Consider the following 57,671-nt stretch of genomic DNA (forward strand, 5'->3'; position numbering starts at 1 on the left):
CGTGACGCGCGCGGGCAAGAGCTTTAACGTCACCTATTTGCCGCGAGGTGAGCCGGTCGTTTCGTATCGGTGGGAACGAAATCCCGCCGTTCCGGAGAGCAGCTGTCGGTAAGTCGCTCATTCACCGCCTTGCCGCAGAACGAATTTCACCGGATCGCTGATTTGTCTGCGGGTCGGCGTGTGACAGGCGTATTACAAAGTGATTGCCGTGGCACGACTAGCCTAAGGGGGATGATGGTCCTGCAACCTGATCGTGACTCGGCAGCCGCACTGCTCAGCCGTCGGTTCCGGCCGGCGCTGATGGCGTTCTTCATGCGCCGGATTTACAATCATGCCGAAGCCGAAGACCTGACGCATGAAGTTCTGATGCGCGTGACCGAACGAGGCGCTTCGCTCGACGAGTCGCGACCCGATGGCTATATCTTTCAAATCGCCACCAATCTGCTGCGCGACCGCGCCCGCCGCGCGCGGGTGCGAACGACTTATCAGCTTGGCCTGGGCGCCAATGAAGCGGACCGGATCGAAGAACTGGATCCCGAGCGCGTGCTCCAGGCGCGCCAGTCGCTCGCTTCGGTCGTCGCCGCGCTGAAAGAACTGCCGGAACGCACGCGTACCATTTTTATCCTGTTCCGTTTGGAGAATATGAAGCACCGCGAGATTGCCGACATGCTCGGCATCTCGATCCGGACAGTCGAGCAACATGTCAGCCGGGCGAGTGTCAGCCTGCGCGCTCGGCTGGATGAGCGTTGAGTCGTTATTGATCGTCATGTGAAAGAGCAGGGCGGCCGTCTGAAGTGCCGTCGGGCGCGGTACTAGCGATTGAAAGGGCGAGGTTGAATCGGTGCAATGCCACCGCCTGAAGCCTGCCCGTATCTGGTGTGGTACAGCCGGGAGGCCAAATTCCCGCAGCTACGGGAAGTTCTGCGGGATAACGCTTTTTTTGGGTGCTGCGGGAATCTACGGGAAAAACTGCGGGAAAACCGGCACGCCCGCACGTGAATTTTGCGAGCGCTTTACGGGAATATCGGGAAATGGCGTGGGCGGCAGTCATGGTCCGTGCGGTTCCGAGTCAGCTGATTCAAATGGTCGGTCGGATCGCCTTTACGTGACGCAAGGCAACACCGCCTGAAAGCACATATGACGATACCGGAACGCGATCTGAATCGAGCCCGCGAGCTAGTGCCGACAGCCCTAACGCGCCAGGGATAGCGTCGTTGTGCGATCGTTCTTGCGCGCATGGACGCCGAACGCCGCCAAGCCCTGGATCAACGCCTCATTGTCGCCTGCGTGGAATACGCCCGAAATGCGCAAGTCACCCGTACGCGGCCCATCGATCGTCAGCTTGTTGTCCGCAAAGCGGTTCATCCGCTCAGTGACCGCCTGGAGGGGCTCGTCGACGAACACCATCTGCCCCCCTTCCCAACGCAATGTCTGCACCGGATCGATTTCCGAAACATGCACCGCAGCCGGGGCCGCCGACGCGACCAGCCCGGCCGGCATCACAAGCTCGCTGCCCGGCTGAAGCGCACGCTCAGCCAGAACCGGCGCCTCGTTTCGGCGCGGGGCGACGGATACTGCGCGCGATTCATCGCCGACCTTCTCCAGCACCGCGACATGGCCTTCATACAGGATCACGCGCACCGCGACCTTCATCCGTTCGACGCTGAACGCCGTTCCGGTGGCGACCACGACCTTATCGCCGGCAGTGACCGAAAAGGGCCGCAACGCATCCTTGGCGACGTCGAACTTGGCACGGCCGTGCTCGAGCCATAACTCGCGACTCTTGCGGCCGAAGCTGACCGCGACCGCGCTGTCGCCATCGAGCGAAATCTTCGATCCATCGGCCAGGACAACCACGCGTCGTTCACCAACGCCTGTCTCGTACAGGGTCGGCTGCAGCCAGTTCCATATGCCGGCACCCATGAGCGTGAGGACCAGAGTCGCGGCGAGGCAAGCCTGCAGCATGCCGGCACTGCGCCAGAATCGCGTGCGCGGCGCCGCACGATTGGCGGACGCCATCGCAGCTTGCCGCATCTCCATGATCGGCGCGCTTGTCGCATATGCCTCGACCGAGCGCCACGCGTCGACGATCTCCTCCAGAACCTGCGCGTTGCGCGGATCCTCGGCCATCCATGCTTCGAACTCCGCCTGGCGATTGACGGGCAATCTCCCGTCCGCCAGGCGAGCGGCCCAGACGGCGGCGCTTTCCGCGCGAGCCACGGCCTCACTCACTCATTATCTCCAATCGCATATTGGCCAAGATCGAATCGCACAGGTCCGCTCCAGCCAATGGGCATATCACCTAATACGGCCAGCCTTGAAGAATCCTCATTCCTTATGGATCATGCCAAGCCGGATCACACCGGTTGTGCCTTCAATCTCGATCTTGGTGCCGAGCAGGGCCGACTCTCGCTGCAGCATGGCCAGGATGCGGCGAGCGTTTTCCGGGTCGGCGAGATGCGGGTTGCCGCGCCGGGTGCGATCATAGGTATTGCCGACATCGAGCGGATAGAGCCGGATCAACACCGGCTTGCCGTCCCTGAATTCGGTGCTGGCGACCATGCCGTCGTACCAGCTTGCCGGATTGCCGCCGCGGCGTACCGATTGTTCGGGCGGTTCGGGCGGCGGCGCTTTGCCGGTCGCGTCGGGGAACACCTGGAAAGCGGTTTCCTGAAGCGCCTTGATCTCCCCTTTGATGAAGAACACGCCCATGCCGTAGAAGATCGGCTGGCCCTTGTAGATTTCGATCCCGCGCAACGAGTGCGGGCCGCCGCCCATCACCACATCCGCGCCGGCATCGACCACATCGTGAAACAGCTTGATCAGGAAATCCGGCGGCGCGGGCGTATCGTCGTCGAAACCGGTCGGGCTTTCATGCGCATGGATGGTGAAGACCAGCAGGTCGGCGGCGTCCTTGCCGTCGCGCACCGCCTTGAGCAGCGCGGCATGGTCATAAAGATCCATGTCGTAATGCAGGCCGCTCTTGTCGGAGAGCCGGTAGATTTGGTCGCCCAGCGTCACCTCGGTAGAATCGGCGGGCGGCGCCGGGGCGAGCGTCGATGCGAGCTCGGTCGCCAGCTTGCGCACCATGGCCATTTGCGCGGGCGTGATGAGGATGATCTTGCGCGTGCGCAAAGTGCTGATGCCTGGCCGCGCCGGAACTTCGCCCATCGGATCGTTCGCCGTCGCATTGGGCTTGAAGCTGGAAGCAACCGAAACGAGCGCCACGCGCGCCTTCGGCGTGGTCAGGATGCCCGCGCGACGGGCTTGTTCGAGGCTCGCTCCGCCGCCCGAGTGGACCATGCCCGCCGCGTCGAGCAGCCGCCGCGTTTCGAGCAAGCCTTCCGGCCCCCAGTCGAACGAGTGATTATTGGCGACCGAAACCATGTCCACGCCCATCGCGCGCATGTCCTTCGCGAGCGTCGCCTCACCCCAGAGCTGGCCCGGCCCATAAGCTTCGCCCTTGAAGGTCTTCAAATCCATGAAGACACCTTCCTGGTTGCCAATCGTCACATCGCCCGAACGGACGATGGCGAGCACTTTCTGGAATTCCGGATTGGCGTTGTCCGCCATCGGATGCGAATAAAGCAGATCGCCGATCGAGATCAGGTCGAAATCGCCATGCGTCACCCCGGCCTTGCGCGGCGCGCGCAGCATCTCGTCCGGGTCCTTGGACGGCATGGCTCTTGACTGGCCGGAACCATCTTGCGCCCAAAGCGGCGGTGTGGCGACCGTGAGCAGCAAGGCAGCAATTGTCGCTCCGGCCCTGGCTGATAGGCTCATTCTTGCTTTCCTCTGCTCAAAACCGGGCATCATGGAATCCGGATCAACCCGACATCGCCCTCGATCGTGATGCGCGTGCCGAACCGCACCGAATCCTCCTGAAGTTTTTTCAGGATGCGCTGTGCGTTGGCCCCGCTTGCGCGGTGCGGAATACCGCGCCGGGACGGCACGCTTCCCTCATTCATCAGGTCGATCGGGTAAAGACGGACGCGTCGCGCGCGACCGCCATCGAAGTCGGTGACGGCAAGCACGCTGTCGAACCAGCTTCGCGGGCTGTTCGGGCGTGGGTCAGGCATCTCTGCCTGTAACGGCGGAAAAGCTCGAAAAACGGTTTCCTGCAACGCCTTGATATCGGCTTTGAACAAGAAGATGCCCAGGCCGTAGAGGATCGGCCGTCCCTTATATATCTCGACCCCACGCAGGGCGTGCGGGCCGCCGCCCATTACCATATCGGCCCCTGCGTCCACGGCGTCGTGGAACAGGCGGATGAGGAAATCGGGCGGCTCGGGCGTGTCGTCGTCGACGCCGGTCGCGCTTTCGTGTGCGTGGATCGTGAACGCCACCAGCCCCGCGCGCTCCTTCGCCTCGCGGACGCTCTTGAGCAATCCGGCATGGTCATACAGGTCCATGTCGTAATGCAGGCCCTTGCGATCCGAGAGCCGATAGGTGCGTTCGCCGAAGCTTATCTCGATCGCGTCGGCGGCCGGCGCGGGATCAAGTGGCGAGGCGAGTTCGGTAGCCAGACGCCTGACCGTCGCGAGCTGGCCGGCATTTACCAGTATGATCGAGTTGGTGCGCAAGGCATTGATTCCCGGGCGTGCAGGCGTCTCCCCCTCCGGATAGGCGTCGTTCGCACCGGCATTCACTTTGAAAGTCGATGCGGTGGCGACCAGCCCGACCACGCCCTTTGGTGTGTTCAACAGGCCGGCGCTGCGCGCGTGCGTCAACGTCGGACCGCTCCCGGCATGAGTCACACCTGCTGCGTCGAGCAAACGGAGGGTTTCCATCAACCCTTTCGATCCGAAATCTGTCGCGTGATTGCCCGCGACCGACACCATGTCGATGCCGAGTGCCTTGATATCCGCCGGGAGCGTGCCCTCGCCCCACAACTGCCCATGACCATAAGCCTCGCCACGGAATGTGGCGAGATCGATGAACACGCCTTCCTGGTTGGCGATCGCGACATCGCCCGAGCGGAGCAGCGCGAGAACCTTGCGGAATTCGGGATCGTCGACCGCCGCGAGCGGGTGGGCGTAAAGAACGTCGCCGACCGACACCACGCTGAACGGCGCCTTGATCGTCATCGGCTTTGGTGACGTATTGAGGAATTCGCCGGGGTCTTTCGAAGGCTCGGAGGCCTGCGCACGGGCGGCCGGCGTAATGACCGCGGTCGCGGCCAATGCCAGCGCCAGGGGGAAGAGACGCTTGGCCAAGTCTCGCACGATCGTCTCCATAAACATCTGGATAGTCTTTGCGGGTGCGGCGCCCTGGGACGCCGCACCCGAGGCCTCAGCGGAACCGCATCTTCGCGCCGACGAAGAACTGGCGGCCATAGATGTCACCATAGCTGCGCGTCGGGAACGACGGCCCTTCGTTGGTGAAATTGTTGACGCCGGCCCGCAGCGTCAGCTTGGGCAGCTCATATTGCACCGAGATGGTGTGCCGGTAATTGGCCGACACGACTGGGATCGGATCGTTCTCGATCGTCGCGCCCACCGCATGAAGCTGAGCTGGCAGGTAATAAAGCTGGTAGAACAGCTTGAGCGGACCCTTGGTGTAGTTGACGTCGAGCCGGCCGCGCCAATCGGGATTCTGCACCGTGCCCTGCGATTCCGTTGCATTGAACCCGGTGGTGTCGGTCAGCGCCAGGCTGGTATGAGTCGCCTCGACGTTGAATTCGAGCTTGCCGAGATCACTGGAAAAGATGCGGTCCAGCGGCAGCACGTAGTTCAGATTATAGACCTCGCCATGATATTTGACGATCGCGGCGTTGAACGTGGTCTGTTTCGCAGCGACGACATAGCCCTGAGCATTTCGCGTGAACTGGTTGCAGGCGTCGTTCGGATAGTTGGTCGAATCGAAACAAACCGACAGGAAGTTCGCCGGGCTGAAGGCGGTGAGACCGTCCTGCAGATGCACTTCGATGCGATCAGCAGTGAAGGTCAGTCCCGGTATGAAATCCGGCTGAAACACGACACCATAGCTCAACGTATTCGAAATTTCGTTCTTCAAATCCTTGTTGCCGCCGGTGGCCACCATGGCGAGCGACGTATCTTCGGCCGGATCCTGGAAAGCGGCGAGCGGGCCATAATCGGGATTTGCGGCGAACAGCGCCTGGCAATTGCGCAGCCGCGTGGCGGTGTCCGGGCCACTGGTGATGTTATCCGCGTCGCACGGATCGCGGCCGATCGGGAACGGACTGGTGCTGACCGGCGCGAAGAGCTGATCGAGCGACGGCGCACGGAAGTTGCGGCTGCGCGATCCGCGGAACGTCACACCAAAGCCGGTATCCCAGCGAAGGCCGGCGCCCCATACTTTCGCCTTGCCAGCAATCGAATTGTCGACATAACGGAACGATCCGTCGGCCACCAACGCCTTGACCCCGGGCAAGGTGAAATCTTCACCGATGATCGGGACCAGCAATTCCGCCGAAACCTCGTCGGTGTTAAAACCACCGCCGGTGGGGACCGAAGCACAGCAATTGAACGTCAGTCCGAGCTGATCCGCTTCATAGGGCGTCAGGCGGGCGGTTTCCCGGCGATGCTCATAGGCCAGGCTGAACTTCGCCTTGCCGCCGGGCAGCGACAGGAGATCGCCGCCGAATGTCGCCAGGTAATCGTCCTGTACGTTCTTGTAGCGCTCACCCGACAACACGGTGACATAGGCCAGGGCCGCGTCAGAGGGCCTGACATCGCCGAACGGGCTGAATGGTATACAGGCAGCATCGTTGTTAGTCTGATCGGCATCGGCATTGATGCTGCAGACGATCTGGCCGGCACCGTTACGCACCGCGGCGAGTGCGTTGTTGAGATGCGTGCCGTAGGGCGCCCAGACTTCGGCAAAGCCGGTGGTCTGGCCGCGACTAGCCGTCAGACTCCAGTAGAATGAGCGGTCGGCGGCCTGGAAATCGCCTTCCAGCCCGACCAGTGCACGCCAGGTGTCGCGCTGGCTCGGACGGTTGCGGCTCGGCAGGATATCCATGAAGCGGGACAGAAGGAGATCGCCACCAGAAGCAAAAATCGGACTGATCGCATCGAGCCTGGCAATTGCCGCCGGCGTGAGGAAAGGATTGGTGCGATTGAACGGGATCAGGCCCGAACCGCTTTCATAATCATTGAAAAACGCGCGAAAGATCGACTGGGTGCCGTAGGGATCAGTGCCCTTTTCGCGGCCATAAACGAACTCGCCGATCGCGCGGACGCCGCTCGTGATGTCGAAATGACCGGTGACGGTGCCGGTGTAGCGCTCGACGCCCGTTCCGAGGCTGGATACCTCGCGCCAGTCTGCGCCATCCCCGCCGCTCGCGGTCGCATCGCCTCCGGTGAAGGCTCCGCGGTTAAATGGAATGACCTGGCTGCCATCAGCGGAAAACTGATAATACCTGTTTTGGTTGTTGATGTTTGAGGACGAGAAGAACGGCGGATTGGGACTGGGTTGGTAAAGTACACCATTGCGATTGTACAAACGGTAGCGCGCATTGGTGATATAGATCCGATTGGGAATGCCGTCGTTCGGGCCGGTATCCAGCGGATTGGTCACCAGAAACGGCGCCTGATCGGTCCAGGGTCGGTCGAATTCGGTCAGCGGCTCGGTCTTCGAATATTCCATGTTGACCGCGATGTTGCCGCGACCTTCGGCGAAATTCTGTCCCGCCGTCAGCCGTACATAGGGGCGCCAATCGTCGCCGAACGTGCTGATCGAATTCTGCAGATCGATTTCCAGCCCCTGGAAATCCTTTTTGAGCACATAGTTGACCACGCCCGCGATCGCGTCGGAGCCATAGACCGCGGCGCCACCGGCCTGGACGATATCGATCCGGTCGATCAATCCGGCGGGAATGACGTTGGTGTCGACCGCGCGGTCGCCCAGGCCGGATGCCGATGCAACCATGCGGCGACCGTTGACGAGAGTCAGCGTGCGTCCAGCACCGAGGTTGAACAGATTGGGATAGGTCTGACCGGGACCCGATGGAAAGCCTTGCGATATCGTGATCGGCAGGTCGGGAACGTTCGACGTGATATCGTTCAACATCTGACCGGCCGTGACATAACCGCGATCGGTGAGGTCCTGCCCGCGCACCACCGTCACCGGCGCCGATGTATCGGTCGCCGCCTTGCGGATGCGCGACCCGGTGACGACGATGTCAGTGCCCCCGGGCTGGGCGTCCGCTTCTTCGGTTTCGCCTACGTTTGGGTCCGTCTGACCGGCCGCTTCACCGACAACGGCATTTTCACCGAGCACGTACATGCCGGCCGGCGTCTGACGCACCGGCAGACCGGTACCGAGCAACAGCTTATGCAAGGCATCCGCGGCCGAGTAGCGGCCGACGAGCGAAACATGTGGCTTTCCGGCGACCGATTTCTCCAGGAAGATGACCTGCAGGTTGGTTGTCTGACTGAATTGCCTCAGCGCACTACCCAGGCTCTGCCTGGGGATATTGAACGTGTAAGTCTTTTCCTGCGCATGAGCCGGCGACGCCGCCAGCAGCGATATCGGCGCGGTAGCCGCAAAAAGTGCGGCGAGTTTGATCGACTTCCAGTTGCTCATGTCATTGCCCCCGATCGAGGCCTCATGGTTTTTGAGGTCCTCGACTGTGCTACGTGCAAGAAAGAAAAACCCGAAGGCGGCCGGTCGACATTTCGCGTGGCGCGCCTTCTCGCTCTAGTCTTGCGATGATCCTGACCCGGTCAGGACTGCGCCATATGCGGGCCCGGGCGTGATCCGGGCGACGTTACGAGTGAATTCGACCGCACCTTGACCGGGCTCAATTTTTGGAAGCGCAGTCACGCCAATCGCCACCGCGCGCGACGCAGCGTCCGCCGTTGCGTCGCCAAGCGTTAGCGCAGCCTGTGTGAAGCGTTAAAGCATCACGGCTGGATTTGCTGCAGGGACACGCCTTCGTGCCGGTACGGCTTCGCTTCGATCAAGATAAAGACGATGCGGCAAGTCTCGCTCGGACTGGGGTTGCGCCACAAATGCATGGTGCCGCGTTGAACGATGATCGCGCCGGGGCCGAGCAGTGTCGTACTGCCATCGTCGAGCGCCATCTCGACCTGACCCGACAATGCGATGCCATAATCGATGCTGTTGGTGCGATGCATCGGCGAGGCACCTCCCGGTAACATGTCGACGATGCGGATCACTGAGCCGTGGTGCAAGGTCAACCCGGCGTCGCGTAATAGGCCATCGGTCTCGTCGTTATTGTCTGCTGGCACGGTTTGCGTTGTCCACAGCAATGCAAAGGCGGCGTCGCCGCCGGGGATGGGGACGGTCGAAAAGGTCTCGTCGTCGCGCACGATCGCGCGCCCGGCCTGGTCATGCCCCGTGACGACGCGGCGGATCGGCTGCAACTCAGTCACGGCCGCTACCCATTATGACGACGCGCTGATCGATCGCGCCAAACAAGGCAGCGCCATCCGGCAAGCGCGCCTCCATCTGCACGGTGTCACCAAAGCGCATGAAGTCGGTGCGCGGGGTACCGTGGTCGACTATTTCCATTCCACGCCGCTCGGCAATGCACGATGAGCCAACCTCACGATAATTCTGGTTGGACACCGTACCGGAACCGATGATCGTCCCCGCCGGCAGCGCCCGGGTGCGCGCGGCATGAGCGATGAGGTCGTGAAAGCCGAAAGACATCGGTGCGCCATTGGCACGCCCGAAAGATGCACCATTCCAGCTGACCGCAAGATCGAGGCAGACGCGGCCATTTTTCCACGCATCGCCAAGTTCGTCGGGTGTGACGGCGAACGGCGCGACGCTGCACGCCGGTTTGGCCTGGATCCACCCGAAGCCGGTCTTCATCTCGACCGGTGCAATTGTCCGCAGCGACCAGTCGTTGAGCTGCATGACAAGGCGGATATGAGCGAGCGCGTCAGCCGCGTTGGTGCCCATCGGTACCGCATCGGTGACGATCCCGAACTCGCCTTCGAAATCGATGCCGTCCGCCTCGCTGGGCAGCGGGACGTCATCGCGCGGTCCGAGGAACTGGTGCGACAGTCCCTGATACATCAGCGGGAGATCGGTTTCGATCGGTGGCAGAGCGAATGCCTGCTGCATCAGCGCGCCATGGCTCGCAAAAGCCGACCCATCCAGCCATTGCCACGCACGCGGCAACGGCGCGGCAAAGCGAGCGACGACCGTCGGGTGGCCTTCGCCCAGGACGAGACGATCGGCGAGCGCAGCGAGGCGGGGCGCGACTGCGGGCCACTGCTCCAGCGCGGTTTGCAGCGTCGCTGCTATGTCGCCGGCGGACAGGTAATGGGTGGTGTCGGCGGAAACGACGACCAGCGCGCCATCGGGCGTGCCGTCGTGAAGGGTGGCGAGTTTCATTTGACGCTGTCCTGACTGGTGATGGTGGCGAGGGCCGAGGCGACCAGCCGGTCGACCGAGCCGTCATGATGGAAACCGAGCGCATCGCCACGCGCGGTGACCAGCGCGGGATAGGCGCCGAACGCGGCCTGCAGATCGGGGTCGGGCGCATAGCGGACACGAGCGGGGTCGATGCCGGTCCGGCGGCTGATCGTCGTAACCAGTTCGTCCATCCGCAGACGCAACGCGGGCAAAGTGACGGCGCGATCAGCGGGCAGGGCCAAGTCGAGCGTCAGCGCGTGAACAAGCGCAGCGACCACCGTGTCGACCGACATCAGCCACATCGTGGCATCGGCCGCGACCGGGCTGGTGAATGGCGCATCGGCGCGCAGCGCGTGAAATACGTCGCTCATGAACGCGGACTTCATGCCCGACGGACCGGCCGGGCGCGCGACGATACCGGGCAGGCGCAGCGACAGAGCGTCGAGCGCGTCGCGGCGCGACAATGTCGCGAGCCATTGCTCGATCATCGCTTTATGGGCCCCGTAGACAAGGAGCGGGCGCAAGGGTGTGTCGTCATCGACCGTTGCCGGCAGGTTGGCGCCAAATACCGCTATACTGCTGGCGAGGATGAAGCGCGGACGCCTGCCCGCTTCGGCCGCCGCCTCGCTCAGCGCGATCGTCGCATCGATATTGATACGCCTGGCGCTCGCGGAATCCGCCTCGGCCGCGCCGCCCGGGACGGTCGCGAGATGCACCACGGCGTCGCACCCACCGGCAAAGGCGCGAGCGAGAATGACAGGATCGGCGATGCTGCCGGCAATGGCTTCGATGCCGCAGTCAGCCTCGATCAGATGATCGATCGCGACGATTTCATGACCCTGCCTGGCAAGTCGCCCGACAAGCAATCGCCCGACAAAGCCGTTCGCCCCAGTGACGATGATCCGCACTGCGCTCAGGCTCCGTCGATGACGGTGTCGCCATCGGCTACGAGAGTGGTGCGGCCGAAATTTTGCGTCGATCCGGTGACGATCGCCACCTTGCCCGTCAGGTCGAACGGCGCGGGCGTCACGCGGTTTTGGTCTCGCGGCGCAGCATCGTCTCGATCAGCCGGCGCGCACGCGTGCCGCCCTGGTCGATGCCGAGCGATACCGGCTTCTCGCCCCAGAAATCGCGCCCGTCGAGATTGGCGAAAGCGGCCTCGATGATCGGCTTGTCCTCGCCCTCGAAGGCCTGACCCATCAGGCCGCGCAGAAAAGCGTCGGCGCCAGGGTCGACCTGGTCGCTCGACCGGGTGGTGGCCCAGAAATAATGCGCGGTCGTCTCGCTCTCGGGCGTCAGGATATGCGCTTGCCAGACGATGCAGCCTTCGTCGCGCGATTGCCCCTTGGGCGTCGCGCCGACCTCAAGCAGCATGCTGGCAGGCGCGTTCCAGCGCATGTCGAGCCAATGGTCGCAGCGCAGCTCGGGCGGGTATATGCCGAAGGTGTGCGCCGGTGCCGCCACATCGGGCATCCACCAGTCGGAATGCAGCGTTTCGCCGCTCTGCCGGACGCGGTGCTCGCCGCCGAAGATCACCCCGGCGCCAGCAAAGCTGCCGGTATGGACGAACTCGATATGGCTGAGGTCCATGAGGTTATCGGTGCCGAATTGATAGCCGGCGTTCATCGGCATCAGCCCGCTCAGCGGCGGACCACATGGGCGCATCAGCGCGGCAAAATCAGGAATCGTTGCGGTATCGGCTTCCTCCGGAGCGCCGGCCCAAAGCCATACCGCGCCATCGCGCTCGACCACCGGCCAGCTGCGAATCGTCGCGCCCTTGGGCAGCACGTCTGAGAATGGATTGGCGACGCAAGCACCGTCGGCGGCGAAGGTCAGGCCGTGATATGGGCAGCGCACGGTGTCGCCGACCCGCATACCCATGCTGAGCGGTGCAAAGCGGTGGCTGCAGCGGTCAGTCAGCGCGGCGATGATGCCGTCTGCGCGGCGGAACATCAGAATCGGTTCACCCGCGATGCGGCGCCGGAACAATGCCTCGCCAATCTCCGAGGACCATGCCGCCATATACCAGACGTTTCTCAGGAACGGCGCGGTCATCGCATCACTGCTCGAAGATCGCGACGGCGCGGGTCCAGCCGGCCGAGGCAGCCTTCACCTTGTGCGGAAAGCAGCAAACGGTGAACCCGAACGGTGGCAACGCTTCAAGATTGTGGAGCTTTTCGAGGTGGCAATAGCCGATCTCGCGGCCGGCCTTATGGCCTTCCCAGATCAACGAGGTGTCGCCGCTCTCCTTGACGCGCTTTGCCGTGTAACTGAATGGCGCATCCCACGACCAGGCGTCGGTCCCCGTCACGCGCACGCCGCGCGACGTCAGGTACATGGTCGCCTCATAGCCCATGCCGCAGCCAATATCGACGAAGCGCGGATCGCCCAGTGCGGCACCGGCGGCGGTGTTGATCAGCACGATGTCGAGCGGCTGGAGGTCATGACCGATGCGCGCCAGTTCCGCCGAGACGTCGTCGGCGGCCACGACATAACCATCGGCGAAGTGGCGGAAGTCCAGCTTGACGCCGGGACGGAAGCACCAATCGAGCGGCACCTCGTCGATGGTGATGGCGCGCTCGCCATTGTTCATCGTCGGGTGATAATGCCATGGCGCGTCGAGATGGGTTCCGTTGTGCGTGCTCATCGTCACCAATTCAGCCGCCGCGAAGCCCTCGCCGCCAGGGAATTGTTCCGCCGCCACGCCGGGGAAGAAGGTCTGTGCTTCGGGCACCGTCTCGCGGTGCGTCTGGTAGGTGATCTTCGGCCGCATGAATGGCGGGTCAGTGATGACATCGGGGTCGAGCGTGATCGACAGGTCGACAAAACGGCGGGTCATGGGGAGTCCTTCAGGCCGGGACGATTTCGATGGGCAGGCTGGCCAGCGCGTGGAGTGTGTTGTTGAGCCGTCGGACCGGCGCGCCAGTCAACCGGATCTCGGCGACGCGCGGGATCAGCGCCTCGAGCACCAGTTCGGCCTCGAGTCGTGCGACCATCTGGCCGAGACATTGGTGAATACCATGGCCGAAGCCGACATGGCCGCTGGTCGGACGGCCGAGATCGAAGCGATCGGGTTCGTCCCAGCGGCGCGGGTCGCGGTTGGCGGCGGCTAGGAACAGCAACAGCTTGGCGCCCTCCGGGATGGTGGTGCCGGCAATATCGACCGCGCGCGTCGTGGTGCGGAAAAAGGTCTGGACGGTGGAGTCCCAACGCAGGCTCTCGTCGAGCGCGCGTCGCGCCAGCTTCGGCTCGGCGCGTAGTTTTGCCCATTGCTCTGGAAAAGTGGCGAAGGCGAGCATCATGATACCGATGCCGTTGACGGTGGTGTCGACGCCAGCCGAGAGCAACGAGCGGACCAGCCGCTCGGCTTCGGCTTCGCTACACCCGGCGTCGGCGGCGGCACTATGGATCGCTGTCCCCCAGCTGCCCTTGGCGAGGGATTCGCGGCGACAGGCGTTGGCGACCCAGCCGACCGCATCAGCCGCAGCCGCTTCGCCTTCGTCGAAGATCGCGTTGCGCGGGCCGAAAGCGTTGAACACTGCGGCGGCATAGCGCAGCAGGCACTCGCGCCCTTCTTGTGGAACGCCCACCGTGTCGGGGAAGACCAGCATCGGATAAGCCTCGCCAAGATCGGTGACGGCATCGAAGCGGCGTCGCGCCACCAGCCGTTCGGCCAGTTCATGCGCTCGCGCGCTCCATACCGGACGTAGCGCCTGCAGCGCCCTGAGCGAGACGACCTTGTTCATCAGCCCGCGCGTCTGATCGTGACGTGGCCGGTCGGTTTCGAGCAGCAAGGAGGGCGGTCGCCATGGCGTCTCGCGCGCGAAATCGGCCAGACCCACGCCGCGTCCCGAACAATAGGTCGCATGGTCGGCGAGCGCCGCCGAAACCTCGGCGTGGCGCGCCATCGCGTAGCATTGGATCGGCGCCAGCCACACTACCGGCCCGGCATCACGCAGCGCGACATGATGGGTCGCGGGATCACGCAGGAAACCCTCGTCGAACGGATCGATGGCGAGGGCTGGCAGGCTCATGCGGTGTGCCCACCCAAAGTCTCGGCGAACCAGTCGGCAATATGGTCCCGGCCAAAGCTCATATTGTCGGCACCGACATGCTCGACCCCACCCTCGCGCGGGGTAAAGATCTTCAACTCGCGACGGGGGGAATTGACCAGCTGATCGTAGCTTTGATGCGCGTAATCGACCGAGATCTGGCGATCCTCGGCGCCATGGGTTACGAGGAAAGGCACGGTGATGCGGTCCATCACGCCGTTCAGAGTCATGCCTTCGGCACGGCGGAAGAAATCATCCATGTCACTGGCGCCAAACACCCACATGACATGCGCCCAGTAATGCGGCACGGGATTTTCGCCCTCGCGACGAAGACGCTTCTGCTGCACTTCTGCCCAATTGTGATTGGCGCCCCACACCGCGCCGCTGGCGAAGCGCGGTTCGAACGCGACCGCACGGGGCGCATAATGGCCGCCGAGCGAAATGCCGGTCATGCCGATACGCGTCGGATCGACATCAAGCTGAGCCTCAAGCCAATCTACTGCCTTGGATGCCCAACGCTCGCTCTCGGGAATCGCCGGCAGGTTCTGCAAGCGTAACGTTTCGCCGGTGCCGGGCTGGTCAACGCACAGCGTCGAAATGCCGCGCGCGGCGAGCGCATGCGGCAGGCGTGACCAGAACAACAGCTCCTTGCAGCTGTCGAGGCCGTTGCAATAGACAACGACCGGCCTCGGCCCGTCGCCAGGCGCGCGGGTATAAAGGGCTGGCATCGTCCCACCCTCGATCGGGATCTCGACCCGCGTACAATTCTCGTGCGTGAAAGCCACGCCCTTGTCGAACGCAGCGAGCGCCTTGGCAAAGGTCTCGCCGCGCCCGGGATGGCCGTGGCCCTGCATGCGCTCGGCGGTCAACAGATAGAGCGCGGCGCGCTGCAGCTTGGTACCGGCGGAGAGCGTACGACCCTTGGCCTCATCCTCGTCGGCGAGGCCGATCAGCTTGTCGGCCATCTTCACCCATTCGGCGAGGAACTCCGCGGTGCCCGCATCGGTGCCGTTGTTCGCCGCATCCCTGATCGGCTGGCACATATCGACGATCTCGCCGATCTGTGCGCCGCTTTCTAGCGCGATGGCGAGGCTGAGGTTCCACACGTAGTTGGGGAAATACTGGAACAATGCCATCGGATCAGGCCTCCGCCGCCTGAAACAGCCCGGCGTCGGGCGCCGGATGCGGCATGGTCTGAGGGCCGCCGATGCCGATGCCCCATTGGTCCATGACCAAGGGGGCGGGTGTGTGCACGGTCGGCTGCCAAGTCGCGTCATCGACCTCCTCGAGTTCGGAGGTATATTCGACCGCAAACCCGTTCGGCGTGACGAAGTAGCTGAAGGTGTTGTTGCCGGCGGTGTGGCGCCCCGGTCCCCAGGCGATGTCGACCTGCTTCTGCTTCAGATTGTGGATACCGCGCATCATGTCGTCGACGCCGAGCATGTCATACGCGACATGGTTCAGGCACGGCGGTCCGGGCAGGAAAGCGATGCGGTGATGCCATTCATTACAGCGCAGGAAACTCATGAAATCGCCGAGCCAGTCGCTCAGCTTGAAGCCGAGCACATCGATGAAGAATTGCGTCGCCGCTTTGTGGTCGGGCGAGTGGAAGACGATGTGGCTGATCTTCTGCGGCACCGCATCCCAGCGCTGCATTTCGCGCGACGGGCCACGCGCGACGTCGCTGGAAATTTCGAAGGTCAGGCCATCCGGGCTGAAGAAGCGGAAGCCATAGCCACCGCCGAAACCGTCAAGCTCCTTCGGTGCGAACACGATGCGGCAGCCGGCGGCGATCACCTTTTCATGCAGCGCATCGACATCGCCGCGTGTGTCGGCGGCTAACGCAACCAGATCGATGCGCTTGGTGTCGGAGGCGCGCAGCCGGACGACGAACAATTCGTCATGCCCCTCGGTCGCGAAATAGACCAGTCCGTCGCGCTCCTCGACCTGCTTCAGGCCCCATTTCCCGGCATAGAAAGCGCGCTCCGCCTCAAGGTCGGGCACGCCATAGCCGACATAGCGAATTTCGGTGACACGGCTCATCGTCTCTTCCTTCAATGCTGGGTTGCGGCCGGGCGCTTGTGGAAGCGGCCGCCCTTCATGATCGCGGCGAGGTTCGCCTTGTCTTGCAGGATCGTCACGTCGGCGGTCGGGTCGCCGGAGACGAGCAATATATCGGCGAGGCACCCGGCGCGGATCGCGCCCACCGGCAGGTCCATCAGCGCTGCGCCCTGACCGGTCGCGGCGGCCAGCGCTTCTGTCGGCGAGAAGCCGAACAGCCGCACGAAGAGGTCGAGGTCGCGCGCGTTGCGGCCGATCGGGTTGTAGGGGAAACCATAGTCGCCGCCGGGCAGCACGCGGATGCCGCGCTTGCGCATCTCGGGGATGACCTGCTGCATCAGCGCGAGGCCGGAGGTGGCGCCCATCCGCTCGGCCTCGACAGGGCCGATGCCGAAATCCTGCGCCTCGTGGCAGCGCGCATGGAGCAAGCCCGGGGCAGGGGCGACGAACAGCGTGTCGCGCTTGTCCTCGAGCATGTCGAGCGCCTCGTCATCGGCATAGGTGCAATGGAAGATCGCGCGAAAGCCGGCACGCACGGCGCGCTTGATCGCTTCCGAGGCCTGGGCGTGGCAGGCGAGCCAGATGCCGGCTTCGCGCGCCGCCGCGCCGATCGCCTGCGCTTCTTCCTCCGAATACATCAGCACCTGGCTGCCGCCGGGCGAGAAGCCCTCGTCGCTCGACATCAGGAATTTGATCGTGTCGCAGCCCAGCGCCTTCATTTCGGCGACGTAGCGGCGCAGACCCTCGATGCTGCGGTCGTGCGTCGGGTCGTGACCGGCGGGGACGCCCATCACACCTTCGACACCTTTTTCCAGTGCCGAGGCGCGCAACCGTGGACCCGGCAGATGGCCGGCGTCGATCATGTCGCGCAGCGCCGGTTCGAAGCGCTCGCCGAGCGAGCCGGCCGAATAGGCGCTGGTAAAGCCGTGATCGAGGGTAATCCGCGCATTTTGCGCGGTCACCAGGAGATGCTCCTCGGCCGGAAGCTTCATCGTGTTGACGATGCGCTCGACCGAGCTCGGCCAGGTCAGGTGCGCATGCGCCTCGACCATCCCCGGCATCAGGGTCGCGCCGTTGCCGTTGATCAGCTCTGCACCGTCGCGCGGCAGCCGCTCGTCTCCGCGCGCCACCGCGACGATTTGCTCGTCGCGCACCAGCACCTCGCCCGCGAAGCTGGCTGCACCGCTGCCGTCGAAGATCCGCACCTCGCTAAACAGGACCGCGCTCATGCGCCGGTGTCCGCGATCAGGCCGGCAGCGGCGATACCGGCGACCGCGCAGATTTCGTCATTGTCGGAGGTATCGCCGCTGACCCCGACCGCGCCGAGAAGCGAGCCAACAGCGTCGCGGATAAGAACGCCGCCCGCGACCGGCACGATGCCCTTCGGAAAGACGCCGCTCAGGGCGGAGAAGAAGGCGGGGACAGCCTGGGCGCGACGCGCAAGTTCGCGACCGCCCGAACCCATGCCGAGGCAGCCCGCCGCCTTGGCGGTGGCGATTTCCGGCCGCGAGATTGCGGCGCGTTCGTCGCGCAGCAACGCGAGCGGGTGGCTGCCGGCGTCCAGCACGACCACGCATAGCGGCGCGAAGCCGCGCGTCGCCCCCTCGGCTAGCGTCGCCTCAGCGATATCGCGGGCATGGTTGAGGGTGAGGGCCATCAGATCGGCCTTGCGGTCAACTCGAACATCTCGTGGGTCATTTTGCTCTGGTCGACTCGCGGGCCTTGTCCGGTTTGCCCAAAGCTGATCGCCTTTGATTTTTCGACAATGTATCGGCAGCGATCGATGCGGCGGGCACGGAACGCGGTGAACGCGCTCTCCGGGTCATCCTGCTGGAGCAGCTCATCTGCCAGCACGATACTGTCCTCGATCGCCATTCCTGCGCCCTGTCCGAGATGCGGCGTGGTGGCATGGACCGCATCGCCGAGAAGGACGACGCGGCCACGATGCCAGGGCCCTTCGAGCATGATCCATTCGAGCGGCTTGTAGACCACGGCATCGTCGTCATTAATCTGGTCGACGAGCGCGGCGATGCGCGGCGGCTGTCCCTCCAGCTTGCCACGCATCGCGGCCGCGAGGCCGGAGCGCGGGTAGCGGCGATTCTCGGGTTCGGGCGTGGTGACGTACATGTACATCAGCGTATCGGAAAGCGGCACCAGCCCTACGCCAATCGCGCCATCATAGGCGCATAGCGCGGTCACATCGGCGGGGCGCGGGAAATTGTAGCGCCAGACGCCCTGGCCGACAAAAGCCGGAGCGGGTGCGTCCGGGGCGACATGTTCGCGTATTTGCGAATAGAGCCCATCGGCACCGATAACGACGTCATAGCGATCCGTGGTTCCGTCGGAAAAGGCGACATCCAGGCCGCTACCGTCATCCTCGAGCCCGGTCACCGTCACGCCGAGGCGGATCGTCGCGCCGGCGGTGAGTGCACGATCGCCGAGCACCCGGTGCAGCGCACGGCGACCGATCCCGAGATTGGCGGGATAGCCGGGCACCAGCCTCGGCGAGGGGATGGTTGCTACTTGTTGTCCGGTGGGAATGTAGATTTCGACAGAGTCGAAACCAAAGCCGGCATCGATATAATCGTCGACCACGCCAAGGTCGCTCATCGCGCGAATGACGTTGGCTTGCTGGATGATACCCACGCCGTACACCGACCAGTCGGGGTCCTTTTCGACGATGGCTACGGTAAAGCCCGCGCGACGCAACGCGATTGCCGAGGTCAACCCACCGATGCCGCCGCCGACGACGAGGATTTTCAGGTCTTTCACGCATCCATCCCGTTTTCACGCCCAGCTGTTCCACTGGTTCAATCGCGCCATATTAAACGTGGCATTCTATCTGTAAAAATGAATGTTCTTATGCGTAACCATCAATCCTGTTTATGGTTGGTCAACCTTTTGGCTTGGTCGATAAACCAGCGAAGCCCGGCATCCTCGCTACGTGTCCGATTATATTGCAACATCTCGCGCATGACCGGGAAAGGGAAGGGCATCTCGACGAAGCGGATCGGGAGGCGTTCAGCATAAGCCTTGGCGAGCCGCTCGTGCATCACCGCAAGACGGTGTGTGTTGACGAGCATCTCGGGCGCGACAGCAAAGGAGGAAACCAGGACCTCAATGCGGCGCTCCTTCGCTTGCTCACGCAGGAATTTCTCGGCGAAGGATGTCGGACGCAACCGGCCGATTTCCACCGCGACGTGCCCGGATGCGAGAAAGTCCTGCTCGCTCAGTGGAGCTTGCACCAGCGGATTGCCGGACCAGCCGGCGACGACATGGCGTTCCTCGAACAGTAACTCGGACGGATGCTCGGCCGAGGCATGCTCCGCCGGCGTGATGACCAGATCGAGTTCCCCCTGATCGAGCATCGTCCCCATAGCGTCCGAGGGCTGGATCAGCTCGAGCGTGATGCCCGGTGCGATGCGTTCGAATTCGGGGACGAGACGCGTGAACAGCACGATGGCGAGATAGTCCGACGTGCCGACACGAAAGCGGCGCTGCGACGTGGCGGGATCGAACTGCGTCGATAGCGAAACCATGCGCTCGATATCGGTGAGCAACACGCGCAACGCACCGCGGAGCCGAAGCGCGTGCGGCGTCGGGATCATCTTCTTGCCATGGGCGGCAAGGATCGGGTCGTTGAAATAATCGCGTAGCCTTCGCAGCGCCGCGCTCATCGCCGGCTGGCTGAGATGGAGCCGTTCGGCCGAGCGCGACACGCTGCGCTCTTCAATGAGGACGTCGAGTGCGACGAGCAGATTGAGGTCGAGTCCCTGGAAACGCATTTGGCCGTACTATTCAGCGCGTGATTGATATTCAATCAAAACAAATGATTTTTCTTATGGATCTGTGCGGATCAGAAACGATGCCGATGCGCGACCTCGCACTACGAGGCGCCAAGGGGAGGTAGCCATGAAATTCACTCGCATGCTCGGACTGTCGGTTGCTTCGGGGGCGTTGATCGCCGCGACGCCAGCGCTAGCACAAGACGCGCCGGTCGCGCCGGCCGAAGATACCGAGGTCGCCGAGCAAGGTCTTCCCGATATCATCGTCACTGCACAACGCCGTGAAGAGAGTCTGCAAAAGGCAGCGATCGCGGTCAGCGCTGTTGCCGGCGACACGCTTTTGAAGAACAGCATCAGCCAGGCCACGGACCTGACGCGCCTGGTGCCTTCACTTCAGATCGCGCCGGCATCGTCTCTCACGCAGATCTATTTGCGCGGCGTTGGCACCTTTGGCTCGAACGCTTTTGCCGAGCAGGGCGTCGCGTTCAACCTCGATGGCGTATATCTTTCGCGCCCCGCAGCACCAGCCGGTCTGTTCTACGATCTTGAGCGGATCGAGGTGCTGAAGGGACCGCAGGGAACTCTCTATGGTCGCAACGCGACGGGAGGCGCGCTCAACGTGATCACCGCCAAGCCGAAGCTGGGCGAGTTCGGTGGAAACCTCAACGCGGAATATGGCAATTACAACGCGATCAAGGCGTCCGGGGCCATCAACGTGCCGATCGGCGAGCATGTCGCGTTCCGCCTCGCTGGCCAATATGCCAAGCATGACGGCTATTACAGCGACGGTTATGACGACGAGGATACCCAGGCGGTGCGCGGCCAGCTCCGCGGCGAGACCGGCACCGGCCTCGATGCGACGCTGTCGATCGATTATGCGCATGTCGGCGGCAAGGGATCAGGCGGCACGATCATGCCGTTGCTCGACGGCAAGAACCGGCTCGGGCCCAGCGATCCGCGCGTCATCGCAGAATATCTCGCGCGATCGCCGACCGCGCCCGTGCCGCAGATCAGCGCGCGCGGGGATGGCTATCAGGACAACCGCTTCTTCGGCGCCGCAATGACGATCAACGCCGATCTCGGTTTCGCCAAGCTGACCGTCATTCCGGCCTATCGCAAGACCGATCTCGACTTTGTTAGCTATGCCTCGAGCTTCTTGATCGACGTCACCGAGAATTCCGATCAGATGTCGCTAGAGACGCGGCTGTCGAACAAGTCCGGTCCGATCAGTTGGGTGCTCGGGGGCTATTATTTTACTGAGCACATCCTGGCCGACCAGTTCTTCAACCAGGCGAGCAATGGCACGCGAATCAAATCGCGGTTGGGCACCGACAGCAATGCCTTTTTCGGCCAGGCGACGTGGTCGCTGACGGATACGTTCCGGGTGACCGGCGGCGTGCGCTACACCAGCGAGAGCAAAACGCAGGCGACCGAGGCGCACACGCTGCCATTCGTCGGCTTCGTCCCGGGTGTATTCCCGCTGGTGCCGATCATCCTCGATATCCCGTCGTTCCCGAAAACCGACGTCACCTTCAGCAAGGTGACCTGGAAGGGCGGGGTAGAGTTCGATATCGGACCGCGCTCGCTGCTCTATGCTTCTGTTTCGACTGGCTTCAAGTCGGGCGCGCTGTTCTCGGCCGAAGGGATGAATTATTCGCGGCCCGAGACACTGCGTGCCTATACCATCGGTTCCAAGAACCGTTTCTTCGACAACAAGCTGCAATTCAATGTCGAGGCGTTCTACTGGGACTATAAGGACCAGCAGATTACCCATCTCGGCGCGGTCCAGGTCGCGACGACGCCGGGCGGGCCGATCTTTGGACCGGTCTTCGCGACCGAAAATGCCGGTGCGGCGACGATCTACGGTGCAGAGGCGGAACTCCAGTTCCAGCCCACCCAAAACGACCTGTTCACCGCCAATGTGCAATATCTCCATGCCCGATACGATTCGCTGCAATATCAATACTATTCGACCAGCGGTGCCGCGCCGGTGGTCGGTTGTGCGACAGCACTTACAACTCAGGTGGGTGCCAGCCCGGCGGCCCGGATCTACAATGTGAACTGTTCGGGCCGGCCGGTGGTCAATGCGCCGACCTGGTCGATCAACGCTGGCTATCAGCACATCTTTTCACTGGGTGATTCGGGGCGTTTGATCGCCGGGGCCGATACCAGGATCGAATCATCGCGCTATCTGTCGATCGACTATCTCGCGCTCGGTCAGCAGGGTTCGTACATGATGTCCAACGCGCGGCTGAGCTATGAGACCGCCAATGGCCGTTATTCGCTGACCGGCTTCATCAACAATATCGAAAACCGGCTGGTTTTTTCCAATTCGCTGCAAAGCCCGGCCAAGGCCGGCACGATATATAACCAGCTGCGTCCGCCGCGCACCTATGGCGTGCGCGCAAGCGTGAAGTTTTGATGCGCCGTGTCATCGCGGCGTGGTTGGCGGCGCTCGCGCTGCTTACCGCGCCGGCGATGGCGAAGGACCTCGCGCCGGGTCGAGCAGTGTTCGTCACGCTTGGTACCGGCGGCGGGCCACTGACCCGCGTCAAGCGGTCGGAGCCCGCCAATGCCCTGGTCGTCAACGGTGCGGTCTATCTGTTCGATGCCGGCGACGGCGCGCAGCGCCAACTCGCCGCGGCGAGCCTGTCGGTGCATGCGGTCCGCGCGGTGTTCGTGTCGCATCATCATATCGATCACAATGGCGGGCTGGCGCCGCTGCTCGTCACGCGCTGGCTGCTCAACGAGCGCGCGCCGTTGCCGGTGATCGGACCGCCGGGGATGACGGCGATGGTCGACGGCATAGCCGTTGCCTATCGTGCGACCGAGCTCGCCCCGATCGCCATCGGTGGTCCGTCGATGCCGGCGATCCGCACGACACTGGCGCCGGAGGAACTGGCCGCGACGATCGATGCGCCGGCCCTGGTCTATCAGGACGCCAATATCCGTGTGTTGGCGATCACCAACGACCATTATCATTTTTCACCCGGCAGCGCCGCAGCGGTGGCCGCGCGTTCCTACGCCTTTCGCATCGAGACGGCCGGGCGCACGATCGTCTATACCGGCGATAGTGGCCCGTCGGCGCATCTTCAGACGCTGGCCGCCGGTTGCGATTTGCTGGTCAGCGAGGTGATCGACATGCACGCGATGGAGGCCGTGCTGGCGCGGGCGAACGATATTCCGCCCGCCGCCCGTGCGCCCATGATGGCGCATATGGCCCAGGACCATCTCACACCCGAAAACGTTGCAAGACTTGCTGCGGCGGCAGACGCGAAGCGCGTTGTGCTGACCCATCTGTCGCCGGGCATGGACGACGAGACTTCGACGGCAGGTTACACCTCGGGAATGGCCGCGATCTTTCACGGACCGGTGTCGGTCGCGAACGACCTCGATCGGTTCTGACCATATGACGCCGCCGCAACGCCGCTATATCACGATCGAGACGCTGATCAGCGTCGCTATCAACACTGTGATAAGCATCGCGTTTGCCTGGCTGGCGCTCGGCGGCTCGTCATCCGTTGCGGTGCGCGCGGTGATCCTGGACGCGGCTCCACAGAGCTTCATGATAACATTGATGAGTGTGATCGTTCCCGGCCTTTTGACGCGGCGGCGGTTGGCAACGGGGCAGATCGCGCCGATCTCCGGGCCTGCGGCAAGCTGGCCGTTGGCCGCGCGCGCAATTGGAGCGGCGCTGCTTGCCGCGGCTATGGGCGTCGCGCTGCATGTGGTCCTGCTTGGCGTGACCGCGGTTGAGGTATTGCCATTCTGGTGCGTGCTTGCTCTCAAGGCTGGATATGGCGCGAGTCTTGCTGCTGTGGTGACGCCGATCATGCTTCGCTACGCGTTGCGGAGCGGTTAGCGATCGCTCTGCTGCCGAGTTTGAGGATTCCCACGTCCGTCCGGACGATCGGTCAGATCGAGATACGCTCCGCGACCGCCCTGGCGACGAGGTCGCGTTGTGCGCTGTCGAGTTGCCATTGCGTGCCGAACATGCCGCGCGGCCCGAACAATGTCATCACGATGCGCTCCGGACTCGCGCCGCGCCACGCGTCGGCGAGCGCTTCCGCCAGCGGGTCGTTCACCTCTCCGCGATCGCCCTTGACGAACGCGATCCAGGCCGCGAGCGCGGTCAGTGTGGCCGGCGCTTCGCGCCCCTGCGCGCGATTGGCGACAATCGCTTCGAGCCATCGCGGGCCAATCTTCTGTGAGCCATCAGCCGCGATCTGAATCAGGCGATGTGGAAGCGCTGCATTGGCGAAGCGGGCAAGCAGCGCGTCGACATAACGATCGACATCCTGTCCCGCCGTGATGGCGAGGCTCGCCGCCGCCTCACCGCGCATGAGCTGCTCGATCAGAGGGCGGATTGCTGGATCGGCGACGGCTTGGTGGACAAACTGATGGCCCTTCGCCAAGCCAAGATAGGCGAGCGCCGAATGGGCACCGTTGAGAATACGCAGCTTCGCGGTTTCGAACGGGCGCACGTCAGCGACGATCTGGGCGCCGCCAACCTCCCATCGCGGTCGCTCACCCGCAAAGCTATCCTCGATCACCCATTGGCTGAAGGTTTCAGTCATGACCGCGCCTCGTCGCGCAGTCCGAGATGACCGGCGACGCGATTCAGGTCAGCCATCGTTGCCGCGAGCACGATACGGTCGACCATTGTCGCCGGGCAGGCCCAATTGGCCTCAAGCCACGTGCGATGACGCGGTCGACTTTGGACCACCGGATCCGGCGTGAGCCATGAGCGCTTGCAGGACGCGAATGATCAGGTCGGCAACATCGCCGACGCGCACGAACGACAGCTGCGAGGCTGACCGATTGGGCGCAAAGCCCTGTCATCCTGCGCCACGGTGGCATGATCGTTGTCCTTTTTGGGGAGTCCGGCAGCCGCCCCGCCGCTTGCGTCGCCGCCGGGATGGCCTTTTTTGAGCGGCTGGGCGATCCGGGATTCGACGGCATGGTGATTTTCAGCGATAGGACCGCGATGACGACCATCGAGACCTATCGGGCGAATGCCGCAGCGCAGCGCGCGGCCGCCGAAAAAACCAACCTGCCCAACCGCCGCGACATGCATCAGCGCTCCGCAATCACGTGGGAGACTATGGCGCGCGCCGCCGAGGAGACACAGGGCAGGGCCCAGGTGAACCTTGCGGCAAAGGCAAGCGCCGCAGCCTGACTCTGTACAGGCATCCGTCGGGACGGATGCACCAAGCGCCAGGCGGTGCGCAGCCCTGCCGCGCACAACACGCTCTGCAGGTCGGGGACCGGCTTGCCGACCCCTAGAAGACGACGATGCTGCGGATGCTCTCCCTCGACTGTTCCATAGCCACGATGCGGCGCAGACATCACCAATCGTCGCCCCCCTGCGCCCGCACAATTCCCGTTTTACGCAGCTTGCGGATAATATCTTCCTGGCGTCGTCACTCGGCCCGCGGCGCTACCGGGTAGATAATGAAACGATCATGGATCTGGGGCTGCTCCGGGACATCGAGCGCTGCCTTCAAGCCGGTTTGCAGTTCGCCGATGCTCTCGACCGGCAATTCGAGACGATGCTCGTCGGGGTGCGTCGTCGCTTCGTGTGGATAATCGCGCCCGGGCGTACGCATCATCTCGATATGCGCGCCGAGTATCGCACTAATCGGATGCGTGTCGGCAAAGGCCGCCAGGCGATCGATGCTGGCGCGTTCGTCCGACATGAAATTGACCGGCACGTACAGGCGGCCGGGATAGAGGACGTCGCCGGACAGCAGGATCTTCAATCTGGGATCATAGATCATGATCGAGGCTGCCTGGTGTCCCGGCGTCGGCACAATGTTGAGAACGCGGCCGCCAAGGTCGAACCGGGCGCTCTCGTTCGGCCAGTTGCCGATGCCGAAGAACCCCGCCACGTCCGCCGACTTGAGCCCCATGACTATGGTATCGGGGCGATCGCGAAACGCGGCATCGCCCGCGATATGATCGCCATGGCTGTGACTGTGCGCGACCACGAGCGGGATAGTGGTGCGATGATGCGCAGCTAGCCACTCCTTCACGAGGCGGTCGACAACCGGTCTGATCCGGCCGCCTGCAGCGCCGGTGTCGACCAACAGCACCTTATCGCGCCCGAAGATCAGATAGAGGAATGGCGCCTCGAAATTGGTCTTGATCGATTGCCGGATGACGAACGTGTCGCGATCGAGCGACTGGACCTGTGCATCCGGCTCGTTTGGCTGTGTACCGTCGATCCAGGTTTTCTGGAACAGTTCGGGAAGCGGAATGCTGTGGGCGCTGACGGCCGAAGCGAACAGCGAGCCGACTGACAGGCAGGTTTTTACTGTCATGCCAAGTTGGTGAAATGCCAAGCCGGATGCCATCCTGTTGGAGACCTTTCACGATACGCGTTTGCCGACGATTTTACGCTGGAGGGCCTGCCCGTGGCGAGCCCTCCAGCCTGATGACCCGCGTCAGTAGTGGAAGCGGAAGTCGATACCCACCCGCCGCGGCGTCAGCACGCCATAGGCATAATAGCGCTCGACGACGTCAGTCCGGACCTGATTGAACGAGCTGCGGTCGTTCTCGACCGCGATGACGGCATATTTGTCGAAGATGTTGTCCGCGAAGAGGCTGATATCGACCTGTTTCGAATGATAGGTGATCGATGCGCGGTGCGTGGTATAGTCGGGGATGATCTCGCCATTGCCGGCAAGGCCGATGCGCGAATAGATGTCCCCCGTGTAGGTTGCGGTCCAGTTGAACTCCAGGTCACGACCGTCGGCCAGCGGCTGGGTATAGGTGATGCCGGCGCTGCCCGCGTGTTTCGTCGATCCGGGCAGGCGACCACCGTTCGGGGCGTCATATTGAACGCCCTGGCTGACGATCACGCCCGGCGCGGTCTCGGTCAAGTGCGCGTCGGTATAGGAATAGGTCCCTTGCACCAGGATCCGCGGCGTGACCTTGAACTGGCCGGTGAATTCCACGCCCTGCGATACGGCCTTGCCGCCATTCACTGTAATGCCCGTGGCGCCGTTCACCGTCTGGCTCGCGACCTGGATGTCGTTCCAGTCGACGTGGAAACCGTCCAGGCTGAACTGAAGGCGCTTGTCGAACAGCGAGGCGCGGACACCGATTTCCATGTTGCGGGTCTTGTCCGGGCCATAGGCCAGCTCGCCGGGAAGCGCGCAGACGTTCTGACCCGGCGGCAACGGCAGGATACAAGGTGCGACGCGGTTCACATTGCCGGTGCGATAGCCGGTGCTGTAGGTGAAATAGGCCAGAAGGTCGCTGCTGAACTTGTAGGACGTGTTTGCCTTCCAGACGACGCCGTCATCACCGGTGCTGCCCGACTTGACCCGACTCGGGGCGAACTGGATCAGCGGATAGGGCGTACGGATGAGACCGCCACCGAACAGCGGCGTGTCGGTGCCTCCGATCGCGAACGCATCATATTTGAAATAACGGATGCCGCCGGTCACCTGCCACGCATCGGTGATATGGAAGGTGCCCTCGCCATAGACCGCTTTCTCCTTGGTGCGTGTATTGACGAAGGAGATATATTCGAGGTCGTCCGGTCGGTTGACCCCGGCGAAGTTGGCGAAGCCGGGTGTGTGTTCCAGATAGTTATTATAGTATCTCAAATTGTTGTAGAAGCCACCGATCACCCAGCTGAACGGGCCGCCATGCGATGAAACCAGGCGAACCTCTTGGTTGAACTGGCGATAATATGCGGTCGAGTCGTTGTAGGACGAGAAAGCGGGGAAAGCCTCATAGCCATAATCGAGATCGAGCAGCAGGTCGGTATTGTCGCGGTGCTGGGTGATCTTCTGGTTCGTATAGGCCGTCGTGCTGACGAGCTGCGCGAAATCGAACAGGTTGACGTTGAGCTCGGCCGCATAGAGATCGGCCTTGCGGTTAGTGGGCTCGAGATATCGCCACGGACCCTCGTATTCGCCGGTGCCCAGTACCCCGGCGCCATTGGCCTGACGACCGCCCGTCTTGGTCTGCTGATGCGCATAGGTCAGGTAGAGCTTGATGTCCGGATTAGCTTCCAGAAGGAGCTGGTTGCGCGTCGTAAACGTCTGTTCGAAGTTCACGTCCTTCTTGCGTGTGAAGTTGGCGGCCTGATCCGCAGCCGTGCCGAACGAGCCCAGCGCAGCGGTCGCGCCACGCACGGGTTGCGGGTCGGATATGCCCGGTTGCTGCAGCAGATAATTGTAATCGATGAAGCCAGGGCTGTCGAAATAGCCGGTTGCGGTGCGGAACGCGATATGATCTGTCACGATCGGCACGTTGACCGCCATGTCGCCGTTGAAGCCGAAGCTCCCGCTATGCGACATGCCGAACAGGCGACCATGCGCGTCGACGGACGCGCCGTCGGTATTCGGACGGTTGGGCATGTAGCGCACCGCACCCGCGAGCGTGCCGAGCCCGTAAAGCGTGCCCTGCGGACCTTGCAGCACTTCGACGCGGGCGATGTCGATCAACTTGAAATCGTAATAAAGCGGGACTTCGCCGAGATATACACCCACCGCGCTCTCGCGCTGCGAGCCAGTGACGCTCGTGTCGCTGGAGTTGAGGCCGCGCATGATGACCGTGCCGGTCGACGCCGGCCCCGTGTCCACCACCGTCATGCCCGGCGTGAAGGCGGCCAACGACTTGATATCATCAATGCGCTGTTTGGAGAGCTGCTCCGCGCTGACCGCGCTGATATTGATTGGCGCGTCCTGCAACGTGGTCTGACGGCGCGAGGCCGTCACGATGATATCATTGGGATCGCCCCCGGCGCTGCTGTCTGCAGGCGCCTCCTGCGCGAACGCCGATGTGGTCCCGACGCCCATCAGCATGGTCGCACAAAGCAATGTGTTACGAATCAATGTCATAGTCACTTCGACCCCTTGCTATTGAGCCCGTCGAAAAGTGACATCCTCCCCCATTGACGCTCTGGCTAAGCCGGCGCCCTTTCGGTCGATTTGTGTCCTGTCGTCTTCAGTATTCCATGATCCATACCGCTGCGTGCGACGGGCCTGACGAGGCTCCAAGCCTCCAAAAAAGGGTCGTACATGCCTGAAAGGTCGCATGACGAACCCAACCGGCCTGCGAGCCGGACATCGCTGACGATCAGCGGTCGGTTGCCGAGAAGAGCAGCATTGTAGACCAGCTTCCGATCCACGAGACCCCCATCTTCAGCCGGTGATGACCGGCGTTGTCGAACCCTTCCTTTTCCGCTCGTTCACGGAGCACCGATCAAAAGGTATGGATATTACAGAATTCGTCAAGCGTAATAATTTTGCAGTTGCTCAGTATGAAGTGGAATTACGCTGCAGCGCACAAAATCGTCGTTTTTCAAATGGCATGAACGCGTCGTCGTCGGCGGTGCCGACCACAAACCGCTCCCGAAATCCCATCGAATCGCTGTCACGTCCTCCGATTTCCGAATCGTCACAACCGAGTCGCGGGAACGGTGCTCATTCGCGAAAATCGCAGAATGTGGCCCTCTCGAGCATGGCGTCAGTATGTCGTGCCCGTCTGAATTGATGAGCCCATATCGATTCCCGCGACGGACTGCCTCACGCCGGGGGTATTACCTACATAACGATCGGTAATATTTTTAATGGACAAACCTATCGATTGCAGAGATGCTGCAATGCGAAAGGGGATCGAATCATGATCAAGGGGTTTGGCAGGGCGAGCGCAATGGCGCTGATGGCCGGAGCGCTTCTGGTCGCATCGTGTTCCCAGGCGCCTGGCGATAAATCGGCGCCGCGCAACGAGTTCAATATCGGGTGGTCGATCTACGCCGGCTGGATGCCGTGGCCCTATGCCCAGCAGGCCGGTATCGTGAAGAAGTGGGAAGACAAGTACGGGATCAAGATCCACATCGTTCAGGTCAACGACTATGTGGAATCGGTGAACCAGTACACCGCCGGCAAGTTCGACGGCGTGACCGTCGCCAATATGGATGCCCTCACGATCCCGGCCGCAGGCGGCAAGGACACCAGCGCCATCATCGTCGGGGATTATTCAAACGGGAACGACGGCATCCTGCTCAAGGGCGCGGACCAGTTCAGCGCGATCAAGGGTAAGCAAGTCTATCTGGTCGAGCTGTCGGTCTCCCATTACCTGCTGGCGCGCGGACTGGAATCGGTCGGCATGAAGGCCACGGACGTCAAGACCGTGAACACGTCCGATGCCGACATCGTCGGCGCGTTCGGCAGCCCGGACGTCAAGGCTGCTGTCGCATGGAACCCGCAGCTTTCGGTGATGAAGGCGGAACCGGGCGTGAAGCAGGTCTTCAGTTCCGCCGACATTCCCGGCGAAATCCTCGACCTGCTGGTCGTCGATACCGCCACCCTCAAGGCCAATCCGAACCTCGGCAAGGCGCTCGCCGGGATCTGGTATGAGACGACGGCCCTGATGAATCGTAAGGACGCGAAGGGCAAGGAAGCCCGCGCAGCCATGGCGAAGCTGGCCGGCACGAGTCCCCAGGCGTTCGACAGCCAGCTCGCGACGACCTACCTCTATTCCGATCCCAAGGCGGCCGTGGCGGCGACATCGGCGCCGTCGCTCATGGCGACCATGACGCTGGTGCGTGATTTCAGCTTTTCAAAGGGGCTGTTCAAAGGGGCGTCGTCTGCCGGCGCAGTCGGCATGGCTTTCCCAGGCGGAAAGACCCTTGGCGATCCCAAGCGCGTGACGCTGCGATTCGACGAGAGCTTCATGAAGTTGGCGGCCGACGGCAAGCTCTGATCGCGGTCTTGCTAGGCTTTATCGTCCCTTGCTCGGCCTTATCGAAGGTGATGTGACGACATGCGTTGGGTGAATCGTCAAGTTCGCCGGAGCGACCGTATCCTGTTCGGTTCGCTGCCGATCCTGCTTCTGCTGCTGCTGTATCTCTTCATGGCGGCGCAGCGCCACGCCGCGAATCCGGTAGACAAGATCCTCCCGTTGCCCAGCGGCATGGCCCGGGCCATGTCCGCGCTTCTTTTTCAGCCGGACCAGCTTTCCGGCCAGCTGCTCTTTTGGGCCGATACGCTGGCCAGCCTCCAGCGGCTGGGCATCGGGCTCGGGATTGCGACCTTGGCGGCGCTCGTTATCGGACTCGTGCTGGGCGTTCTGCCGCCGGTACGCGCCACGCTGGGGCCGCTGGTGACGGCTATTGCCGTGATCCCGCCGATCGCCCTTCTTCCGATCCTTTTCATCGCCCTGGGACTGGGTGAAACGGCAAAGATCGCCCTGATCGTCATAGGAATTGCGCCCGTCATGGTGCGCGACATCGCCGCCCATGTCGGCGCCTTGCCGAGAGAGCAGATCGTCAAGGCCCAGACTTTAGGTGCAAGCAGCTGGCAGATCATGATCCGCGTCGCGCTGCCGCAGGCCATGCCGCGCCTTCTCCACGCGATGCGTCTGTCGCTCGGTCCGGCATGGGTGTTCCTCATATCCGCGGAGGCGATCGCATCCGATGTGGGCCTGGGCTACCGGATATTTCTCGTTCGGCGCTACCTCGCCATGGACGTCATCATCCCCTATGTCGTCTGGATCGCCGTCCTGGCGATCCTGGTGGACGTGGCGCTCGTCTTTCTGAGCGAGCGCTTGTTTCCCTGGGCGCATGGAGCGAGCCATTGAGCGCGCTCCTCGGCCTTCGCAACATCTGGGTCGAATATGGCGACAAGATCGTCCTCGAGCGGGTGGACCTCGACGTCGAGGCCGGTTCCTTCGTTTCGATCATCGGGCCGTCGGGCGCGGGCAAGAGCAGCCTTTTGCGCATCATTCTCGGCCAGGAAATACCGACCCGCGGAACCATTCTCCTCGACGGGACCCCGCTCACGCCGGAGTGTGGCCCGGACCGGGGCGTCGTTTTCCAACGCTACCCGGTGTTTCCTCACCTGTCGGTATTGCGCAACACGGTTTTCGGGCTCGAATGCGCAAAGGCGCCGCTTTCGGCCCGACTCTTCGGCGCGGCGCGGCGCGCGGCCATGGACGAAGCGGTCGAGATGCTGAACGCGGTCGGTCTGGGCGACAGCCTCCACCTCTATCCCGCGCAGATGTCCGGCGGCATGCAGCAGCGGCTGGCCATCGCCCAGGCGCTGATCAAGCGTCCGCGCATCCTCCTGCTCGACGAGCCGTTCGGCGCGCTGGACCCCGGTATCCGCACGGACATGCACGAACTCATCACCCGGCTTTGGCGCGATTATTCGCTGACAATCATCATGGTGACCCATGATATCCGCGAGGCCTTCGGGCTCGGAACGCGGGTGGTCGCGTTGGACAAGCGACGTCACGACCCGCACGCGCCGCACCGGTTTGGTGCGACGGCCGTCTATGACCTTCCGCTCCGAAACAAGGTCGACCGCACGACCGATGAAGAGCCCGGCATTCCGACAAACGAAACACTATCAATTAGTTGAGGACTGGACATGAGTACCGAACCCGCCGGCCTGGCCAGGCTCAGCATGAGCCTTCCCGGGGATCTGTTTCGCCAGCTGGATATGATGGTGGAGGAGCGTGGACTGCCGTCGCGCTCCCAGCTCATGGCAGAGTTGATCCGTCAGGCCCTTGCCCAGCATGAGGCATTCACTCGGCCCGACGACTTGCTCGCTGGCACAATCACGATGGTCTATCGCGGCGATCGCGGCCGTGTGCGGCATCAGTTGGCCCAAACGCAGGCCCGTTACCTCAAGGAGGTCATCTCCTCCCAGCACGTGTTTCTGGAGGATGACCAGTCGCTCGAGGTTCTGCTGGTGCAGGGCCCGGCCGTGAGGCTGAAGGAATTATGCGACGCGCTCCGGCGCGTCCGCGGCGTGCAGCAACTCGAACTCGTCGCGACCACCGCCCTCCTGCCGCCTCTGCATGAGCAGGACGCCGAGAGCGGCAAGGCAGAAGGAGCGGCCGCATGACCGATATCCTCGCGAATCCGCTGGCTGCGCGCGATCATGCCCGGGGCATGGCGGGCAGGGTCGTGGAAGCGATGCCGGTGCTGCCGCCGATTGCCGACGACCTGCCGGACGGCGTGCCTGCGGACGCATTGCTGTGGGAAGAAACGATCGCGGCGGGCGGTTATGCCACGCGGCGCCTCGCACGCGGCGCTCGCTTGCGACTGATCGACCTCAAGGGCGACGCCTGCGCTTCGCTGCTCATCTTCAACGCCGAGATACCGATCGAACGGCTCAACGTCGCGGACACGGTGAAGGTGCAATGGAACGCTTATCTCGGCCAAGGCAAACTGCTGTTGTCGGACATGGGGCGCGTCCTCATGAGCATCCTGGAAGACGATGCGGGCACCCATGACAGCTTTTGCGGGACCTCCAACGCCGCGACCAACGCTGCCAAATATGGAAACGGCAGCAATAGCGGCCCTTGTCCCAGCGGGCGCGACCGGTTCCTCCTCGGCGTGGCCAAGCATGGGCTTCAGCGCCGGGACATTCATCCCTGCGTGACGCTGTTCAAGGGCGCGAGGATCGAAGCCGACGGGGCGATCGTGCCGCAGATCGGGCCGTTTGCGCCGGGCCGGGCTGTGGTGCTGCGCGCGGAAATGGACGTGATCGTCGTGATTGCGAACTGCCCGCATCTTCTCGATCCGCGCAGTGAGTGGACGGTAACACCGCTGCGCGCGACCGCCTGGCGCGGTCCCGTCACGCCGACCGACGATCCCATCCGCCACGCGACGCCGGAGGGCTTGCGCGCCTTCGAGAACGTCGAAGACTATTTCCGTCGCTAGCTAAGGAACAGGCCCGAATGAGCGTTGATCCCCACCTGTCCGGCCTTTCCGGCACCGTCGTCCACGACGTGGTCGTGCCCGCGCGGGCGCCTTGGCTGTATCATGTCGCGGCCGGCCAGACCCTCCGAATCATTGATCTGGAGGGCAACCAGGCCGTCGATTTTCTTCTCTACGCCGCCGACGATGATGCGGAACGCTACAGCGCGCAGGACACGGTTGCAGCGCAAGGCAATCTGTTCCTTCGCGAGGGGACGGTGCTGCGATCGAATGAAGGCCGGCCGATGATGACCATCGCCGCCACTTCGGTCGACTATCACGACACGATCGGCGGCGCATGCTCGTGTGAATCCAACACGCTGCGTTATGGTCATCACACCAAGGCCGAGCATGCCTGTGTGGAAAACTTCCTCGAAGCGAACCTCTCCGAAGGGAGAGGCAAGCGCGACATAGTCTCCAACATCAATTTCTTCATGAACGTGCCGGTCGAAGAGGACGGCTCACTCGGGATCGTCGACGGGATATCCGCGCCCGGGCTGACCGTGGACCTGCGCGCGGAGATGGATGTCATCGTCGTCGTCTCCAACTGCCCGCAGATCAATAATCCCTGCAACGGGTTCAACCCAACGCCCGTGCGCATGATCGTGACCGCATGACCTTCCATACCGTTCTGATCGCCAACCGGGGTGCGATCGCTACCCGCATCATCCGCACGCTGCGGCGCATGGGCCTGCGCTCGGTCGCGGTATATTCCGAAGCGGATGAGGGCTCGCTCCACGTTTCTCAGGCGGACGAGGCTGTTTGCATCGGCAGCGCGCGGGCATCGGAGAGCTATCTCAATATCGCCGCGATCTTGGAAGCGGCACGCAGGACGGGCGCCGGCGCGATCCATCCGGGATATGGCTTCCTCGCGGAGAATGTGGACTTCGCGGAGGCCTGCGCTGCCGCCGGCATCGTGTTCATCGGCCCCACACCGGACAATATTCGTACCTTCGGCCTGAAGCACAGCGCACGCGCGCTCGCCGCCGCCCATGACGTTCCGCTAGCGCCTGGCACGGACCTGCTCACGGATGAAGCCGAAGCGGTGCTGGCCGCGCAGGATATCGGTTTCCCGGTGATCCTGAAGGCGACCGCGGGTGGCGGCGGCATCGGCATGCGTATCTGTGAGGACCAGGAGGCCGTCCGCGAAGGATTCGCCGCCGTGGCCCGCCAAGGCCTGGGCAATTTCGGCGATGCGGGCGTCTTCCTTGAGCGGTATGTCAGGCGAGCCCGGCACATCGAGGTGCAGATATTCGGCGATGGCAAGGGCCGGATCATGCCGCTGGGCGAACGCGATTGTTCGCTTCAGCGCCGCAACCAGAAAGTCGTTGAGGAGGCGCCGGCACCGTTGCTGCCCGATACTGTGCGCCATGACCTCATCGCGGCCGCCGTCCGGCTTGGCGAGGCGGCGCAATACCGGTCGGCGGGTACGGTCGAGTTCCTCTACGACGCCGGGCGTGAAGAGTTCTTCTTCCTGGAGATGAACACCCGCCTCCAGGTCGAGCACGGTGTCACCGAGGAAGTGATGGGCATCGACCTCGTCGAATGGATGATCCGCGGTGGGGCCGAGGATTTCGCCTTCCTCGATGCCGAGCCGCCCAGGCCGCAGGGACATTCCGTCCAGGTCCGCCTTTATGCGGAAGATCCGGCGCTCGACTATCGCCCCACGTCCGGCACGCTGACCGCCGTCGAATTTCCCGCCGACATCCGGGTCGAGACATGGTGCATGGCGGGCAGCACGGTCAGCGCCTGGTACGACCCGATGCTGGCAAAGTTGATCGTACACGCGCCGACCCGCGCGGAAGCGGTTCTAGCCGCGCAGGCGGCCGTCGGGCAAAGCCGCGTGGACGGCATGGAGACGAACCTGCGATGGCTCCGCGACGTGGTGCGATCGCCGGCATTCGTCAGTGGCGAGGTTTCGACCCGCGTCCTTGACGATATCGCCTACAGCCCGCGCAGCATCCGAGTGATCACCGGCGGCACGGCGACCACCGTGCAGGATTGGCCGGGCCGACAAAGGCTTTGGGCGGTTGGGGTCCCGCCATCCGGGCCGATGGACGACCAGTCCTTTCGTCTCGGCAACCGGTTGCTCGGAAACCCTGAAGGAACGGCGGGCCTGGAGGTCACCTTCACAGGCCCGACACTGTCCTTTATCGCGCCTGCGCGCATCTGCATGACGGGGGCGGACTTCGGCGCGACGCTGGATGGCGTTCCGCTTCCGCGCGGCGCGGCGATCGATGTCGGTGCGGGGCAGACGCTGGTCCTTGGCCGCGCCTCGGGCGGCGGCATGCGGGGCTATTTGCTCGTCGCGGGCGGGTTCGACATCGCGCCTTATCTCGGCAGCCGCAGCACGTTCGAGCTAGGCCAGTTCGGCGGCCATGCCGCCCGCCGGCTGTTGGCTGGCGACACGCTGCATCTGGCTGGCGAAGCGACCGAGGAGCCTCTCCCTTCGGTGAAACTCCCCGATCTGTCGACTGACTGGACCATAAGAGTCCTTTATGGCCCGCACGGCGCCCCCGACTTCTTCACGGACGAGGATATCGACGTGATCGTGGCTGCCGAGTGGCAGGTCCATTACAACAGCAATCGTACCGGCGTCCGCCTTGTCGGACCCAAGCCGCGATGGGCCCGCGCGGATGGCGGCGAGGCGGGCCTGCACCCCTCCAACATCCACGATAATCCCTATGCGATCGGCGCCGTCGACTTCACCGGCGACATGCCGATCATCCTCGGCCCGGACGGCCCATCTCTCGGCGGTTTCGTCTGCCCCTTCGTGGTCATTGCCGCCGATCGCTGGAAGATCGGCCAGCTGGTCCCCGGCGACAAGATCCGTTTCGAACCGGTCAACATCGGCGATGCGACCATGGCGGACACCTTGCAGCGCAAGCTGATCGCAACGGGTATGATGCCCGGGTTGGGTTCCGCCCGGCCCCTGGACACACTTTCCCCCATTCTTGCCGAGATCGCCGAACGGCCGCGCAGCCCGCGAACCGTCTATCGCCAGCAGGGCGACCGGAACATTCTCGTCGAATATGGGCCGATCGTGCTGGACATCGAGCTCCGCATTCGGGTGCACGCTCTGATGACGGAGCTGGAGCGGCTCGCGTTGCCCGGCATCGTCGATATCGTGCCAGGCATCCGCTCGCTGCAGGTCCATTTCGATGGTGCGGTGATGAACCAGCGTGCCGCGCTGGCCGCGCTGATCGCCGCCGAGGAGCGGCTAGGGGACCTTGAGGACTTCACCATCCCCTCTCGCATCGTCCATCTTCCGCTGAGCTGGCGCGATCCGGCGACGATCGAGACGATCGAGAAATACATGGGCGCGGTCCGGGCCGACGCGCCTTGGTGCCCGGACAACATCGAATTCATCCGGCGGATCAATGGCCTGCCCGACGTCGCTGCGGTCGAGAACCTGATCTTTGAGGCGAACTACCTCGTGCTGGGCCTTGGCGATGTCTATCTCGGTGCGCCCGTAGCAACGCCGGTCGATCCGCGGCACCGACTCGTCACGACCAAATATAATCCCGCCCGTACCTGGACGCCGCCCAACGTCGTAGGCATCGGCGGTGCCTATATGTGCATCTATGGCATGGAAGGTCCGGGCGGCTATCAGCTCTTCGGCCGAACCATTCAGGTCTGGAACACCCATCGCCAGACCGACGCCTTTATCGAAGGAAAACCGTGGCTGCTGCGGTTCTTCGATCAAATCCGCTTCTATCCCGTGAGTGCGGATGAACTCACCGACTGGCGCCGCGACTTTCCAACCGGCCGGCGCTCGATCCGAATCGAGGAATCGGAATTCCGTCTCACCGATTACCGCGCCTTCCTCGCGCAGAATGCGGAGCCGATTGCAACTTTCGAAGCGCAGCGACAGGTCGCGTTCGAGGAGGAGCGCAGCGAGTGGCAGCGGCGTGGCGAGTTCGACCGGATCACCGACCTGACTGAGGCCGAGGCGCCTCAGGCCGGTCTCGTCGATATCCCCGATGGCGCCGACCTGGTCGAGGCGCCTTTCGGCGGGAGCGTCTGGAAGCTGCTCGTTGCGGTCGGAGACGAAGTGAAGGCCGGCGATACGATCGCCGTTCTCGAAGCGATGAAGATGGAATGCGCTGTCGGCAGTCCCACGGCGGGAACGGTCGCGGCGCTTTACGTCCGGGAGACCCAGTCGCTCCAACCCGGCGCGCCGATGGTGGCGCTTACGAGGCATATATGACCATGGTGGATCGTCGCGGCGCGGTCGCGATCGCGGCCGCCGTCAACGCGGGGCGGACGAGCGCTGTCGCGGTGGCCGAGGAGACGATGGCGCGCATCGTCTCCTATGATGCCGTGCAGCCGCAGATCTGGATCAGCCGGGCGACACCGGAAGAACTCATCGTGGCGGCCCGCGCCGTCGATGCGCGCGTGGCGGCCGGAGACGTCCTGCCACTGGCCGGCGTCCCGTTCGCGGTGAAGGACAATATCGATGTCGCGGGGTTCGAGACCACGGCTGCCTGCCCAGCGTTCGCCTATCATCCCAATGTCTCCGCCACGGTCGTAGAGCGGTTGCTGACGGCCGGCGCCCTGTGCGTCGGCAAGACCAATCTCGATCAGTTCGCCACTGGCCTGAACGGCACGCGCAGCCCCTATGGTAGTCCTCGCAACGCCTATAATCTCGCTTATGTCAGCGGCGGATCGAGCGCGGGCTCGTCGGTCGCAGTGGCGGCCGGGCTGGTGCCTTTCGCGCTTGGGACCGATACTGCCGGTTCGGGCCGCGTTCCTGCGGCCTTTCAGCATCTGATCGGCTTCAAGCCGAGCAAGGGTCGCTGGAGCACGCGCGGCCTGGTGCCGGCATGCCGCACGCTCGACTGCATCACTGTTTTTACCGACGATACAGCGGACGCCCGCCTCGTCGATCAGGTGATAGCGGCCTTCGATCCGGCCGACCCCTATTCCAAGGCGCTGGCGAACCGACCGCTCGGGCGCAAGACCGTCGGCGTCCCGCGCCGTGACCAGCGTGTCTGGTTCGGCGATGCCGAATCCGAATATCTCTACGACAGCGCATTGGAGAAGCTCGCGGGCCTGGCGGACGTCGTCGAGATCGACATGGCGCCGCTCAAAGAGACCGCGCAGCTCCTGTATAGCGGCCCCTGGGTGGCCGAACGGACCGCCGCCATGGCGGGCATTCTGGCCGACAATCCCGAGGCCGTCGATGCGACTGTCCGCGCCGTGGTCGAGCCGGGTGCGGCGATGAGCGCCGTCGATCTGTTCAACGGCATCTATCGCCTGGCCGAGCTCAAGCGCAATGCCGACACGCTCTGGAGAGAAATCGACATGCTGGCGTTCCCGACGACCGGCACGACCTACCGCGTCGCGGAGCTTCTGGCGGCGCCAGTCGCGCTCAACAGCAATCTTGGCCTCTACACCAATTTCGTGAACCTGCTGGACATGGCCGCCGTCGCCGTACCGGCCGGGATCCGCACCAATGCCACCGGCTTTGGCATCACGCTGATCGGCCCGGCGGACAGCGACGTCGCGTTGCTGGACGCGGCGGATGCGTACATCTCCGCAGCGGATCTTTCGTCACCACCACCACTCGACCTGGAGGGTAAAATGCAGACCGTGAAACTCGCCGTTGTCGGCGCTCATCTGAAGGATATGCCGCTTCATTGGCAACTTACCTCCCGGGAGGCCAAGTTCGTCGGCGCTTTCGACACCGCGCCGACCTACCGGCTCTACGCCATGGCGGACAGCGTGCCGCCCAAGCCCGCGCTGGTGCATAGCGAGGATGGCGGGGCGATCGCAGTCGAGGTCTATGAGCTGGGCGTAGCCGAATTCGGCAGCTTCGTCGCCGAGGTGCCGGCACCGCTCGCGATCGGCACGGTGACGCTGGCCGATGGCAGTAGCGTGAAGGGCTTCGTCGCCGAGCCGCGCGCGCTGACCAATGCCGAGGACATCACCAGCCTCGGCGCGTGGCGCACCTACATCGCGCAGCGCGGTTGACGGTGCACCGAAGGCCGCCACCAGAGGCGAAAGGGGAAGTTATGCAAAAGCTTAGGGGAATGGTCATGGCGGCGGCAGCGGGCTGCACCTCGATTGCGTCTGCTGCAGGAGCACAGACCGAGCAGGTCATAACCGTGCCCGGATTCGCTGACTTTCTGGCGGTCGATGGCGATACGGTCTGGACGACGAATGCTGGACGGGTCGAGCGCTGGTCCAGACAGGGCAAGCTTGCCGAGGTGGCCATGTCGAAGCCCTGCGGCGCGATGACCATATTTCGCCATGCCCTGTGGGTCGCCGACTGCAAGGACGGCACAATCGTTCGGATCGACACGCGCACGGCGCAGAAGATCGCCACGATCCCCACCGGGATCGCCAATCCTGCCGGGGAGCTCAACGTGGTGGCAGGGGCGGGATCGATTTGGGTCGCAAGCGACGAAAAGGGCGTGGTGGCCCGTATCGATCCCCGGAGCAACCGCGTGACGGCGTCGATCACGGTGGATCCCGGAACCTATTATCTCGCATTCGGCCATGGGTCGCTCTGGGCAGTCAGCAGCAAAGGCCAATCCGTTCAGCGCATCGATCCGCGGACGAACACGGTCGTCAAGCGCACCAGTCTGGGCAAGGAACCCGGCTTCCTTGCTGCCGGCGCGGGCGCGGTTTGGGTCCAGGAGCAGGGCGACGGCACCGTCGCTCGCATCGATCCGCGGAGCGGCGAGATATCCGGCCGCGTCAAGGTCGGCGCGGCGCTGAAATATGGGGACATCGACACGGGTGGCCGAATGGTGTGGCTGCGGACCACCGAGGATCAAACCTTCGCCGTGATCGATCCGAAAACACTGACGGTTCGTACCCGTGTGGGAAAGCCGGAAGGTAGCGGCGCGCTACGCTACACGCACGCGGGCCTGTGGACGTCGGCCCATGATGTCCACACGCTAACCTGGTGGCCCAAGCCTGCGCAGTTCAAAAAATGAGCCGTCCGCAGCCCGGACTCCGGGCTGCGGAACGAGGCTGAGAGTTTAGCGCGCGGACGCCAAGTGGACCGGCGAAGCGATCGCGGCATGCGCAGTGCGGGTTTCGATCTGGGCGCGGACATCCGCAATCACTGCGGTGCGGCAGTCTTGCGCCTGACGTTCGAGGGCAAGGTGCACGCTCGCGAGACGCTCGCCACATACCGCGCGCGCGGCCTGATCCATACGGATGGCGAGGCGCTGTTGCCCGTCGGCGGTCGAGAGATCGAGCCCCTTGAGATTGAGCGTCGCCTTGTCCTGGGCGAAGGGATTGTCAGTGGCGCCTGCGGATGCTGAGGTCGCCAGGGCGAATGCGGCCAGGGCCATGAGGCCAATTTTCATCATCTTCTCCTATACGGAACGGGTGTCGCTCTCCGGCGACTGCCGCTCACATAGTGCCAGGCAATGAAAGTTACAATACTGAACAGAGGTTTGTGATTTTATTACTTATCGAGGACCCGAGTATTACTTGGCGCTGACGACCAGCGAAGCAAGATTCTCGACCTGTCCTAGCAATCCGATCGGCAGATCCACCTCCGCCGTGGTGTCAGTCCGGGTTTCGGCGTCGGCCACCGAAATGGTGATCGTCCTTGCAAAGGGGGCGGACCATTCGCGCACGGTATCGACCGGCACGCGGACGCGCCATTTGCGCGCCCCGTCGGTGGAAACCGCGCGCCCGTTGATGCTCACCGCAGATGCCGTGTTCGCACGGCGCCCCGTCACGAGCAGGCAACTTCCGGCCTCGCAGGCGACCAGCCGCGTTCTGGGCTCGGTCGCGGCATATGCTGACGAGGAGAAGCCGGCGACAAGGCCGGCGACTGCAGCCAGGTCGAATGTCCGCTTGCGAGAGTATGAAGGCATGGGCATGGCGCGCGCTCCTTTCAGTCGAGATCGATGCCGGCGTTTTCGAAGAAGCGTTGGACCGGCTCCAGAACCGCCGCGTGCCGCTTCCACCGCGCAACCGAGTCCTGGTAAATCGGTCGGCGGACCTGCGCGGCGCTCGGGGTCGAGACGGGGGCCTGGTTGGTATGGAACGACAGGCAGTCGTCCGACCATGCGAGTCCGCAATGGGCCAGGAGCTGCCGGGTTTCCTCTTCCTGGTCGGCGACCAGATCCTCGTAACGCACTTCGATCACGCGGCCGGGCAGGGCCTTGCGCCACAGGCTCATTAGCCGATCGAAGCGGGCATAATAGGCGGCGATGTCGAGAAGGTCGTAGCTATAGTCGTAGTAGCGCGAGCTGACCGCAAACAGGTTGCGAAAATTGCTGAGCACGGTGTCCATGGGATGGCGGCGCAGGCAGACGATCGTGGCCGAGGGCAGCGCCTGCGCGATGAGCCCCGCATAAAGAAAATTGCCCGGAAACTTGTCCGTGAACCTGAGGGCGGGGTCGCGTCGGTGGTGACGTGCACGCTGCAGATAGTCGCGCCCGACCGCCCCCATATCGCTGATCGCAGCCGCGGCGATCGTTTCGGGGTCAATGACCGTCGGGCTGCGTGTGCCCGCCGCCTTCTTCACCGCGAGAGGCATGGCCTGTAACTCGCCCGCGCTTTCGACGTCCGGATGCGACGAGAGGATACGGTCGACCAGCGTCGTGCCGGTGCGCGGCATGCCGATGATGAAGATCGGTGCGTCGGAGGGCGGCTCGGGGGCGGGCGGCGACGCCTGCTTCAGCCAGTTCGCTTCGATTGCGTCGAACACCGCGGCATCACGTGCGAAGGCGTAAGGCAGCGTCCTGCGATGTTCGGCATTCGCGGCACAAAGCCTGTCCAGCGCCTCGTCCGGCTGGCCGATATCCTCCAGCTCCTTCGCCATTGCATAGCCGAGCAGCAGTCTCCCGTGCCCGTCCCGCGACCCGGCATGTGTTCGAACGAGCCGCTCGAGGTGATTTCGCTCCAGCGTCTGCTTGCGCAGCCCGGCGAGGAGATGATGGGCGCGGGCATCACCCGGCGCCAGCGCGATCAGCGTCTCCAGCGCGGCGTCTGCCTCGTCGGTCCGGCCCAGAAAGTTGAAGGTCGCCGCCAAATTGTAGCGATATTCGGTGTTTCGGGGTTCTAGCCGCACCGCTTCGGTAAAATGGGTGAGCGCAGCCAGGTGGTCGCCGAGGCGGGCATAGACGCAGCCCATCGTATCGCGGCTGAGCGCATCGCTGGGTAGCGCCTGCTCGGCATCGTGGAGCGTCGCGGCCGCATCGCCGTCGCGGCGAATAAGCGTGAAGAGCTTGGCCAGCTGCGCACGGTATTCGCCCTGCGGATCGAGCGCCACCGCCTTGCCAACATGCTGGATTCCGGTCTGAACGCGCCCGGCGCTCGATTCTGCGATGCCGAGGAGAAAGTGGCCTTCGGCGTCCTTGGGATCTTCGGCCACCAGCATCGCGGCAAACTGGTGGGTCGCATTGACATCACCCCGGGAAAGCGCGCGCCGCGCCGCGCTGATCTGCCCCGAGCGCGCGGCTGTCATGCGGTGGCCGTGCCTTTCACGCTATCCCGGGCATCGCCGGCAGGGATATCGCCAAGCTCCAGCGGTCCGCTCGCAGGTAGTCCATTGGTAGACCCGGATGCTGCCCGTCGGGTCTTGTAGGCATCGATCATCGACTGGAACGGGAACAGTGTCTGCTCCCGGATCGACAAGCGCTTGCGATCGTCCTGACCCACGAACACGCCTTCGCCGTCGCGACAGGTGCCGAATATGCGATCAAGCAGGATCAGCGAATTGCCGTAGTTGGACCGGGTGCTGTCATAGTCGGTCGAATGATGCAGGCTGTGGTGCCGGATCGTCGTGAAGAAGAACGAATACCAGATCGGCGGGTCGGCGCGCACATTGGCATGGGCGAACGTCGACACAACAGCCGTGGTACCGAATGCAGCGAACATGGCAGTTTTATCCAGGTCGAACAGTGCAATCACGCTGAGGGTGATGAGAAAGAGCTCGATGGGATTACCGACGGCGCCCTTTGCGGCATTCAACTGCGTGATGTGATGATGCGGCGCATGGGTCAGCCAGAATGGATGCCAATTATGCATCAGCCGGTGCATCCAGTATTGGCCGAACTCGATAAGGAAGATCACCAGGGCGACCTGCGCGAGCCAGGGCAGATGCATGGCCCATTCGGTGGAAATGCCCAGTGAAGCCTTGATGGCCGTCAAAGGGTCTTCGGCCACCTTCTCGGCGATCCACGATATTACGGTTGCACTCAGGACGACATAAAACAGGTCCGTGAAGAACTCCTGCCTGTTCATGCGCCACCCGGCATGCCGCTCGTTGACCAGCTCGAGCAGCAGGACCGTTATTGTGATGAGGGGCGACACCCCGACCAGCGTCCATGGGTTCTTGAGCAACGCCTCGGGACCGAATGCCCAGAACATCAGCACCATCGCAATCATCGCGGGCGGAATCAGGTTGAAGACCTTGTTCTTCATGCTTTGCATCGCGGCAGCTCCGTCAGAGCTTCTACTCTGCGTTGCGATGCGTCATGATGGCAGGGGCAAACTTACGATGAAAGGCATAGATTGATCCTATGACCTATGCTGCGCGCGGATACGCCTGATGACCTCGTCCCAAAAAAGCTGCGTTGCGGTGTCCCGCGCCGGCTGGGAGCGTGCGAGGAGAAAAATATCGTAGAACGGCTCGAAGTCGGCATGGAGCATCGGCCAGAGCTTCCCCTTGGCCACATCATCCTCGGCAACATAGATCGGGAGGAACCCGATGCCAACCCCGTGAACGATCAAGCGACGCGCCTCGTTTATGTCCTCCGCCAGCCCGTTTACCTTTGTGCCCAGCCGATAACGACGACGCAGCTGGGTGATCAATTCGATCTCGTCATCGCCGGTCAGCACGAACCCCTCATCCTTGAGTTCGTTGAACCGGCTCGCGCGATAGCCAAAATAGGGATGGCTCCGCGCACAATAGAGCTGCTGGCGCTCCACGAGCAACGGCTCGTACATCAGACTTCCGCGGACGCCGTTGTCGTAGCCGACGCCAATCTCCACTTCGCCCCGCTCGAGCGCATCGAGCACCTGACGCCACGGCGAAACCCGGATCTCGATGTGGATTTCGGGATTGCGCCGGTGAAAGCTGGCAATGGCCTCGTCGAACTCGATCGACACAAGCCCGGATACGATCTGGATGCGGACAATGCCTTCGACGCGCTTGGTCGCTTGCGCGATCTGGTGCGGCATCATCCTGGCCGATTCCAGCATGTCCTCGCACAGTGCCATCATCGCCTTGCCCGCCGCAGTCATCTCTACGCCGGTGGCGGTGCGGCGCAGGAGGCTGGCTCCGACATGCTCCTCGAGCCGTTTGAGCGCGGCGCTGATGCTCGGCTGCTGTCGGTTGAGTTGCCGTGCGGCCGCCCCGATGCCGCCGGCGCGGACGATGTCCACGAAGGTCCGCATCAGGTTCCAGTCGACACGGCTCGCGAATTTCTTGTCGGTGAACGGCGTCGGATCGCTCATGCATCGCCTTTCCTTGCCCGGTCGATCTGCCACCGGGGTGTGCCTGCGCAATCACGGATCGCACGGGATCATCGCATGGCCATAGATCAGATTGATGCAAAACATAATATCGCCGTGTCTGCCCCTATGTCTGCTCCGACCCGGTTATCAGCGGCGGAAATGACCGAGTTCCACCTTCTCAAGGTCCTCGACATCTCGATGCCCGCAGCGACCGCTCAGTGGCCTTCCGGCCGTCGCCCGCAACCATCGGGTGCAGAACGGAAGCACAAGGGCTCACGAATGCTAGGGCATAGGCAGCATCTATGGGCTATATACAATAATGACGTCTGGCGTGATGGGTCCGTGTTCACGATGCTGAATTGATATTACGCCCAATGGGCTGCGGACATCCTCTTCGTCCCATGGCGTGCCGGACAAGACCGCAAGAGACCGGGCAAGCATTTGCGAAGGGCAGGCGTATGGATGGAGTTCGTGTAGGTAAAAGGCTGATAGGCACCCAGGCACCGGTCACAGTGGGATGGGAAAACATACCCCGGGTGGAAGGCGGCCCGGTCAAACAGTTCGTATTCACCTGGTTCCAGCCCACGATGCTGTTCGCGCTGATCGCGTTCTGGTATTATGCGCCCAACTCCATCGCCAAGGCATCAACCGCTGTTGGCATCGGGATCGGCTTCAAGGTGCTGCTGCTGGCGCTCGAATGGGTTAACCCGCGCTACGAGAGCTGGCGCCTGACCTGGAAGGAACTGGCCACCGACCTGTTCTATGTCGGGCTCGGCTATACACTGCTCAACCTGATCGAGAGCTATATCGGCAGCGATGCCGTGATTGAAGCTGTCCAGCACGGTTTCAACTGGGACAAGTTGGCGTGGTTCTTGGGCTTGCCGCTGCTGGTGCAGGCCTTCCTGATCTCGTTCAGTTTCGATTTCGGGCAATATTGGATGCATCGCGGGATGCATAACTGGTACCCGCTGTGGCTGCCCCATTCGGTGCACCACTACATCACCCAATTGAACATCAACAAGGGTGCGGTCGGCAATCCGGTGGAGCTCTTTCTGATCGGGCTCGGCATCGGCGGCTTCTTCGACTTCCTGCCGCGCGCCGCCCTGCTCGCCGGCGCGATAGGCCTGGCGGTCGGAACCTACCAGCACATCAATGTTCGCTTTAACACGCCGCGCTGGTGGCGCTTCCTGTTCAACACCACCGAACATCACAGCCTGCATCATTCGCAGGACTACGAAGCCACCCGCAGCAATTATTCCGGCACTTATATCTTCATCGATCGCATGTTCGGCACATGCGTGGACGGCGAGGCGGAACTGCTGGGCATGGAAGGCGGACGCCGCATGTCGATCCGCGAGCAGATGACCCATCCCTTCACCGAGGGCTGGAAGACGATCAGGGAACGATTTGGCCGGCCGTCGGCGGTGCCGGCCGAGTGATGCAACGGCTCCGCGTGCGCAACCTCCGTTTTCCCATTCGTCATGCCCGGGCCGATGCCGCCGTGAGCGGCCCGGCTTGAAGATGGCATCTTCAATAGGAGGTTATGTGGCCCCGCGTTCCATTGACTGGATCTGGCACATCAGGGGCAGCCTGCAGCTCGCTCCGAAACAATCGAGCGATGATGCCTTTGACAAGCTCGCTCCGCTGTTCCGCCTCACTGGCACCAGCCACGAACGGACAAACGACACACTTACTTTCCGCAAGACGGGTCAGGCGGCTCAGGACAAGATGTCGGTTTTCGACGGTGGCGTCTTGCAGATTGAAAAAGGCGCGGCCGGCTCCGTGCTGCGCTATCAGCTGACCAGCCGGGCGTTGATGTTCTGCTTTCTCGCGCCGCTGCTGTTTCTGGGATTCGCTCAGCTCACCGTAGCCGTGGTTGAACTCCAAATTCCGTCAACCAAAACCGCGGACAAGTCCGGGAGAGCTGCGGACGCGTCGAAAAAGCACGAAAAAAAGGATGCAAAACTGCTGCAGAACCCGATCGACAAGGCTCTGGGCGCACCCGCACCCGAAAAGCCTAAGAAAGACGGCGCCGGCAAGTCCAAAGAGGACGACAAGAAACCTTCGCCCACATCCGCCTATGTTTTCGCAGCGATCTTCGCCATTCTCTATCTCGTCGGACGAATCCTCGAAGATCTGCTGGTCAAGGGGCTGTTTAAAAGGCGCCTGCTGGGCTTATAGCCCTGTTCGAGGCGCATCACGGGCTATGAACTATCGCTTGATTCAGGAAGCTAATTGCCCGCATCATACAAGCTGTCGCCGGCCGCCGCGCGCTGGAGCGAGCGAGAACTCGTCGCCCGGATCGACGACGTCAAGGACGTCTTCGAGGGCAAGAAACGCAGAGTCTGAGATGGCTTCGGCACGTCTCGCCAAGCCGCATCGCGGACGGCTCCCGCTTGACCATGTACCGTGAGTTCGATAGAGGCGCACGGAGTTGAACTGGGGCGCCAAGCCCCGGTTTTCAGGCGCAAATTTTTTGTGGTACATTTCGCGGTATCACGGAAGATTCGTCGATAGGAAAGCTGGGAATAACAAAGGCTTGTCGCCAAGTTCGAATCCCGCCTCTCCGTCAGTTTCCAATATATAACGCGCCCGAAAGGCTCGAACACCGATGGCTTACAAGGAACCCAGCTTTCAGGACCGCGCAGCGCTCTCCGCGCAGGCGAAGCAGAAGGCGCTGGAAAAACTGAAAGCCAAGCCGCCGATCGATCCGGCGGTCGCTGAAGCGCGCGCCGCGGCGCGTGCTGCGAAGGAAGTGGCCGACGCCAAGCGTCGCGCCGACAAGCTCGCCGCCGCCGAACAGGCCAAGCTCGACAAGATCGCCAAGGCCGAAGCCGCGCTGGCCGAAGCCGCCGCTGCTGTCGAACGGGCGCAGCTTACCGAGGCTGAGAAAAAGGCCGCGCGGGATGCGCGCTATGCCGCTCGGAAAAAAGGCAAGAAATAAGGTCGAGTAGGCCCCGCTACGATCGATTCCTTTCATTTTTCGCGCCCACATTCGATTATTTCGAGCCAATCCATAAGCCGATGGCTCGACATGACCTGTCCAGTTCGCGCGGGCGCGTTCGCCGTGCTCGCATGAAATTGAATGGTGCAGCTCCGCCCCGAGCCCGCTCGATGCGGACAGTCAATGACATCGGAGATATCTGACGCCGGAGAACAGGTCGTAATATACCTTAGAAGACCGAAAAAATCCCCCGCTATATATTCGAGTGTATGGATCATTGCGGTCAACAATACATCGTGTTCATGAAATCCGGCGATGAACGCGGCGGGTGGCGGCGAACTGAAATCGTCTGGAGCTGGTCAAGGCTCGATCAGCAGGGACTAGTGATTGTCCACGGCACGCATCATCCTTCACTCGAAGCGTGCTTCGCATCGGTCAGGAAGCACCGCATCGAATTTGGCGACGTACCCATCATGATCGACCTGAACGGCGCCGACTTGCCTGACGCGCCGTTCGCGATCGATTTCACTGAGACGGATCGGGACGCGTCGCGCCCGGCGACCGGTTCTATACTCTGAAAATCGGCACCTGCGCCGAAAGCCGGCACTTACGGCACGTTCTTCGCCAGTTCGGCCAGCCACGGCGCCGCCGTCCCGTCGGAAGGCGCACGCCAATCCCCGCGCGGTGACAATGCACCCCCGGCCGAAACCTTCGGCCCGTTGGGAATCGCCGAGCGCTTGAACTGGCTGGTCACGAAGAAGCGGAACAGGAATTTCTCCAGCCACCCCTTGATCGTCGCCAGATCATATTGGTGCCGTCCGTCACGCGGAAAATCGATCGGCCAGCGCCCGGCCTGCACATCGCGCCACGCATGCAGGGCAAGGAACGCGATCTTCGACGGCGCCATGCCGTGGCGGATCGTATAGTGCAGGAAGAAGTCGTTGAGCTCGTACGGCCCGATCCGCGCCTCGGTGCTCTGCATCGCGCCATCGGCATCGGCCGGGACCAATTCGGGTGAGATTTCCTGGCCCAGGATCGCCTCGAGCACCGCATCGGTCGCGCGGTCGAACTGGTCGGTCTTGACGCACCAGCGGATCAGGAACTGGATCAGCGTTTTGGGCACGCCGGCATTGACCGCATAATGGCTCATCTGGTCGCCGACGCCATAAGTGCACCAGCCGAGCGCCAGTTCGGACAGATCACCGGTGCCGACCACAAGCCCGCCGCGCTGGTTGGCGAGGCGGAACAGATAATCGGTGCGCAGGCCGGCCTGCACATTCTCGAACGTCACGTCATAGACCGGCTCGCCCTTGGCGAACGGGTGTTCCATATCGCTCAGCATCTGTTGCGCGGCGGGACGGATATCGATCTCGTCACCGCTCACGCCAAGTGCGCGCATCAGCGTCCAGGCATTGCTCTTGCTGCCCTCTCCGGTGGCGAAGCCGGGCATGGTGAAACCCAGAATATGGTCGCGCGGGCGACCCAGCCGGTCCATCGCCTTGGCCGCGACGATCAGTGCATGAGTCGAATCGAGCCCGCCGGACACGCCGATCACCAGCGTTTCCGCCTTGGCCGCCTCGATTCGCTTGAGCAGCCCCTCGACCTGGATGTTGAACGCTTCAAAACAATCCGCGTCGAGTTTTTCGGGCGTATTGGGCACGAACGGAAAACGCCGGATCGCGCGTTCCAGCCCGATATCGGCGAAACTCGGCTTATGTTCGAACGCAATGCGGCGAAAGCGCGTTTCGGGATGACCGGCGAGTACCGCGCTGTCATTGAACGTGCCGACGCGCATCCGCTCCTGCAGCAGCCGTCCACAATCGACATCGGCATAGACCGTCTCGGCATCGCGCTTGAAACGCACCGATTCGACCAGCAACTCGCCCAGCTCATGGATCATCCCCTGTCCATCCCAGGCGAGATCGGTGGTGCTCTCGCCCGGCCCGGCGGCGGAGAAGACATAGGCGCAGGCCGCCCGCGCCGATTGCGCCGCGCACAGCATCGCGCGTTCGCGTGCCTTGCCGACCACGATATTGGAGGCGGACAGATTGCAGCAGATCAACGCGCCGGCGAGCGCGCCCATCGTCGAGGGCGGGGTAGGGGCCCAGTAATCCTCGCAGATCTCGGCATGGAAGATGAAATGCGGCAGGTCGCTCGCCGCGAAGATCAGGTCCGGTCCGAATGGCACATTCTGCCCGGCAACGAAGATCTCGCCAGACAGTCCGGCCCCGCTCGCGAACCAGCGCTTCTCATAATATTCGCGATAATTGGGCAGGAAGGTTTTCGGCACAACACCAAGGATGCGGCCGCGCGCAATCACCACCGCGCAGTTGTACAGCCGTCCGTTACGCGGCAGCGCCGCGCCGACCAGCAACACCGGCCGCAGCTTCGCCGATGCCGCGACAACCTTGGTCAGCGCCGCGTCGGTCGCCGCGTGCATCGCGTCCTGCAGGTGCAAGTCGTCGATCGCATAGGAACTGATGTTGAGTTCGGGAAAGACCAGCAGATCCGCGTCACGCTTGTGCCCATCCTTCGCCAGCGCGATTGTCGCGGCGGCGTTGGCAGCCGGATCGCCGACCGTCGCATGCGGCGTACAGGCGCCCGCGCGGATCAGGCCGTGGCTGTGGATCGAATGAAATGCATGTGTCTTCGCCATGGCCTGCGTTTAGCGGCTTCTTTCCGGCAACGCCACGCCGGCTCGCCCGATCGCGTCAGTCGGCTGGGTTGGCGAGCGATTCCTCGGTCGTGGTGAACGCCGATCGCTGGCCCGGCCCGGCCGGCACATCGGTCGCAAAATAGGCGACACCGGTGCCGCGCTTGCGGTCGATCCACAGGCCCGAATACAGGCCATAAGCCTCGCCGGCATGTCCTATGCGCGGCTGCCCGTCACCGAACGGATCGTCGCGGCAGTCTCTGGTGCCGGTGGCGAGGAACGCGACATTGAGCCCATAGCTGCAATGGAAGCCGTTCAGCGTATCGCCATTACTACCGTCGAATTTCCACAGCGGTTTTTCAAGCAGGGCGATCGAGCGCGGGCTGAGCAGCCTGATGCCATCCACCGTGCCGTCATTCAGCAACAGCCGGCCGATCTTCGCCAGCCCGCGCGCCGAAATGCGCAGGCCGCCTTGCGGCGAGAAGATTCCGCCATTGGCACCGGCGCGCCAGCGCGATAGATCGCAACTCCCGTCCTGGGCGGGCTGGACCGGGCAGGCGGGTCTGGCGCCGTGATTGTCATCCTTCACCGGCGCCCCGGCGCGGTACAAGACCACCGCCCGCGCAGCGACCGTGTCGGCGCAATTCGCCCAATTATAACAGGCGTCGATCCTGAGTGGCGCAAGCACGAGCCGGTCCATCAGCCGGTCGAAGCGCTCGCCCGTCGCGCGCTCCATCACTGCCGCGATGATCGGCGAATTGAGGTTGGTGTAGCGAAAGAAGCTGTCCGGGGCGTGCTCGGTATCCCATGCCTTGGGATCGGCAACGACGGCGCGAAGGTCGGCGTCGAGCGGCAGGACGTAATCAATGCCGTCGGTCAGGCTCGAGCGGTGCGACATGAGAAGCCGCAACGTGATTTTGCGGTCGGGGAAGGCTGGATTGCGCAGCGGCCAGCCGAGCAGGGTCGAGACATCGGCATCGAGATCGAGTTTGTGTTGCTCGATCAGCCGCATCACGCCGATCGCCATGACCAGCTTCGAGATCGAGGCGACCCGCACCGGGTCGTCGGCTGTAACCGGACGGCCGGTGGCGAGATCGGCGACTCCCGACGCGTTGACCGCTATTTCCCCTTTGCGATCGAACGCCACGCGAACGGTTGCAACGGGCTGAGCGGCGGCAAGCAGGGCGATCGAAAGCATCATGCGATGTGCCTAACGCTCATTTCTGTCGCCGGAGCATTTCGTCGGACATTCCCGGCCCCATCCTTGGGATGGAGCCGGCATATCGATTAGCGCAGCTGGATGCGGACACCGACGCGGAAGGCGCGGCCGAGCATGTCCGAATAGGTGCTGTTCGCCGCAAGGCCGGTTTCCGGCACCAACAACGGTTCGCGATTGAACACGTTCGTCACGTTGAAGAACATTTCGGCCTTGGACGAACTGCTGATCGCGATCTTCTGCGTCAGGTTGAGATCCACATAGAACAGCCCCGACACGTGATTGTCGTCATAGGTCGGATGTTGGTTTGCTTCGGCAGTGGTCGGGTAAACGGGGCATCCGGTCTGACACTCGATGCCATTGGCGGCATATTTTCCCGCGCTCACGCCACGTCCTACCACACTGACCGAGGTAGTTTCCGAGTCATAGGTCGCGCTCCCGCGGAAGATCCAGGTCGGCGTGGCGCCCTGGCTGCCGTTCGTACCAACCGTATTGAACACAACAGTGTTCGGGATGCCGGGATCGCTGAGGTTCTCGATATAGCGCGTCGCCACGCCGCGCAGGGTGAAATTGCCTGACGCCTTTGCGAAGATGCTGTTGAGCGGCAAACGATAGGAAGCGTCGAAATCGATGCCGCGCACTAGTTTGCGAGCAAAATTGAACGGCTGGCTGCGGAGCAGGATGCGTGACGTGCTGTTGGGGTCCTGCGTAATGATGGCGCAATACTCCGCCCGTCCCTCGAAGCAGCGATTGACGATATCTTGCGCGCTGAGCGTGTCGATCGCATCCTTCATGTCGATGCGGAAATAATCGACCGACAGGTTGAAGCCACGCAGGAACCTCGGCGAAAGGACCGCGCCGATATTCCAGGAATTGGCCTTTTCGGGACGCAAGTTCGGATTACCCACGTTCAGCGCCGAATAGGAGATGCTCGACCCATAATTGCCGCCATTTGGCCCACTGCCTGCGCCGAACGGATTGCTTACGGCATCCGTGTTCGATGAACCGGCCTGATACAGCTCATTGAGGTTGGGCGCGCGGATGTCGCGCGAACGCGTCACGCGGAACCGTATGTCCTCAATCGGTTGCCAGGTCGCGCCGAGCTTCCACGTCGTGACATAGCCGGACGTCGAATAGTCGGTCGCGCGCACCGCGCCGTTGAATTCCAGGCCAAGGCCAAGCGGAATAACGGTCTCGAGATAGGCTTCCTTCACATTATATTTGCCGTTGGTCGGCAGGTAATTGCCCACCGACCAAGTGTTGCTCGTGGTGAGGCCGCCGCCGGGATTGGCGGTGACGGTCGGCTGGAACTCGGCAGGGACGAAACCGCTGATCTTTTCCTCGCGATATTCGCCGCCGACCGCGATACTGACGTCGCCGGCCCAGGTCGCGAACGGCGTCAACGACAGGTTGGCACCGATCACTTTTTGCTCGGCAATCTCGTCGCGATAGGGGTTGCCGAGAATATATGCGATCGCCGCGGGATCGCCGACGCCGACGCCAAGGCGGTTGAGTGGCCGGCAATTAGAATCGTTATTCGTGGTGCTCGCATCGACATTGATGTGGCACTGGATCGAGCCCACGGCATAGCCACCCGGATTACCCGCCTGAGCGAATACGGCGTCGACCGCGCTCGCCGTGCGCTGCGTGTGCATGATGTTGGTCAGTTCTTCGTGCAGTTCGGCGCGGCCATATTGCCCGTAAATATCCCAATGGGCCGCCTTGCCGAACGCTTCGAACTTGCCTTCGGCGCCGATTACGTAGCGCTGCACCTTCCGTTCGTTTGCCACGCCGCGGAACGGGAGATCGACCGCTGTCGTGCCGATCGTCACGCCCGTGATCCCTGCCAGCTGCGCGGCCCCGAGCGCGTTGATCAGATAGGCATTATCCGCCGCCAGCGTGCTGGCGCCAGCCGCGCCGAAGCCGACATTGGCAGCGTTGAAGGCTGTCGTAGTGGACGCAAGGTTGGGACCGGCGTTGAACAGAATCTTCTGCCGGTTGTACGATCCCTCGGCGAACAATTCGATGCCATCGCCGATTTCATAGCTGAGCCGCGCGAACCCGCCATAGCGGTCGTCCTTGGGATCGAGACCGATCTGCCGGCCGGAATCATTGACCTGCCAGCTGCCGCCCTGAGTCAGCGTCGGTGGGGCGCTGCCATTCGCCGCGGGGAAGGTCAGCGCGCCATATTGATATTGCTGGACCTGACCGCCCTGGCCGAAATAAGTGCCGCGCAGCCGGTTCGCCACGCCGCCGGACGAATTGAGGATCATGCCACCCGGGGTCGAGTTCGACGCACCGACCTGACGGCGGATCAGATATCGTGGTGTGGTGCTGCCGTTCACCCAGTTGGGATCCTGGATGCGCACATAACCCGTCGCGTTCCAGTCGCGATCCACGCTGAAGATGCCGTCGCGGTGCGCGATCTCGCCGCTTAGCAAGATATGGCCGCGCCCACCGGCGAAGGAATGACCGGCGGTTGCCTCGAACGAATAATTGCCGCCATCGCCATAAGTCGTGATGCCGCTGTCGGCGGAAAGCTTCAGCCCTTCGTACTTCTTGTCGAGGACGAAGTTGACGACGCCCGCGACGGCATCCGAACCATAGGCCGCCGAAGCGCCGCCGGTGACGACCTCGACGCTTTTGATCAGCCCCTGTGGAATCGTGTTGACGTCGACCAATCCAGTGATTGTCGAGCCGACCGAGCGTCGGCCGTCAAGCAGCACCAGCGTCCGGGTCTCGCCCAGGTTACGCAGGTTGAGCGCGTTGATACCCGCCTGGCCGCTGCTGAGGTTGAGACGCGAGTTGGCTGGGCGCGTCGACCCGGCGAGCGACGGCAGCTGGTTGACGAAGTCGGCAATGTTGTTGGACGGCGACTGGTTCTGGATCTCTTCCTGCGTCATGACCGTGAGCGGCGTCGGCGCCTGGAAGCCATCGCGGATGATGCGCGTGCCGGTGACGACGATCTCGCCAGTGTCCTGCTCTGCGGCTGACTGGGCGGGCGCGTCCTGCGTCGGCGCTGCCACGGCTTGCGCGAAAGCGGCGCCCGGCATCGTGCAGGCCAGGGCGGCAAAAGCGGTACTCGAAACGAGGACCGATTTGAGCGACTTGGAACTAATCATATTGTAAACCCCCTGAGCCACGTGTTGCCGTGTGATCCCGGCTATTAAGTAACAAGAATGTTGCGCTGCGCCATAGTTTCTGTGGGGAGAGTCATAGCCTTATGGCATGTATGCCTTGAAACATGGCCCATAGCGTTGCGCCTGTGCCACAGTGCGGCATTGACTGATCTCGGCGGACGGTCGAGCCTGTGCCGATCCTCGCTGATGGAGCCGTGATGCTGCCTGTTTTGACCGTCGTTCCGGCTTTCCATTTTGGCTGATGCCGCACTGATCGGGGACGCTGCACCCGCCATCCGGCCAGGCCTCGGGCGCATGGCGCTGTACGTGCTGCTCGGCTTTTCCGCCGGCTTGCCTTTCTACATGTTTTCAACCGTCCTTGCGCTCCGGCTGACCGAGCATGGCGTTGGCCTGGTGGTGATCGGCTTCTTCGCCTGGGTCACCTTGCTGCCGACCTTCAAATTCCTCTGGGCACCGTTGCTCGACCGCTTCGACGTGCCGGGCTTTGCGCGCTTCTGGGGCAAAAGGCGCGGCTGGATCATGCTGTCGCAGCTCGGCATCTTCACCTCGATGGTGGCGATGGCGTTCACTGCGGCCGATCAATATCTCGCAGTCACCGCGCTGTTCGCGGTGTTGCTCGCCTTCTGGACCACGACATTGGAGGTCGCGGCCGATGCCTGGCGCATCGAACTGGCGCCGACTCAGGACGAGCAGGGGCCGATCGTCGCGGCCAATTTGTGGGGATATCGTACCGCGATGGTCGCGGCGGGCAGCGGCGCGTTGCTCGTCGCCGACCGGGCGGGCTGGGACAATGCCTATTTCCTGATTGCGGCGGCAGCGTTCCTGCCGTTTCCACTGCTCGTTGCGATGCGCCCCGAGGAGAAGAGCGGCGGCGGTCGCTGGGTGGCGTTGGCGACCGGGATCGCCGCGAGCTTCGTCGTCCTGCTGATCGTCGCGGTGCTCACCGCAGCGGTCGGTTGGGTCGTGCTCGATCTCGCGGCCGGTGCTGGCATCAGTTCGAAGACCAATGTAACGCCGGTTGTGCTGGGCACCTGTCTGTTGCCGTTCATCATTATGGCGGCGGCACTGCCGAAGATTCGCAGCGCGCCGCCAACGGTCTGGTACCGGCAATCGGCGGCGATCGGACCCTATGTCGATATCTTCTGGCGCTACAGCTTCGGCGCGCTGGCGATCCTGGCCTTCGTCTCACTCTACCGGATGGGCGACGTGCTGGCGCTCACCCTGTCCAAGCCGATGGTCAAGTCGCTCGGCTATACGCTGACTCAGATCGGTTTTGCCGACGGCGCTGTCGCCCTGTTATCGAGTATGGCGGGTGTGGCGCTAGGTGGCTGGCTGACCACTCGGTGGCCGCAGGCCTGGACGTTGACCCTCGGCGCGGTCCTTGCCGCATTCGGCAATTTCGGCTTCATCTGGCTCGCGCACCAGGCGCCGGGAAACACTGCGCTGTATATCGCCACCGCTGCCGATCAGTTCGGCAACGGCATCGCCGGCGCGGTGTTCGTCGTCTATCTCTCGATGCTGGTGAATCCGCGCTATCCGGGCGCGCAATATGCCTTTCTGTCGGGCTTTGCCTTCTTGTTGCCGCGCTTGCTCGCGGGTGCGTCTGGATCGATGCAGGGCGTGATCGGCTATGACGGCTTCTTCCTGTTGTCCGGCGTGCTGAGCCTTGCCGCGATCCTGTTTTTGCCGATCATTGGCCGGATGAAACCGCGCGCACCGGACGACGAAACGATATGATGGACGAGCTGGTCGAACGGGCCTTTGCGCCCGTAGCTGCTGCGGTTTCTGATGGGCGCATTCCGGGCGCTACCCTTGGCGTGCTCACCGTTGAAGGAAAGCGTGCCGTGAAGCTCGCCGGCCATGCCGCATTGGTGCCCGAGCTGGAGCTACTGACCGAAGATCACTGGTTCGACCTCGCTTCGGTTTCGAAAGTGGTCGCCACCACGACGATGATCCTGCGCCTCGCCGATCAAGGCCGGATCGACCTCGATCGTCCGCTGACCGATGCGATTCCGGACCTGCGCCAATATGACGTTCTGGGTGCAGCCGAACGTCGCCTGACCTTCCGCGACTGCCTCGCGCATCGCACTCACCTGCCGGCGGTCGAGCCGATCTACACCTATGGCGACGATCCCGCCCGGCTGCGCGCTTTCGTGCTGCAGCGCGAATGGAAGCAGGGTCCGTCGGTCTATTCCGACATCAATTATATCCTGCTCGGCATCGCGATCGAGCGCATCACCGGCGCGCCACTCTCGGTATGGCCGCTCACCTGTGGCCTGAGCTACGGGCCGCCGCCCGG

The 57,671-nt window shown here is 63.0% G+C and carries 48 protein-coding genes (2 of these 48 cut by a window edge); 21 read left to right on the forward strand and 27 right to left on the reverse strand.

Features of this window, described 5'->3' with window-relative positions:
• On the forward strand, positions 1-112 hold the end of the coding sequence (locus tag G4G27_RS03455) for a hypothetical protein (protein WP_183112060.1). 1,562 nt of this gene lie to the left of the window's left edge; 112 of the gene's 1,674 nt are visible here — the last part of the coding sequence; its start codon lies beyond the left edge, outside the window; it ends in the stop codon at positions 110-112.
• A 17-nt stretch (positions 113-129) separates the two neighbouring features.
• Positions 130-750: a sigma-70 family RNA polymerase sigma factor gene (locus G4G27_RS03460; RefSeq protein ID WP_244624537.1), complete on the forward strand. Its 621-nt coding sequence runs from the start codon at positions 130-132 to the stop codon at positions 748-750.
• Positions 751-1,191: 441 nt separating this feature from the next.
• Here G4G27_RS03460 and G4G27_RS03465 read toward each other — a convergent pair whose 3' ends face one another.
• The 16 genes from G4G27_RS03465 to G4G27_RS03540 form a co-directional block, all read right to left on the reverse strand.
• A complete protein-coding gene (locus tag G4G27_RS03465) occupies positions 1,192-2,232 on the reverse strand; it encodes a FecR domain-containing protein (protein ID WP_183112061.1) in 1,041 nt (346 codons plus the stop codon).
• Positions 2,233-2,328: 96 nt separating this feature from the next.
• Positions 2,329-3,681, reverse strand: a complete 1,353-nt coding sequence (locus G4G27_RS03470; RefSeq protein WP_210275215.1) for a CapA family protein — start codon at positions 3,679-3,681, stop codon at positions 2,329-2,331.
• Between the two features lie 131 nt (positions 3,682-3,812).
• A complete protein-coding gene (locus G4G27_RS03475) occupies positions 3,813-5,225 on the reverse strand; it encodes a CapA family protein (protein ID WP_183112063.1) in 1,413 nt (470 codons plus the stop codon).
• Between the two features lie 67 nt (positions 5,226-5,292).
• Positions 5,293-8,550, reverse strand: a complete 3,258-nt coding sequence (locus G4G27_RS03480) for a TonB-dependent receptor (RefSeq protein WP_183112064.1) — start codon at positions 8,548-8,550, stop codon at positions 5,293-5,295.
• A 320-nt stretch (positions 8,551-8,870) separates the two neighbouring features.
• Positions 8,871-9,362 (reverse strand): cupin domain-containing protein, encoded by a 492-nt coding sequence (locus G4G27_RS03485; protein WP_183112065.1) that lies wholly within the window; start codon positions 9,360-9,362, stop codon positions 8,871-8,873.
• Positions 9,355-10,335: a fumarylacetoacetate hydrolase family protein gene (locus G4G27_RS03490; RefSeq protein WP_183112066.1), complete on the reverse strand. Its 981-nt coding sequence runs from the start codon at positions 10,333-10,335 to the stop codon at positions 9,355-9,357. Before G4G27_RS03490 ends, G4G27_RS03485 begins: the two co-directional genes overlap by 8 nt.
• Complete coding sequence (locus G4G27_RS03495; RefSeq protein ID WP_183112067.1) at positions 10,332-11,264, reverse strand: NAD-dependent epimerase/dehydratase family protein; 933 nt, start codon at positions 11,262-11,264, stop codon at positions 10,332-10,334. The genes G4G27_RS03490 and G4G27_RS03495 overlap by 4 nt, the downstream gene beginning before the upstream one ends.
• A 118-nt stretch (positions 11,265-11,382) precedes the next feature.
• The gene (locus tag G4G27_RS03500; protein WP_183112068.1) at positions 11,383-12,411 is read right to left on the reverse strand and encodes an aromatic ring-hydroxylating dioxygenase subunit alpha; all 1,029 of its coding nucleotides are present in this window, start codon (positions 12,409-12,411) and stop codon (positions 11,383-11,385) included.
• A gap of 4 nt (positions 12,412-12,415) precedes the next feature.
• On the reverse strand, positions 12,416-13,195 hold the full coding sequence (locus G4G27_RS03505; RefSeq protein WP_183112069.1) for a cyclase family protein: 780 nt from the start codon (positions 13,193-13,195) through the stop codon (positions 12,416-12,418).
• Positions 13,196-13,205: 10 nt separating this feature from the next.
• A complete protein-coding gene (locus G4G27_RS03510; RefSeq protein ID WP_183112070.1) occupies positions 13,206-14,390 on the reverse strand; it encodes a cytochrome P450 in 1,185 nt (394 codons plus the stop codon).
• Positions 14,387-15,544, reverse strand: coding sequence for an alpha/beta fold hydrolase (locus G4G27_RS03515; protein WP_183112071.1), 1,158 nt, complete (start codon positions 15,542-15,544; stop codon positions 14,387-14,389). Before G4G27_RS03515 ends, G4G27_RS03510 begins: the two co-directional genes overlap by 4 nt.
• Before the next feature lie 4 nt (positions 15,545-15,548).
• Positions 15,549-16,451 (reverse strand): VOC family protein, encoded by a 903-nt coding sequence (locus G4G27_RS03520; protein ID WP_183112072.1) that lies wholly within the window; start codon positions 16,449-16,451, stop codon positions 15,549-15,551.
• An 11-nt stretch (positions 16,452-16,462) separates the two neighbouring features.
• Positions 16,463-17,698, reverse strand: a complete 1,236-nt coding sequence (locus G4G27_RS03525; protein WP_183112073.1) for an amidohydrolase family protein — start codon at positions 17,696-17,698, stop codon at positions 16,463-16,465.
• A complete protein-coding gene (locus tag G4G27_RS03530) occupies positions 17,695-18,126 on the reverse strand; it encodes a heme-binding protein (protein ID WP_183112074.1) in 432 nt (143 codons plus the stop codon). The genes G4G27_RS03525 and G4G27_RS03530 overlap by 4 nt, the downstream gene beginning before the upstream one ends.
• On the reverse strand, positions 18,126-19,241 hold the full coding sequence (locus G4G27_RS03535) for an FAD-dependent oxidoreductase (RefSeq protein ID WP_183112075.1): 1,116 nt from the start codon (positions 19,239-19,241) through the stop codon (positions 18,126-18,128). Before G4G27_RS03535 ends, G4G27_RS03530 begins: the two co-directional genes overlap by 1 nt.
• A gap of 101 nt (positions 19,242-19,342) precedes the next feature.
• Positions 19,343-20,254 (reverse strand): LysR family transcriptional regulator, encoded by a 912-nt coding sequence (locus tag G4G27_RS03540; protein ID WP_183112076.1) that lies wholly within the window; start codon positions 20,252-20,254, stop codon positions 19,343-19,345.
• Positions 20,255-20,381: 127 nt separating this feature from the next.
• Between G4G27_RS03540 and G4G27_RS03545 the strand changes: the two genes are divergently transcribed.
• The 3 genes from G4G27_RS03545 to G4G27_RS03555 are packed head-to-tail and all read left to right on the forward strand — an operon-like array spanning position 20,382 to position 24,116.
• Positions 20,382-22,676 (forward strand): TonB-dependent receptor, encoded by a 2,295-nt coding sequence (locus G4G27_RS03545; protein WP_244624538.1) that lies wholly within the window; start codon positions 20,382-20,384, stop codon positions 22,674-22,676.
• The gene (locus G4G27_RS03550; protein ID WP_183112077.1) at positions 22,676-23,659 is read left to right on the forward strand and encodes an MBL fold metallo-hydrolase; all 984 of its coding nucleotides are present in this window, start codon (positions 22,676-22,678) and stop codon (positions 23,657-23,659) included. Before G4G27_RS03545 ends, G4G27_RS03550 begins: the two co-directional genes overlap by 1 nt.
• A 4-nt stretch (positions 23,660-23,663) precedes the next feature.
• Complete coding sequence (locus G4G27_RS03555) at positions 23,664-24,116, forward strand: hypothetical protein (protein ID WP_183112078.1); 453 nt, start codon at positions 23,664-23,666, stop codon at positions 24,114-24,116.
• 52 nt (positions 24,117-24,168) lie between these two features.
• On the opposite strand, the gene G4G27_RS03560 is transcribed toward G4G27_RS03555, so the two are convergent.
• Positions 24,169-24,831: a hypothetical protein gene (locus G4G27_RS03560; protein WP_244624539.1), complete on the reverse strand. Its 663-nt coding sequence runs from the start codon at positions 24,829-24,831 to the stop codon at positions 24,169-24,171.
• Positions 24,832-25,112: 281 nt separating this feature from the next.
• On the opposite strand from G4G27_RS03560, the gene G4G27_RS24115 reads away from it, so the two are divergent.
• Positions 25,113-25,433 carry a hypothetical protein gene (locus tag G4G27_RS24115; RefSeq protein WP_244624540.1) on the forward strand — a complete coding sequence of 107 codons (321 nt, stop codon included), beginning with the start codon at positions 25,113-25,115 and terminating at the stop codon, positions 25,431-25,433.
• Positions 25,434-25,677: 244 nt separating this feature from the next.
• Here G4G27_RS24115 and G4G27_RS03570 read toward each other — a convergent pair whose 3' ends face one another.
• Both G4G27_RS03570 and G4G27_RS03575 read right to left on the reverse strand, forming a co-directional pair.
• Entirely contained in the window at positions 25,678-26,577 is a 900-nt protein-coding gene (locus tag G4G27_RS03570) for an MBL fold metallo-hydrolase (RefSeq protein ID WP_183112079.1), read from the reverse strand.
• Positions 26,578-26,700: 123 nt separating this feature from the next.
• Positions 26,701-29,112, reverse strand: a complete 2,412-nt coding sequence (locus G4G27_RS03575) for a TonB-dependent receptor (protein WP_183112080.1) — start codon at positions 29,110-29,112, stop codon at positions 26,701-26,703.
• Between the two features lie 784 nt (positions 29,113-29,896).
• Between G4G27_RS03575 and G4G27_RS03580 the strand changes: the two genes are divergently transcribed.
• The 9 genes from G4G27_RS03580 to G4G27_RS03620 all read left to right on the forward strand — a co-directional run bounded on the left by G4G27_RS03580 (position 29,897) and on the right by G4G27_RS03620 (position 40,930).
• Positions 29,897-30,979 carry a putative urea ABC transporter substrate-binding protein gene (locus G4G27_RS03580; RefSeq protein ID WP_183112081.1) on the forward strand — a complete coding sequence of 361 codons (1,083 nt, stop codon included), beginning with the start codon at positions 29,897-29,899 and terminating at the stop codon, positions 30,977-30,979.
• 60 nt (positions 30,980-31,039) lie between these two features.
• Entirely contained in the window at positions 31,040-31,855 is an 816-nt protein-coding gene (locus G4G27_RS03585) for an ABC transporter permease (protein ID WP_183112082.1), read from the forward strand.
• Positions 31,852-32,637, forward strand: coding sequence for an ABC transporter ATP-binding protein (locus G4G27_RS03590; protein ID WP_183112083.1), 786 nt, complete (start codon positions 31,852-31,854; stop codon positions 32,635-32,637). Before G4G27_RS03585 ends, G4G27_RS03590 begins: the two co-directional genes overlap by 4 nt.
• A 9-nt stretch (positions 32,638-32,646) precedes the next feature.
• On the forward strand, positions 32,647-33,126 hold the full coding sequence (locus G4G27_RS03595; protein WP_183112084.1) for a CopG family ribbon-helix-helix protein: 480 nt from the start codon (positions 32,647-32,649) through the stop codon (positions 33,124-33,126).
• A complete protein-coding gene (locus tag G4G27_RS03600) occupies positions 33,123-33,947 on the forward strand; it encodes an urea amidolyase associated protein UAAP1 (protein ID WP_183112085.1) in 825 nt (274 codons plus the stop codon). Before G4G27_RS03595 ends, G4G27_RS03600 begins: the two co-directional genes overlap by 4 nt.
• 17 nt (positions 33,948-33,964) lie before the next feature.
• Positions 33,965-34,600 (forward strand): urea amidolyase associated protein UAAP2, encoded by a 636-nt coding sequence (locus tag G4G27_RS03605; protein WP_183112086.1) that lies wholly within the window; start codon positions 33,965-33,967, stop codon positions 34,598-34,600.
• A complete protein-coding gene (gene uca, locus G4G27_RS03610) occupies positions 34,597-38,193 on the forward strand; it encodes an urea carboxylase (RefSeq protein WP_183112087.1) in 3,597 nt (1,198 codons plus the stop codon). Before G4G27_RS03605 ends, uca begins: the two co-directional genes overlap by 4 nt.
• Positions 38,190-39,959: an allophanate hydrolase gene (gene atzF, locus G4G27_RS03615; protein WP_183112088.1), complete on the forward strand. Its 1,770-nt coding sequence runs from the start codon at positions 38,190-38,192 to the stop codon at positions 39,957-39,959. The genes uca and atzF overlap by 4 nt, the downstream gene beginning before the upstream one ends.
• A 65-nt stretch (positions 39,960-40,024) precedes the next feature.
• Positions 40,025-40,930, forward strand: a complete 906-nt coding sequence (locus tag G4G27_RS03620; RefSeq protein WP_244624541.1) for a YncE family protein — start codon at positions 40,025-40,027, stop codon at positions 40,928-40,930.
• Positions 40,931-40,975: 45 nt separating this feature from the next.
• Here the strand turns inward: G4G27_RS03620 and G4G27_RS03625 are convergent, their stop codons facing one another.
• From G4G27_RS03625 to G4G27_RS03645, 5 genes are all read right to left on the reverse strand, one after another.
• Positions 40,976-41,308, reverse strand: coding sequence for a UrcA family protein (locus G4G27_RS03625; RefSeq protein WP_183112089.1), 333 nt, complete (start codon positions 41,306-41,308; stop codon positions 40,976-40,978).
• 123 nt (positions 41,309-41,431) lie between these two features.
• Complete coding sequence (locus tag G4G27_RS03630) at positions 41,432-41,833, reverse strand: hypothetical protein (RefSeq protein WP_244624542.1); 402 nt, start codon at positions 41,831-41,833, stop codon at positions 41,432-41,434.
• 14 nt (positions 41,834-41,847) lie between these two features.
• Entirely contained in the window at positions 41,848-43,425 is a 1,578-nt protein-coding gene (locus G4G27_RS03635; protein WP_183112090.1) for a tetratricopeptide repeat-containing sulfotransferase family protein, read from the reverse strand.
• A complete protein-coding gene (locus tag G4G27_RS03640; protein WP_183112091.1) occupies positions 43,422-44,393 on the reverse strand; it encodes a sterol desaturase family protein in 972 nt (323 codons plus the stop codon). The genes G4G27_RS03635 and G4G27_RS03640 overlap by 4 nt, the downstream gene beginning before the upstream one ends.
• Before the next feature lie 87 nt (positions 44,394-44,480).
• Entirely contained in the window at positions 44,481-45,419 is a 939-nt protein-coding gene (locus G4G27_RS03645; RefSeq protein ID WP_183112092.1) for a LysR family transcriptional regulator, read from the reverse strand.
• 458 nt (positions 45,420-45,877) lie between these two features.
• Here G4G27_RS03645 and G4G27_RS03650 point away from each other — a divergent pair, with 458 nt between their 5' ends.
• From G4G27_RS03650 to G4G27_RS03665, 4 genes are all read left to right on the forward strand, one after another.
• Positions 45,878-46,858 (forward strand): sterol desaturase family protein, encoded by a 981-nt coding sequence (locus tag G4G27_RS03650; protein ID WP_183112093.1) that lies wholly within the window; start codon positions 45,878-45,880, stop codon positions 46,856-46,858.
• A gap of 106 nt (positions 46,859-46,964) precedes the next feature.
• Positions 46,965-47,600 (forward strand): hypothetical protein, encoded by a 636-nt coding sequence (locus tag G4G27_RS03655; RefSeq protein WP_183112094.1) that lies wholly within the window; start codon positions 46,965-46,967, stop codon positions 47,598-47,600.
• Between the two features lie 430 nt (positions 47,601-48,030).
• The gene (locus G4G27_RS03660; protein WP_183112095.1) at positions 48,031-48,363 is read left to right on the forward strand and encodes a DUF6481 family protein; all 333 of its coding nucleotides are present in this window, start codon (positions 48,031-48,033) and stop codon (positions 48,361-48,363) included.
• 302 nt (positions 48,364-48,665) lie between these two features.
• A complete protein-coding gene (locus G4G27_RS03665) occupies positions 48,666-48,941 on the forward strand; it encodes a hypothetical protein (protein WP_183112096.1) in 276 nt (91 codons plus the stop codon).
• Between the two features lie 29 nt (positions 48,942-48,970).
• On the opposite strand, the gene G4G27_RS03670 is transcribed toward G4G27_RS03665, so the two are convergent.
• The 3 genes from G4G27_RS03670 to G4G27_RS03680 form a co-directional block, all read right to left on the reverse strand.
• The gene (locus G4G27_RS03670) at positions 48,971-51,019 is read right to left on the reverse strand and encodes an NAD(+) synthase (RefSeq protein WP_183112097.1); all 2,049 of its coding nucleotides are present in this window, start codon (positions 51,017-51,019) and stop codon (positions 48,971-48,973) included.
• Between the two features lie 55 nt (positions 51,020-51,074).
• Positions 51,075-52,217 carry a serine hydrolase domain-containing protein gene (locus tag G4G27_RS03675; protein ID WP_183112098.1) on the reverse strand — a complete coding sequence of 381 codons (1,143 nt, stop codon included), beginning with the start codon at positions 52,215-52,217 and terminating at the stop codon, positions 51,075-51,077.
• 86 nt (positions 52,218-52,303) lie between these two features.
• Positions 52,304-55,354 (reverse strand): TonB-dependent receptor, encoded by a 3,051-nt coding sequence (locus tag G4G27_RS03680; RefSeq protein ID WP_183112099.1) that lies wholly within the window; start codon positions 55,352-55,354, stop codon positions 52,304-52,306.
• Between the two features lie 252 nt (positions 55,355-55,606).
• On the opposite strand from G4G27_RS03680, the gene G4G27_RS03685 reads away from it, so the two are divergent.
• Positions 55,607-57,109 carry a permease gene (locus G4G27_RS03685; RefSeq protein WP_244624543.1) on the forward strand — a complete coding sequence of 501 codons (1,503 nt, stop codon included), beginning with the start codon at positions 55,607-55,609 and terminating at the stop codon, positions 57,107-57,109.
• Positions 57,106-57,671 carry the 5' portion of a serine hydrolase gene (locus tag G4G27_RS03690; protein WP_183112100.1) on the forward strand. 454 nt of this gene lie beyond the right edge of the window, so only the first 566 of its 1,020 coding nucleotides appear in the window; it begins with the start codon at positions 57,106-57,108; its stop codon lies beyond the right edge, outside the window. Before G4G27_RS03685 ends, G4G27_RS03690 begins: the two co-directional genes overlap by 4 nt.

It is taken from the genome of Sphingomonas sp. So64.6b (genome assembly GCF_014171475.1).
In the GTDB taxonomy this organism is placed as follows: Bacteria; Pseudomonadota; Alphaproteobacteria; order Sphingomonadales; family Sphingomonadaceae; genus Sphingomonas; species Sphingomonas alpina_A.

Coding starts and splice junctions, on each gene's coding strand:
- G4G27_RS03600 (WP_183112085.1), top strand. CDS start 33,123: ATGACCGATATCCTCGCGAATCCGCTGGCTGCGCGCGATCATGCCCGG.
- G4G27_RS03635 (WP_183112090.1), bottom strand. CDS start 43,425: ATGACAGCCGCGCGCTCGGGGCAGATCAGCGCGGCGCGGCGCGCGCTT.
- G4G27_RS03545 (WP_244624538.1), top strand. CDS start 20,382: ATGAAATTCACTCGCATGCTCGGACTGTCGGTTGCTTCGGGGGCGTTG.
- G4G27_RS03520 (WP_183112072.1), bottom strand. CDS start 16,451: ATGAGCCGTGTCACCGAAATTCGCTATGTCGGCTATGGCGTGCCCGAC.
- G4G27_RS24115 (WP_244624540.1), top strand. CDS start 25,113: ATGATCGTTGTCCTTTTTGGGGAGTCCGGCAGCCGCCCCGCCGCTTGC.
- G4G27_RS03570 (WP_183112079.1), bottom strand. CDS start 26,577: ATGACAGTAAAAACCTGCCTGTCAGTCGGCTCGCTGTTCGCTTCGGCC.
- G4G27_RS03640 (WP_183112091.1), bottom strand. CDS start 44,393: ATGCAAAGCATGAAGAACAAGGTCTTCAACCTGATTCCGCCCGCGATG.
- G4G27_RS03665 (WP_183112096.1), top strand. CDS start 48,666: ATGAAATCCGGCGATGAACGCGGCGGGTGGCGGCGAACTGAAATCGTC.
- G4G27_RS03575 (WP_183112080.1), bottom strand. CDS start 29,112: ATGACATTGATTCGTAACACATTGCTTTGTGCGACCATGCTGATGGGC.
- G4G27_RS03650 (WP_183112093.1), top strand. CDS start 45,878: ATGGATGGAGTTCGTGTAGGTAAAAGGCTGATAGGCACCCAGGCACCG.
- G4G27_RS03605 (WP_183112086.1), top strand. CDS start 33,965: ATGAGCGTTGATCCCCACCTGTCCGGCCTTTCCGGCACCGTCGTCCAC.
- G4G27_RS03670 (WP_183112097.1), bottom strand. CDS start 51,019: ATGGCGAAGACACATGCATTTCATTCGATCCACAGCCACGGCCTGATC.
- G4G27_RS03540 (WP_183112076.1), bottom strand. CDS start 20,254: ATGCGTTTCCAGGGACTCGACCTCAATCTGCTCGTCGCACTCGACGTC.
- G4G27_RS03675 (WP_183112098.1), bottom strand. CDS start 52,217: ATGATGCTTTCGATCGCCCTGCTTGCCGCCGCTCAGCCCGTTGCAACC.
- G4G27_RS03480 (WP_183112064.1), bottom strand. CDS start 8,550: ATGAGCAACTGGAAGTCGATCAAACTCGCCGCACTTTTTGCGGCTACC.
- G4G27_RS03470 (WP_210275215.1), bottom strand. CDS start 3,681: ATGCCGTCCAAGGACCCGGACGAGATGCTGCGCGCGCCGCGCAAGGCC.
- G4G27_RS03525 (WP_183112073.1), bottom strand. CDS start 17,698: ATGAGCGCGGTCCTGTTTAGCGAGGTGCGGATCTTCGACGGCAGCGGT.
- G4G27_RS03645 (WP_183112092.1), bottom strand. CDS start 45,419: ATGAGCGATCCGACGCCGTTCACCGACAAGAAATTCGCGAGCCGTGTC.
- G4G27_RS03680 (WP_183112099.1), bottom strand. CDS start 55,354: ATGATTAGTTCCAAGTCGCTCAAATCGGTCCTCGTTTCGAGTACCGCT.
- G4G27_RS03625 (WP_183112089.1), bottom strand. CDS start 41,308: ATGAAAATTGGCCTCATGGCCCTGGCCGCATTCGCCCTGGCGACCTCA.
- G4G27_RS03550 (WP_183112077.1), top strand. CDS start 22,676: ATGCGCCGTGTCATCGCGGCGTGGTTGGCGGCGCTCGCGCTGCTTACC.
- G4G27_RS03515 (WP_183112071.1), bottom strand. CDS start 15,544: ATGGCATTGTTCCAGTATTTCCCCAACTACGTGTGGAACCTCAGCCTC.
- G4G27_RS03620 (WP_244624541.1), top strand. CDS start 40,025: ATGGCGGCGGCAGCGGGCTGCACCTCGATTGCGTCTGCTGCAGGAGCA.
- G4G27_RS03560 (WP_244624539.1), bottom strand. CDS start 24,831: ATGACTGAAACCTTCAGCCAATGGGTGATCGAGGATAGCTTTGCGGGT.
- G4G27_RS03555 (WP_183112078.1), top strand. CDS start 23,664: ATGACGCCGCCGCAACGCCGCTATATCACGATCGAGACGCTGATCAGC.
- G4G27_RS03660 (WP_183112095.1), top strand. CDS start 48,031: ATGGCTTACAAGGAACCCAGCTTTCAGGACCGCGCAGCGCTCTCCGCG.
- atzF (WP_183112088.1), top strand. CDS start 38,190: ATGACCATGGTGGATCGTCGCGGCGCGGTCGCGATCGCGGCCGCCGTC.
- G4G27_RS03530 (WP_183112074.1), bottom strand. CDS start 18,126: ATGGCCCTCACCCTCAACCATGCCCGCGATATCGCTGAGGCGACGCTA.
- G4G27_RS03510 (WP_183112070.1), bottom strand. CDS start 14,390: ATGAGCCTGCCAGCCCTCGCCATCGATCCGTTCGACGAGGGTTTCCTG.
- G4G27_RS03630 (WP_244624542.1), bottom strand. CDS start 41,833: ATGCCCATGCCTTCATACTCTCGCAAGCGGACATTCGACCTGGCTGCA.
- G4G27_RS03580 (WP_183112081.1), top strand. CDS start 29,897: ATGATCAAGGGGTTTGGCAGGGCGAGCGCAATGGCGCTGATGGCCGGA.
- G4G27_RS03505 (WP_183112069.1), bottom strand. CDS start 13,195: ATGACCCGCCGTTTTGTCGACCTGTCGATCACGCTCGACCCCGATGTC.
- G4G27_RS03490 (WP_183112066.1), bottom strand. CDS start 10,335: ATGAAACTCGCCACCCTTCACGACGGCACGCCCGATGGCGCGCTGGTC.
- uca (WP_183112087.1), top strand. CDS start 34,597: ATGACCTTCCATACCGTTCTGATCGCCAACCGGGGTGCGATCGCTACC.
- G4G27_RS03500 (WP_183112068.1), bottom strand. CDS start 12,411: ATGACCGCGCCGTTCCTGAGAAACGTCTGGTATATGGCGGCATGGTCC.
- G4G27_RS03595 (WP_183112084.1), top strand. CDS start 32,647: ATGAGTACCGAACCCGCCGGCCTGGCCAGGCTCAGCATGAGCCTTCCC.
- G4G27_RS03585 (WP_183112082.1), top strand. CDS start 31,040: ATGCGTTGGGTGAATCGTCAAGTTCGCCGGAGCGACCGTATCCTGTTC.